Origin of the sequence: Chryseosolibacter histidinae, from assembly GCF_018598225.1 — a bacterium.
Taxonomy (GTDB): domain Bacteria; phylum Bacteroidota; class Bacteroidia; order Cytophagales; family Cyclobacteriaceae; genus Chryseosolibacter; species Chryseosolibacter histidini.
Window position 1 is genome coordinate 1 of the sequence record NZ_JAHESF010000044.1, and the last position, 57671, is coordinate 57671.

At 50.9% G+C, this 57671-nt stretch carries 46 protein-coding genes and 1 pseudogene (1 of these 47 running past the window's edge); 26 read left to right on the forward strand and 21 right to left on the reverse strand.

The genetic code is table 11. The features are described from left to right. A partial coding sequence (locus KK083_RS27135; RefSeq protein ID WP_254169283.1) for a sugar phosphate isomerase/epimerase family protein occupies positions 1–905 on the reverse strand: 905 nt, incomplete at its 3' end. Positions 906–1170: 265 nt separating this feature from the next. Here KK083_RS27135 and KK083_RS27140 point away from each other — a divergent pair. The 3 genes from KK083_RS27140 (at position 1171) to KK083_RS27150 (ending at position 3231) form a co-directional block, all read left to right on the forward strand. Further along, positions 1171–2202, forward strand: coding sequence for a sensor histidine kinase (locus KK083_RS27140; RefSeq protein WP_254169284.1), 1032 nt, complete (start codon positions 1171–1173; stop codon positions 2200–2202). A 159-nt stretch (positions 2203–2361) separates the two neighbouring features. Beyond that, the gene (locus KK083_RS27145; protein ID WP_254169285.1) at positions 2362–2823 is read left to right on the forward strand and encodes a YHS domain-containing (seleno)protein; all 462 of its coding nucleotides are present in this window, start codon (positions 2362–2364) and stop codon (positions 2821–2823) included. Between the two features lie 147 nt (positions 2824–2970). Beyond that, entirely contained in the window at positions 2971–3231 is a 261-nt protein-coding gene (locus KK083_RS27150) for a hypothetical protein (protein WP_254169286.1), read from the forward strand. Positions 3232–3349: 118 nt separating this feature from the next. Here KK083_RS27150 and KK083_RS27155 read toward each other — a convergent pair whose 3' ends face one another. Beyond that, positions 3350–3847 carry a YdeI/OmpD-associated family protein gene (locus KK083_RS27155; RefSeq protein WP_254169287.1) on the reverse strand — a complete coding sequence of 166 codons (498 nt, stop codon included), beginning with the start codon at positions 3845–3847 and terminating at the stop codon, positions 3350–3352. A 202-nt stretch (positions 3848–4049) separates the two neighbouring features. Further along, entirely contained in the window at positions 4050–5336 is a 1287-nt protein-coding gene (locus tag KK083_RS27160; RefSeq protein ID WP_254169288.1) for a Gfo/Idh/MocA family protein, read from the reverse strand. A gap of 372 nt (positions 5337–5708) precedes the next feature. Between KK083_RS27160 and KK083_RS27165 the strand changes: the two genes are divergently transcribed. Beyond that, positions 5709–7349 carry a beta-N-acetylhexosaminidase gene (locus KK083_RS27165; RefSeq protein WP_254169289.1) on the forward strand — a complete coding sequence of 547 codons (1641 nt, stop codon included), beginning with the start codon at positions 5709–5711 and terminating at the stop codon, positions 7347–7349. 410 nt (positions 7350–7759) lie between these two features. Beyond that, positions 7760–8215: a cold-shock protein gene (locus KK083_RS27170; protein WP_254169290.1), complete on the forward strand. Its 456-nt coding sequence runs from the start codon at positions 7760–7762 to the stop codon at positions 8213–8215. 94 nt (positions 8216–8309) lie between these two features. Here KK083_RS27170 and KK083_RS27175 read toward each other — a convergent pair whose 3' ends face one another. Further along, positions 8310–9125, reverse strand: coding sequence for a hypothetical protein (locus KK083_RS27175; RefSeq protein ID WP_254169291.1), 816 nt, complete (start codon positions 9123–9125; stop codon positions 8310–8312). A 300-nt stretch (positions 9126–9425) separates the two neighbouring features. Here KK083_RS27175 and arfB point away from each other — a divergent pair, with 300 nt between their 5' ends. The 3 genes from arfB (at position 9426) to KK083_RS27190 (ending at position 11881) form a co-directional block, all read left to right on the forward strand. Beyond that, positions 9426–9842, forward strand: a complete 417-nt coding sequence (gene arfB, locus KK083_RS27180) for an alternative ribosome rescue aminoacyl-tRNA hydrolase ArfB (RefSeq protein WP_254169292.1) — start codon at positions 9426–9428, stop codon at positions 9840–9842. Positions 9843–10141: 299 nt separating this feature from the next. Beyond that, positions 10142–11479 (forward strand): Gfo/Idh/MocA family protein, encoded by a 1338-nt coding sequence (locus KK083_RS27185; protein ID WP_254169293.1) that lies wholly within the window; start codon positions 10142–10144, stop codon positions 11477–11479. A gap of 207 nt (positions 11480–11686) precedes the next feature. Beyond that, complete coding sequence (locus tag KK083_RS27190; RefSeq protein ID WP_254169294.1) at positions 11687–11881, forward strand: YwbE family protein; 195 nt, start codon at positions 11687–11689, stop codon at positions 11879–11881. 86 nt (positions 11882–11967) lie between these two features. Here the strand turns inward: KK083_RS27190 and KK083_RS27195 are convergent, their stop codons facing one another. From KK083_RS27195 to KK083_RS27210, 3 genes are all read right to left on the reverse strand, one after another. Continuing rightward, entirely contained in the window at positions 11968–13692 is a 1725-nt protein-coding gene (locus tag KK083_RS27195; protein WP_254169295.1) for a PAS domain-containing protein, read from the reverse strand. 241 nt (positions 13693–13933) lie between these two features. Then, positions 13934–14515, reverse strand: coding sequence for a hypothetical protein (locus KK083_RS27200; protein ID WP_254169296.1), 582 nt, complete (start codon positions 14513–14515; stop codon positions 13934–13936). An 806-nt stretch (positions 14516–15321) separates the two neighbouring features. Continuing rightward, complete coding sequence (locus KK083_RS27210) at positions 15322–16191, reverse strand: sulfurtransferase (RefSeq protein WP_254169297.1); 870 nt, start codon at positions 16189–16191, stop codon at positions 15322–15324. Positions 16192–16282: 91 nt separating this feature from the next. Here KK083_RS27210 and KK083_RS27215 point away from each other — a divergent pair, with 91 nt between their 5' ends. After that, a complete protein-coding gene (locus KK083_RS27215; RefSeq protein WP_254169298.1) occupies positions 16283–17272 on the forward strand; it encodes an NAD(P)H-dependent flavin oxidoreductase in 990 nt (329 codons plus the stop codon). Positions 17273–17289: 17 nt separating this feature from the next. Here KK083_RS27215 and KK083_RS27220 read toward each other — a convergent pair whose 3' ends face one another. Together KK083_RS27220 and KK083_RS27225 are read right to left on the reverse strand one after the other, a co-directional pair. Beyond that, positions 17290–18159: a DMT family transporter gene (locus KK083_RS27220; RefSeq protein WP_254169299.1), complete on the reverse strand. Its 870-nt coding sequence runs from the start codon at positions 18157–18159 to the stop codon at positions 17290–17292. Positions 18160–18302: 143 nt separating this feature from the next. Continuing rightward, positions 18303–19439: a glycoside hydrolase family 5 protein gene (locus tag KK083_RS27225; RefSeq protein WP_254169300.1), complete on the reverse strand. Its 1137-nt coding sequence runs from the start codon at positions 19437–19439 to the stop codon at positions 18303–18305. A gap of 123 nt (positions 19440–19562) precedes the next feature. Between KK083_RS27225 and KK083_RS27230 the strand changes: the two genes are divergently transcribed. The 3 genes from KK083_RS27230 (at position 19563) to KK083_RS27240 (ending at position 21116) form a co-directional block, all read left to right on the forward strand. Beyond that, a complete protein-coding gene (locus KK083_RS27230; RefSeq protein WP_254169301.1) occupies positions 19563–20141 on the forward strand; it encodes a DUF4142 domain-containing protein in 579 nt (192 codons plus the stop codon). 142 nt (positions 20142–20283) lie between these two features. Then, positions 20284–20532, forward strand: a complete 249-nt coding sequence (locus KK083_RS27235) for a hypothetical protein (RefSeq protein WP_254169302.1) — start codon at positions 20284–20286, stop codon at positions 20530–20532. A 164-nt stretch (positions 20533–20696) separates the two neighbouring features. Next, positions 20697–21116 carry a hypothetical protein gene (locus KK083_RS27240; protein ID WP_254169303.1) on the forward strand — a complete coding sequence of 140 codons (420 nt, stop codon included), beginning with the start codon at positions 20697–20699 and terminating at the stop codon, positions 21114–21116. Between the two features lie 162 nt (positions 21117–21278). Here the strand turns inward: KK083_RS27240 and KK083_RS27245 are convergent, their stop codons facing one another. From KK083_RS27245 to surE, 3 genes are all read right to left on the reverse strand, one after another. After that, positions 21279–21743 (reverse strand): MaoC family dehydratase, encoded by a 465-nt coding sequence (locus KK083_RS27245; protein ID WP_254169304.1) that lies wholly within the window; start codon positions 21741–21743, stop codon positions 21279–21281. A gap of 168 nt (positions 21744–21911) precedes the next feature. Next, on the reverse strand, positions 21912–23003 hold the full coding sequence (locus KK083_RS27250) for a Gfo/Idh/MocA family protein (RefSeq protein ID WP_254169305.1): 1092 nt from the start codon (positions 23001–23003) through the stop codon (positions 21912–21914). Positions 23004–23157: 154 nt separating this feature from the next. After that, entirely contained in the window at positions 23158–23895 is a 738-nt protein-coding gene (surE, locus tag KK083_RS27255) for a 5'/3'-nucleotidase SurE (RefSeq protein WP_254169306.1), read from the reverse strand. An 86-nt stretch (positions 23896–23981) separates the two neighbouring features. Between surE and KK083_RS27260 the strand changes: the two genes are divergently transcribed. Continuing rightward, entirely contained in the window at positions 23982–24938 is a 957-nt protein-coding gene (locus KK083_RS27260; protein WP_254169307.1) for a diacylglycerol/lipid kinase family protein, read from the forward strand. Positions 24939–24974: 36 nt separating this feature from the next. After that, positions 24975–25496, forward strand: a complete 522-nt coding sequence (locus tag KK083_RS27265) for a YdeI/OmpD-associated family protein (protein WP_254169308.1) — start codon at positions 24975–24977, stop codon at positions 25494–25496. 165 nt (positions 25497–25661) lie between these two features. On the opposite strand, the gene KK083_RS27270 is transcribed toward KK083_RS27265, so the two are convergent. From KK083_RS27270 to KK083_RS27280, 3 genes are all read right to left on the reverse strand, one after another. Further along, complete coding sequence (locus tag KK083_RS27270; RefSeq protein ID WP_254169309.1) at positions 25662–26774, reverse strand: OmpA family protein; 1113 nt, start codon at positions 26772–26774, stop codon at positions 25662–25664. A gap of 103 nt (positions 26775–26877) precedes the next feature. After that, positions 26878–27822, reverse strand: a complete 945-nt coding sequence (locus tag KK083_RS27275) for a flavin monoamine oxidase family protein (RefSeq protein ID WP_254169310.1) — start codon at positions 27820–27822, stop codon at positions 26878–26880. Further along, the gene (locus KK083_RS27280; protein WP_254169311.1) at positions 27819–28193 is read right to left on the reverse strand and encodes an FAD-dependent oxidoreductase; all 375 of its coding nucleotides are present in this window, start codon (positions 28191–28193) and stop codon (positions 27819–27821) included. The genes KK083_RS27275 and KK083_RS27280 overlap by 4 nt, the downstream gene beginning before the upstream one ends. Before the next feature lie 176 nt (positions 28194–28369). Here KK083_RS27280 and KK083_RS27285 point away from each other — a divergent pair, with 176 nt between their 5' ends. The 4 genes from KK083_RS27285 (at position 28370) to hrpB (ending at position 34682) form a co-directional block, all read left to right on the forward strand. After that, on the forward strand, positions 28370–28582 hold the full coding sequence (locus KK083_RS27285; protein ID WP_254169312.1) for a con-10 family general stress protein: 213 nt from the start codon (positions 28370–28372) through the stop codon (positions 28580–28582). 302 nt (positions 28583–28884) lie between these two features. Further along, the gene (locus tag KK083_RS27290; RefSeq protein WP_254169313.1) at positions 28885–29316 is read left to right on the forward strand and encodes a KGG domain-containing protein; all 432 of its coding nucleotides are present in this window, start codon (positions 28885–28887) and stop codon (positions 29314–29316) included. A 288-nt stretch (positions 29317–29604) separates the two neighbouring features. Continuing rightward, positions 29605–32070 carry an ABC transporter permease gene (locus KK083_RS27295; RefSeq protein ID WP_254169314.1) on the forward strand — a complete coding sequence of 822 codons (2466 nt, stop codon included), beginning with the start codon at positions 29605–29607 and terminating at the stop codon, positions 32068–32070. A gap of 107 nt (positions 32071–32177) precedes the next feature. Continuing rightward, positions 32178–34682 carry an ATP-dependent helicase HrpB gene (gene hrpB / locus KK083_RS27300; protein ID WP_254169315.1) on the forward strand — a complete coding sequence of 835 codons (2505 nt, stop codon included), beginning with the start codon at positions 32178–32180 and terminating at the stop codon, positions 34680–34682. Positions 34683–34807: 125 nt separating this feature from the next. Here the strand turns inward: hrpB and KK083_RS27305 are convergent, their stop codons facing one another. Further along, complete coding sequence (locus tag KK083_RS27305; RefSeq protein WP_254169316.1) at positions 34808–35479, reverse strand: uracil-DNA glycosylase family protein; 672 nt, start codon at positions 35477–35479, stop codon at positions 34808–34810. A 156-nt stretch (positions 35480–35635) separates the two neighbouring features. Further along, positions 35636–37552, reverse strand: a complete 1917-nt coding sequence (locus KK083_RS27310; protein ID WP_254169317.1) for an AAA domain-containing protein — start codon at positions 37550–37552, stop codon at positions 35636–35638. Here KK083_RS27310 and KK083_RS27315 point away from each other — a divergent pair. After that, positions 37545–39278, forward strand: coding sequence for an N-acyl-D-amino-acid deacylase family protein (locus tag KK083_RS27315; protein ID WP_254169318.1), 1734 nt, complete (start codon positions 37545–37547; stop codon positions 39276–39278). The two genes, KK083_RS27310 and KK083_RS27315, sit on opposite strands and share 8 nt — an antisense overlap. Positions 39279–39501: 223 nt before the next feature. Here the strand turns inward: KK083_RS27315 and KK083_RS27320 are convergent, their stop codons facing one another. Together KK083_RS27320 and KK083_RS27325 are read right to left on the reverse strand one after the other, a co-directional pair. Next, positions 39502–41784 (reverse strand): patatin-like phospholipase family protein, encoded by a 2283-nt coding sequence (locus KK083_RS27320; RefSeq protein ID WP_254169319.1) that lies wholly within the window; start codon positions 41782–41784, stop codon positions 39502–39504. Between the two features lie 77 nt (positions 41785–41861). Further along, on the reverse strand, positions 41862–43358 hold the full coding sequence (locus KK083_RS27325; protein ID WP_254169320.1) for a GH3 auxin-responsive promoter family protein: 1497 nt from the start codon (positions 43356–43358) through the stop codon (positions 41862–41864). A 162-nt stretch (positions 43359–43520) separates the two neighbouring features. Between KK083_RS27325 and KK083_RS27330 the strand changes: the two genes are divergently transcribed. Further along, the gene (locus tag KK083_RS27330) at positions 43521–44960 is read left to right on the forward strand and encodes a S1C family serine protease (RefSeq protein ID WP_254169321.1); all 1440 of its coding nucleotides are present in this window, start codon (positions 43521–43523) and stop codon (positions 44958–44960) included. A 257-nt stretch (positions 44961–45217) separates the two neighbouring features. On the opposite strand, the gene dnaA is transcribed toward KK083_RS27330, so the two are convergent. Beyond that, positions 45218–46645 carry a chromosomal replication initiator protein DnaA gene (gene dnaA / locus KK083_RS27335; protein ID WP_254169322.1) on the reverse strand — a complete coding sequence of 476 codons (1428 nt, stop codon included), beginning with the start codon at positions 46643–46645 and terminating at the stop codon, positions 45218–45220. 187 nt (positions 46646–46832) lie between these two features. Between dnaA and KK083_RS27340 the strand changes: the two genes are divergently transcribed. The 4 genes from KK083_RS27340 to rseP all read left to right on the forward strand — a co-directional run bounded on the left by KK083_RS27340 (position 46833) and on the right by rseP (position 52673). Further along, positions 46833–47948, forward strand: coding sequence for a methylmalonyl-CoA mutase family protein (locus KK083_RS27340; protein WP_254169323.1), 1116 nt, complete (start codon positions 46833–46835; stop codon positions 47946–47948). Next, the gene (scpA, locus tag KK083_RS27345) at positions 47945–50074 is read left to right on the forward strand and encodes a methylmalonyl-CoA mutase (protein WP_254169324.1); all 2130 of its coding nucleotides are present in this window, start codon (positions 47945–47947) and stop codon (positions 50072–50074) included. The genes KK083_RS27340 and scpA overlap by 4 nt, the downstream gene beginning before the upstream one ends. A 75-nt stretch (positions 50075–50149) precedes the next feature. Next, the gene (locus KK083_RS27350) at positions 50150–51310 is read left to right on the forward strand and encodes a 1-deoxy-D-xylulose-5-phosphate reductoisomerase (RefSeq protein WP_254169325.1); all 1161 of its coding nucleotides are present in this window, start codon (positions 50150–50152) and stop codon (positions 51308–51310) included. 28 nt (positions 51311–51338) lie between these two features. Further along, the gene (rseP, locus tag KK083_RS27355) at positions 51339–52673 is read left to right on the forward strand and encodes an RIP metalloprotease RseP (RefSeq protein WP_254169326.1); all 1335 of its coding nucleotides are present in this window, start codon (positions 51339–51341) and stop codon (positions 52671–52673) included. Between the two features lie 112 nt (positions 52674–52785). Here the strand turns inward: rseP and KK083_RS27360 are convergent, their stop codons facing one another. Beyond that, entirely contained in the window at positions 52786–54759 is a 1974-nt protein-coding gene (locus KK083_RS27360) for an OmpA family protein (protein WP_254169327.1), read from the reverse strand. A 162-nt stretch (positions 54760–54921) separates the two neighbouring features. Between KK083_RS27360 and lon the strand changes: the two genes are divergently transcribed. Together lon and KK083_RS27370 are read left to right on the forward strand one after the other, a co-directional pair. Beyond that, positions 54922–57393 carry an endopeptidase La gene (lon, locus tag KK083_RS27365; RefSeq protein WP_254169328.1) on the forward strand — a complete coding sequence of 824 codons (2472 nt, stop codon included), beginning with the start codon at positions 54922–54924 and terminating at the stop codon, positions 57391–57393. Between the two features lie 39 nt (positions 57394–57432). Beyond that, positions 57433–57671: pseudogene (locus KK083_RS27370) on the forward strand (hypothetical protein) (its annotated part continues 26 nt past the right edge of the window); the annotation flags it as partial.

The window sequence follows — 57671 nt, forward strand, 5'->3', positions numbered from 1 at the left end:
TTCCTCATCTTCTCCAACCCCGTCTTCGCCACCTGCAACGGGTCCTGGTTCCAGTATTCGCGGTTGAAAAGCTCGAGAGAAAGGATCTTGGGTCCACGCATGTTTTTGAGATCGGCGATGATCTGCTTCATCGGGGCGGCGCCGTCACCGGGATAGATGCGGTCTTTGTCTTCCTGTTTTTCGCGGGGAATGGTGTTGGGATAATCGTTCATGTGGAAGATCTCGATCATGCCACCGTCGATCATTTTTAGTCCGTCAAATCCGGAGTTGCCACGGAAGAGGTGATAAACATCTGCCAGGATGCGTGCACCCGGGTCGTTGGCCACCGCAGCAGCCATTAGTGCCTGGCCGATATGGAAGAACCGCGATGCACCCCAGAACTCGAGCTGCGGTGTCACGCCGGTTTCGCGGCCCAGGGCAATGAGGTCCTTGAAACGTTCACCTACCTTGAACATATCGAGTTGTGTGGTGGCGCTTACGCCGGCAGAAGGTGCTGCAATGCGTGGGCAGTCCAACGCAGCCATCATCTCCATTTCTTCGCGCATTTGTTTGAAGCCTGCCTTGCGTTGTTCATCGTCGTCGATCATCCACGGTGCGAAGCCGATGGCGTTCACCATGGGAAGTTTGGAGTCGCGCAGCAGTTTTTTCAGGGCCGTGAGCGACCCTCCGTTATTAAGGTAGGCTTTCAGGTCGGGAACCCAGAGCTCGATGCAGTCGTAGCCGGCGCGCGCAGCGATGTCGATGTATTTTTCAACGCCCAGCTTTTGCCCCATGATGGTGGCGGTGTTCAGTGAAAATTTGAACTTGTTGTCAGTTTTCTTTTTTTCTTTCGCAGAACCTTGAGACCCGAAAAAGACCAGGCCTGCGGTTGCGGATGTGGTTTGTATTGCCTGTCGCCTGTTCATAAATTTCCTTATATGATGGAAATGGAATGGTTCAGAAAGCCGCCGGGAAGCAGCACCCGAAGCCTTAACTCACCAAGGTATGAAATCCTGCGGAGGTGTTCACCCTTTTTTCTTCTAAGTTTATGATTAGTGACGCGGGGGCCGTTGAGCGCATTAAATGCGACATTTCAGCCTTTTACAATATCATGAACCGATTGTTTCTTTTTAAAAAAATAGGAACTTTGCCGTGGCTTTATTTCACAGCATTCATTTGAGAACCGCTGACATGCTTACCATAACCTGTATCGGGGTCGGCGCCCTGATCATGTTGCTATCAGTTTTGAAAACATCAAAGCTGCGTAAGATGCTTGTCGCGGGCATCAACACCATGCGCTGGAAATGGCTGATGAGATTTATGATCGTGTTCCTCATCGGCTACGTGATGGTGATCATACTCATCCTGGCCGGATATCAGGAACCCATCCTGCTCGTGACCGGCCTTGTTTTCCTGCTCGGCGCATGTTTTGTTTATTCCATCGTACACAGCGCCAAAAGTCATATCACCAGGATCTCCGAATCGAACGAGCTGCTGGCCAGCAAAAACGCAGAGCTGCAAAAGATCAACCTTGAGCTCGATCAGTTTGCGTACCGTACATCACACGATCTGAAAGCTCCCGTGAATGCGCTGAAGGGCCTGGTGCGTGTGGCGGAGCTGTCTGAATCGCGCGAGGAGATCGCACATTGCCACGGGCTGATGAAGGAACGAATTTCCAATCTTGAAGACCTGATCCGCGATATTCTTGACCTCTCCAAAAATTCCAGAACGGAAGTCAGCCAGGCCATGGCCGATGTGCGTGACATTGTGGAGCAGCTGGTGAACAGTCTTGTGAGCAAGGAAGCACCGGTGAAAGTGCACATCGAAGGACCGCAGAAGCTGGAAGCCTATATCGACACCACACGTTTCAAGATGATCGTTGGCAACCTCCTGTCGAATGCGCTGCAGTATGCCGACCTGTCAAAGAAAGATCCGTTCATCAGGGTTAAGCTCTGGAGCGAAAGGCAGTTCTTCTATGTGTCTGTTAAGGACAACGGCGTTGGAATAGAATCCGAGTACCTGGAAAAGATCTTCGCCATGTTCTTTCGGGTTACGGATGATTCCATCGGCTCGGGACTTGGCCTGTACATCGCAAAAGAAGCCACGGAAAAAATGGGCGGCAACATTGAAGTTGTTTCCAGAAAAAATGAAGGCTCGGAGTTTATCGTTAAGCTTCCGCATACTGCGATGAATGCCACATCGGGCGCATCTCCCCAAGCTTAGCAGCCCGCGCAGCATTGATCCATTGCTTTGCTGTTACACATTCAAAGATCATCATGACTGATAACCGGCCATTTCGGAGGTTGACCGTTATTGCCCACTGTTTTTAACCGGGAAATTCAAATTTTGCAGCGTACAGATCAATCTGAAAATAATACACCCATGATGAAATACTGTTTTGTTCTCATAGCAAGTTTCCTGTGTCTTGTATCCATGGCGCAGCCCGAGAATGCAGCCAGGCGCAGAAATTTCAACAACGACAATTTTGTGGCCATGCGCGAGTTCGATCCCGTGAGCTATTTTCAGGGCAAACCTGCCAAGGGCACTTCCAAATTCTCTCACGATTACAAGGGTATCATTTATTATTTTGCCAACGAGGCCAATCTCGAGGAGTTTAAAAAAGCTCCCGGCAAATACGAGCCTGCTTATGGCGGATGGTGTGCCTATACCATTGCGCTCAATGGCGAAAGGGTAAAAGTGCTTCCCACTGCTTACAAGATCTCCGACGGCAGACTCTACCTCTTCTATAATTTCGGCGCCGACAACAGGCTGATCAAGTGGAACCAGGACGAGAAAAAATTCAAAGCCGCCGCGGATAAGAACTGGCAGCGGTACATGCATTGAGTTTAAAGTTTTAAAGTTTAAAGTTTGAAGTTTGAAGTTGGAGTCTGGTGTCGGGTATGGTTTTGGATAGCCATCGATCAGCACCCGGTCAGGTAATTTACACCGGACTAACTTTAAACTTTAAATTTTAAACTTGTAACTTCGGTCATGATCCACGTAACCATCACAGAAACAGATTCAACACCGCTGGGAGATATGGCGGAGCTGACCCTGGATAAGTCGTTTGAGCCAGCCATCGGTATGATCCTCATGGACGAAGATAGCCAGACCTGGGAAGTGACGGGAACCCTTCACGATGTGAAACGCACCACCGGCGACGATCTCACTTCCAAACGCTGGACCTTTCAATGCCGTCCCGTAAACACCGACAAACCGCTTCATACCGGCGATTACAAACTCATTCACTAATAGATACGAAGTACGAGAATTAGGTACGAAGTACGAGGTACGAGGTACGTAGCGCCCCGATCGTAGCAAGTGCGCCAGCACAAATCGTACCTCGTCCCTCGTACTTACTACTTACTCCTTACTCCTTACTTCTATACATCTCCATCACCTCCCTCCATCCCTTCTTCTCCGCCATAGCAATTATCACCGTGGTCAGTCGCTTCGATTTAGTCTGTGCCGTCTTTGCGCTTTCGATCCAGCCACTGAAATAATGTTGATGCGACTTGGGCAGTGTCTTGAAAAAATCATAAGCGCCGGGTTCATCTTTCAGGCAGCTGATGAGGTCGGCAGAAAGTTTCAGGGTGCGCTCATCGAGCTCGGCCTGCACCTGAACGGTATCGCCTGCAGCTTTTCCGGTGCCCTTTCGCATGGAGGCATTGAAGGGCAGCATGAACTTTCCTTCGCCGGTTGGTAGAAGAGCAGTTTTCTGGATCTTGTGCCGGTCGAGCATTCCTTTGATGCGGAATGATTTCCGGCAGCCGGGATTCAGCTGTTCCGCGTGACGTTTGCTGAACTCGATGTAGCTCCATCCTCCGGGTGCATTAAACCGGTGGATCTTCGCAGAAAACTTGATCATTTGGCGAAAGTAAGATGTGTTTCACAACAGCGCAAGGTGAAACTGATGCAATGTCAGCGCTGTGGTAGTCCATGGTCCATAGTCGATAGTCCATAGCAAGAGGGTGAACTGTCGCGTGTTGTGTATCAATTCAAATTTGTTCGAAGAATACTTTCAAAAGTCAACACTGCCCGGCCATGGTCCATGGACTATCGACATGGACTTAAAGTAAATCCCATTTTTTTCGATACTCCCTTCCTAAAAATTCATTCGCCTCCCTATCACCCCTGAATTTTTCCTTTTTGGTATTCCATTCCAGCTTGCGTCCACCGAGCCGCCATGAGATCAAGGCAAGGTGCATGGGCAAGGTCATGTCGCGCACGTAGGCCAGGTTCGATTCAGGCTGCCTGCGCGATTTCACAGCGTTCACAAAATTCTGCTGATGGCCCGGAGAGCGTTCCAGTGTCTGAGGCACGGAAGAAATATCCTGAACGGTTTCTCCGTTGATGGTGATGGCGCGTGTCTGGTAATCGCAGATGAGTGTTCCTTTGTCGCCTTCAAAGTATGCGCCGATGTTGCGCTCGGCTGCGCCAGGCACGTTGGGAGGAAGGGTGGTCCAGTATAATTTCAGGTTTTCAAATTCAAAGTCGGCATCCACCCATTTCGGCGCACTGGCAACACCATCGGTTTTTTCGCCACGGGCTACCACACTTCTTAAACCTTTCGGCTGAACCGCCCACCACACAACGTCTGCGATATGGCACCAGAAGTCGGCAAACACGCCGCCGGAGTAGTCGAGAAAGTACCGGTAATTCAGGTGACATTTTTCGGGGAAGTAGTCCGAGTAGGGGGCAGGACCGAGCCACATATCCCAGTTCAGCGTGGAAGGCGGAGTTTGCGCTTTGGGAAATCCGAGGCCTGGAGAGAAACCGTTCTTCCATAACCGCACGGTGTGTACTTTGCCGATGGCGCCCGACTGGATGATCTCCACAACGCGGTGATAGTTGTCTCCGGCGTGGATCTGTGTTCCCAGCTGGAAGATCCTGTTATGTTTGCCGAGCTGTTTCAGCATTTTCTGTCCTTCCTTCACGTCGTATGACAAAGGTTTCTCGCCATACACGTCTTTGCCCGCCTGGAATGCCAGCATGGCGATCTGTGCGTGCCAGTGGTCAGGCGTTGCAATGGTCACGGCGTCGATGTCCTGGCGGTCGAGCACATGCCTGAAGTCTTCATAACCTTTGGCCTGGCTGTCGGGCTTCAATGTTCTTAAGGTCTGCAGTGTTTTGTTCAGGTGGTCCTGGTCCACATCGCAGAGCGCCACGATCTCCACATCGGGCAATCCGGCAAACCATTTCATGTGCTGGTTGCCCATGCCGCCCAGTCCGATGTGCGCTACCCGCAACGTGTCACTGGGTGCAGCCTTCAGTATCATGGATGGCAGAACAGACAGGCCCACGGCGCCGATAGTGCCGAGCCTGATAAAATCGCGTCTGGAGATGTGTGAGCTCATATTGAAGTGTAAGGATTGATCGTACCCTAAACTAATAAAATGTTTTGATCCCACCGTCTGTAAAATGGTGGTCGGTGACCGGTATCCGGTAATCGGTAACCGGTATTTGGTAACCGGTTTAAGTCGTCTGCACTGTCCATGAATTACTGACTACCGATCACTGATCACTGATCACCGATTACTATTTAAGGTGTGTGTAATGTGTGTGTATTCTATGCTGATAGTCTCACTAATCCTGTTAATCCTGTTAATCCTTTAATCCTGTTAATCTTTTAATCCTGGTTTAATCCTGGTTTAATCCTGTCAATCCTGTAAATCTTTTAATCCTGGTTTAATCCTGTTAATATTGGGTATTCAACCTTTACTGTAATCATGCAACAGAACATCACCAGAACTTTTTATTCTCTTATGCTCGTGTCGGCATTGGCCGGCCTCACATCCTGTGGTTCAAAGTCTGCTTCACCTGAAGCCAAAGCGGCCTTTGAAAATGTTATACCCATGCCTGTTTCAGCAACAACATCGGGCAGCGCATTTTTTATCACAGATGAAACTGTGATCATTGCAGACTCTTCGCAGGAAGTAAGGGCCGCCGGTGAATATCTCGCGGCGCTTCTCAGACCCGCTACGGGCTTCGAGCTTCCTGTGGGCGGCGAAAACACAGCGGCAGCGATCCGCCTTTCGATCTCCGGCAGCGATGCACAACTGGGCGCGGAAGGATATGAGCTCACGGTGGGTGAGGACGAGGTTAAGATCGTAGCCAACCAGCCTGCAGGATTGTTCAATGGCATCCAGACCTTGCGGCAGCTGCTGCCTGAAAAGATCGAAAAGCGTGAAAAGCAACAGGGGCCGTGGGAGATCGCCGGCGGCACCATTCGTGATTATCCGGAATATGCGTGGCGTGGAACGATGCTGGACGTAGCAAGGCATTTTTTCAGCGTTGAGGATGTGAAACGATACATCGACCTGGCGAGCTATTATAAGATGAATGTGCTTCACCTGCACCTGAGCGACGATCAGGGATGGCGCATCGAGATCAAGTCATGGCCCAACCTCACGAAGGTGGGCGGAAGCACAGAAGTAGGTGGAGGTGAAGGAGGTTATTACACACAGGCACAGTATTCAGACATCGTTGCTTACGCACAAAGCCGTTATATGACGGTGATCCCTGAGATCGATATGCCGGGTCACATCAACGCCGCCCTGGCTTCTTATGCAGAGCTGAACCCGGGCTTGCCTATCAAACGCGAGGCCGGAGGACCCGTCAATCCCGCGCAGGCGGAGTCACAAGAGCTGAATGCCAAGCCGGTGCCTGGTCAGCTTTACACAGGCATTCAGGTAGGCTTTAGCACGCTGAGCGCCAAGAAAGAGATCACTTTCAAATTTGTGGATGACGTGCTGCGGGAGCTGGCGGCCATCACACCCGGCCCTTACCTGCACATTGGTGGCGATGAAGCTGCTGTCACCAAGAAAGAAGATTACATCGTGTTCATCAACCGGTTCAGGGAGATGGTGCGCGCCCATGGCAAGAAGATGATCGGGTGGGAAGAGATCGCGCAAGGAGATATCGATTCTGCTGTTGTGGTGCAATACTGGAACTCGCAGAAGTACGCCAGGATGGCTGCCGAAAAAGGTGCGAAGCTGCTCTTTTCTCCCGCCAAGAAAGTTTACCTCGATATGCAGTACGATTCCACCACCAAGCTCGGTTTGCATTGGGCCGCTTATATCGAAGCCGACTCTTCTTACATCTGGGATCCTGCCACGTATGTTGAAGGCATTTCGAAAGAACAGATCGTAGGGGTAGAGGCACCGTTGTGGACGGAGACCATTGCCAATATGAACGATCTCGAGTACATGGTATTCCCCAGGCTTCCGGGTGTTGCCGAGATCGGATGGTCTGCCTCGCGCAGCCGCAGCTGGACTGAATACAAGGCCCGTGTCGGCAGGCAGGCCAGGCGTTGGAAGGAAATGGAGATCGATTACTATCCTTCACCGCTGATCCAATGGGTTGAGTAGATCGGCACGCGCTGTTACTGTACGATCTTTTAGAATAGGCACACGAGACGTCACTACGGGCTGCGCTGGAGCAGGTCGGAAGTGACGTTTCCCATTCATGCCTTAAGCCCCTTGTAATACCTGAGAACCCCCGGATCTCGCCTGAACCCCAGGCTTTGGAGCATCGAATGATGGACCGAAAGGGTCTAAAAAGCCCCTTTGGAGCCTGAAAACCCGTCTTTTACAGCCGCTCAGGGGGGTATAGAATGATTTCCGTCGAAAATGCCTGCTATGAAAATAAAAGAATGTTAACTTTATAGGTACAAACTAATTACGTTGAGTGATTGGCCTTTCCTGTAACTTTTAGCCGGGAGGCTTTTAAATATATACATACACATAACCCAAAAAGAAGCATTTAAGGAAAGTATTTTATGGCGAAATCAAGAGATACCTTCAATAAGCAGGAGGTTGAAAAGAACAAAGAGAAGAAGCGGAAGGAAAAAGAGCAGAGAAGGGAAGAAAGACGGGCCAACGCAAAATCAGGTGCCAGCCTCGAGGACATGATGGCCTACGTTGATGAGAACGGTAACATTACCTCCACACCTCCGGATCCTACCAAAAAGAAGGTTATCCGTGAAGAAGACATTGTCATCGGTGTTCCCCGCCAGGAGCATGGCGCAAAGGCGGATCATGTCAGAAAAGGAAGGGTCACCTTCTTCAACGACTCAAAAGGCTATGGGTTTATCAAGGACCAGGATACACAGGAAAGTATTTTCGTTCACGTGAATGCCGTAGGCGGACCGATCAAGGAGGGAGACAAAGTATCTTTTGAAGTTGAGATGGGGCCAAAAGGTCCTAACGCCGTAAGGGTTAAAGTAGGAGGATAACTTCCTGCACGTACATCGCTACGGAATCAAAAAAATAAAAGGCTATCTGATGAAGATAGCCTTTCGCTTTTATGGGTGTTATGAAAGCCGGGTCTTATTTCAACTCGATCGCTGTACAGCCATTGCTAGTGATAGTAACGGTACCACCCCAGGTAGTAGGTGTGGGCGTGCCGCTGGCGTGCCACTTGTATCCGGTAGCCCTCCAGCTGTACGACTTCGGTTCCAGTCCGCCGAATTGCGCAGCACCTGTGCTTGAAGAAGCACATCCTGGCGACGATGCATGCTGCTGTGTTATGAATGCCGATTGTTCGAAGCTGCCTACCTTCACATACACGTTGATTGCATAACCGGTCTTTTTCAGGTTGGTGTAAAATACAGCATTGCCTTTTGCTGCCGGCGTTGTTGTGCCGCCTCCACCGGTTGATGAATTACAGGTATAAGTGCTGCCTTTTTTATACCAGGTGGCGGTATTTGTATTGATCGCCTGCTGGGGCACACCTACGAGCAGGTTGGCGCCGTCTTTTTCGAACTGCAGGGGAAAGGTGATGCTGTTACCGCTCACCACAAAGGTCATCGACTGCGGATAAGACGACTTGAATGTACCAATGGTCTCCTTGCCATCGGCACATGCCTTTGCCGTGCTGCCGGAGAGATAAAGATAGGCGGTTCTCACACCGTCGTTCCGGCTCCAGTAATTTCCGGTTACAGTCTGGCTGGGTGAACCTGATGTGCTTCCTGAGCCTGTTCCTGTGCCGGTACCCGTACCCGTTCCGGAGCCAGTGCCTGTACCGGTGCCAGTTCCTGTACCTGTTCCTGTGTTGTTGGGCGTGGGTTCTTCAGGCTCTTCTGTGATACACGAAGAGAAAGAAAGCATCACGGCAAACGTGAATAATGCGAATAGATATTTCATGTGATTGGGGATTAAAGCTTTGACCAAACGTTATATAGACATTCCGTTATCGGATCATTTTACGGTGGCGCAGGTTGAACGGATGATCAAAACTATCGCCATTGGATGCGGGATGAAATACCCATATAATGGTATTTTGATCTGCAACTGGCTATTTAGCCAGGCAAATGTTGCTGATCGATTGTATGAGTTGTTCATTAGTTAGACGCAGTCATCCCTCTCTTCAAAAAGAGAGGGACCGAGGGTGAGTTTTGGATTCATCATGCTGAATGTTGATCTTGGTGCATTCAAGCATCACAGATGGCCACGCAGCGATCCATAACAGCATCCCTTCTCGGCAACGAGCTCGTCTTTACAACTTCGCGCAGCAGCGGCCCGGGCGGACAGAATGTTAACAAAGTGGAGACGAAAGTGACCGTCAAGTTCGATGTGATGAAGTCGCTGGTCTTAACGCCGGAAGAGCGTGAAGTGATCCTGAAAAAGCTGCATTCCAAGATCACCACCGAAGGCGTGCTCGTGATCTCGAGCCAGGACAGCCGCTCGCAGCTTCAGAACAAGGAAGCCGTGATCGCAAAGCTGGAAGCAGCGCTCGCCAAAGCCTTCGAAAAAAAGAAAGCCCGCAAGGCTACCAAGCCCTCCAAATCCGCCACCCAGGACCGCATCAGAAAAAAGAAACAGCAGGGCGAGAAGAAGAAGTGGAGGCAGAGACCGGAGTAAAAAGTTTAAAGTTTAAGGTTTAAAGTTTGAAGTTTAAAGTTGCCGGTTGCCAGTTACCGGTTGCCGGTTTCGGCCTGTGTAAAATGAGGAGGTCAAGCTTCGATTCATGGGCGCGTCTCAAATCTCATGTCTCACATCTCCCCTTGAAACACAGAACGTAAAGGCGTGCCGCTCACGAAACCGGCAACTGGCAACCGGTAACTGGCAACCACCTTGCGCTTCTTCTAAATTTTTACGTTCTTCATAGACTTGCTTCGGGATCTTAAACCAATCCTGTAAATCAAAAGAATCCTGGTTTTATGAGGAGAAGAAATTTTATCAAAGGTACTGGCGCCGCGCTGGCAGGAAGTATCTTACTTGGTGAACGTGCTTTTTCAGCGGCCAAAGTATCGCAGGCCGACAAGATCAATATCGGCGTGATCGGCTGCAACGGCATGGGATGGTCTAACACCAACTCGCTGCTGAAAATGCAGGATGTAGACCTGATCGGCATCTGTGATGTTGATAACAACGTGATCCGGAAACGCCTTGCGGATTACGCCAAGCTTCGGACCAACGTGCCCAAGACCTATACAGATTACCGTGAGCTGCTGAACGATAAGGACATCGATGCGGTAGTGATCGGCACACCGGACCACTGGCATTGTAAGATCATGGTAGATGCCGTGAAGGCGGGCAAACATGTTTACGTGGAGAAGCCGATAGCCAACAGCATCGAGGAGTGCAACATCATGGTGGCGGCCCAGGAAAAAACGGGCAAGGTTGTGCAGGCGGGCCAGTGGCAGCGCAGCGGACCGCATTACAGGAAGGCGATCGAGATCGTGCGGTCAGGAGTGCTTGGCAAGATCAGGCTGGTGAAGGTGTGGGCGTATCAGGGATGGATGAACCCTGTGCCGGTGCTTCAGGATTCTCCCGTGCCCGAAGGTGTAAATTATGATATGTGGCTGGGACCTGCTCCCAAGCGAAACTTTAACGCCAACCGGTTTCATTTTAATTTCCGGTGGTTTTGGGATTATGCCGGCGGACTGATGACAGATTGGGGCGTGCATGAGATCGATATTGCCTTGTATGCGATGCAGGCCTCGGCACCCGTCTCCGTGATGGCTGCCGGAGGAAAGCTGGCCTACCCTGACGATGCCTCCGAAACGCCTGACACGCTGCAGGCAATATTTCAATACGAGAACTTCAGCATGCTGTGGGAGCACGCCACGGGCATCGACAACGGTCCCTATAACCGCCGCGAGGGCATTGCCTTCATCGGCAACAACGGAACCCTGGTGGTTGACAGGGGCGGATATGAAGTGATCGTAGAGCGTGTGGCCAAAGGATATTCAGGCTGGGGAGATCCCAAAATGCAGCCCATAGAAGCCTACCGCAAACCCGATGACCTGAACTACCTAGACCTGCACACGCAGAACTTCATCGAGGCTGTGAAAAAGAATGATCAGTCGCTGCTGAACACACCTATCCGCTCGGGTAGTGTTGCCGCCATCAATGCGCAGATGGGCAACATCGCATACAAAACGGGCAGCAAGGTTTTCTGGAACGCGAAGGCTGGAAATTTCGGCAGCAATAAAGAAGCAAATAAGCTGATCAAATCCCAGTATCACAACGGATGGGAGCTACCGTCGGTTTGAGGTTTAAAGTTTGAAGTTGCAAGTTTGAAGTTGAAAGTCTGGAGTTTCAAAGTTGAGCGGTTTGGTTGCCAGTTGCCAGTTGGAGTCGTGTGGATAGAGCAGTACCTGGCTTCGATTCAAGAAAAGTTTTTAAGTTCAAGCCTCAGATTAGCGCAGATTTTTTGAAGACTCTGCAAAAATCAGCGTAATCTGCGGGAAATTGCATTTATGAACGGAACAGTCAGAGCAAATATTAAGAAGGGCATCAGGGTGAAGATCGTGTTGAAAAAAGATCAGCGTACGGGCGCACTTACGGAAGGTGTTGTGAAAGATATTCTCACCAGTGCACCGAATCATCACCGTGGTATCAAAGTACGCCTGGAAGACGGTCAGATCGGAAGGGTCCAGGAGATCCTGGGGTGAGTAAAAAAAGGTGTGCCCCCGGAGTTTGCCTCCGGGTCCCGCCTTGCACCGATGCTTCAATCAAGGCACACCATGAATATCATTTCTTAGCGTTTCGTTACGTCTCTTGCAGAAACGCCAACGGCGATCACTTTCCCGTCAGGTCCGTAGAGCGGCGAGTATTTGAGGCTGTAATCGAGCTCCATGCCACTGTTGGAATAGTGCTGTGCGACCTCGAAGGTTTCTCCTGCCAAAGCACGATCGTATAAAGCTTTGTTATGCTTCTTTTCCTCGTCTGTGGTGTAGAACACCAGCGCGTCCATACCCTTTTTCACTTCCACGCCTGTGGCCTTCACTGACTCTTCGTAGGTTCTGTTATAGTTGAGCACTCTGTAGTTGCGGTCAACCGTGAAGATCGAATCGGCCGAAAGGTTGATCAGCTCGTCCTGCATGCGTTCCTTGACCTGCATCTCGTTGAGGATGCGCTGCATTTCTTCCTGCGTCGTGGAGAGCTCCTCCATATTCTGGCGCAGCTCTTCTTCCTGTGCTTTCAGCTGTTCGGCTTGCTGCTGCGCATCTTTCAGGATCTTTTCCTTTTTTTCCTGCGCTGTTACGGTCTCGGTAATATCTCTGCTGAACACCACCGCCTCGAACACATCACCTTTGTCGTTCCTGAGCGGTGTGTAGTTGTACTGGTAGTGGAGCACCATGCCGTTGTTAACGGTGCTGGTAACATCCTCGAAAGATTCGCCGCGAAGCACCCGGTCGTACACATCGATCTGTTTCTGTCGCTCTTCACCCTGGTACCAGTCGATGGTGCTTAATCCTTTCTCCGCCTTCATGCCGAAATACTCGAGTGTTTTGCCAAAGGGCGCGTTCCAGCTCACCAGCTTGTAGCTCCTGTCGATGGTATACACTATGTCTTTCGAAGCGTTGAGGATCTGGTTCAGGTAAGTTTCCTTTCCCTGCACCTGTTTCAGTACACGCTGCATTTCTTCCTGCGTAGCCTGAAGCTCTTCCATGTTCTGCCGCATCTCCTCTTCCTGCGACTTCATTTCTTCTGCGTGCTGCTGGGTCTCTTCCAGCAACTGCTTGGTGCGTTGATTGATCTTCACACTCGAGATGGTGGAGGCGATGCTTTCACCCAGCCGTTCAACAAACTCGATCTGGTATTGTTTGATAGGCTGAAACGAAGCCAGCTCCACCACGCCAAACACTTTGTCTTCGATCTTGAGTGGAACGATCAGCAGGTGCCTCGGCAGCGCGTCGCCAAGACCCGAAGTGATGCGGATGTAGTTTTCCGGGATAGTGGTCATGTAAACCGTTTCCTTTTCAAACAACACCTGCCCGATGATGCCTTCTCCTTCGTTGACCCTGTGCTCGTGATGTTTCTTCCGGCTGTAGGCGTAACACGCAGCCATTTCCAGGTGCACGTCTTCAGCGTTGTCATCGTTGAGGATGTAGAGCGCGCCCTGGTTGGCGTTCATGTATTTGATGAGGTTGCTGATGATCTGCTCCGCCAGCTCCTTCGATTTATCATTGTTGGAGCGCAGGATATCGACAAATTTGGCGAGCCCTTCGGTTACCCAGTTGCGTTCCTTTTCCTCCTGCGCGATCTTTTTCATCTGCTCGCGCATGCTCATGAGCGAGGTGGTGAGCACGTTGGACCCGTTCTGTTCTTCAATTGCCTGAAGCTGGAAATCCAGGTTGCCCTTTTCTATTTCCCGTATAAATTCTGTGGCCGTTGAAATGTGATCTTTTTGTTGCCGGGCCTCTGCCTCCAGTGATTCGAGCTTTCTTTTTTTAATGAATGTATACGGAAATTTTCTCATGCGGTGGATTAAAGCTTTTAGTGTTTTTCTGCCCCCTCAATCGGCAAACGTTACAAATTCAAGGTCAAATGTAGAAGTGGCACGTCTGATGTAATGTCAATTTCCGGCCAAAACCTTACTTTGGTAGTTCACGGTGTCTTTTTTCTCAAAAGAAAATTGCCTGACCTTTTTGTGCATTGCTGCAGAGGCCAGGCAATAAAAAAAGCCACCCCAGACGGCGGGGTAGCTTTTCTCTCCGGTACTAAAACATTGCTGTTTCAGTTTTTCCACTTCCTGTCGTCACTTCAAAGATCACAACCGGTGCCAGTGATGCCTTCACCTGGCTCAGATTAAAAACCACTCCGTAATTACCTGAAATCTTTACACGCTCTTCGTGCAGCAATTCGTGCTTGTTGCTATAGATCTTCACATTTACCGTTTCCTGACCGTTGGTAGCAACATTCACCAAATATTTGTCTGACGTTCCGGGGATTTGCGATACGCGCACAAAGGAGGTCACTTTGTTCATGAAATATTTTACTTTTTCAACCTGTTTGCCATGCTTGTCTTCAAGTGTGATGGTATACTCTCCCTGCGCCAGCTCCATGAAGTTGTAAGGGCGTTTGAAAGACGCTACGTTGTTCAGTATTTCAGTAAATACGATCTGGTTGGCGTTGTTGCTGATCGTGATCCTTACACGGCCAGCTTCGGTTGATTTATAGAATACATTATACACAGCACTGTTGTTGGCCGGTATGATTGTGAAAGTAGCAGGAGAGTCTGCCAGTGCCGAAACAGCGAACAACAAACATGCACAAATAGAGGAAGCAATTTTTGAATTCATTTTTTTTATTTTTTTGATCTGTGTTTGATAACGCAAAGATGGTGGGTGTGTTTCGATGCCCCGGCGCAAAGCGGGCGTCCGTTCGATCTGTGTAAGGAAACGGCCCCGAGTGAACTTTCAGGATTTTCTATTCTGCCGGCTGGGTTTCACCAAACAGATATCACAGGGTTACAGAAAAAATGAGGTCGCCGCAGATTTTTTGAAACAAAAATGAAATGTTATTCTGTGATTGACCCGGAAAACATTTTTTGCAAGCGCGATTTCAGGCTGGAAAACGTGTTTGAGATCTTCAGGTATCCGGTCTTATGGTGTTTTTGGTGGCGGTGAAGTATGAAAAGGTGAAGAAAAGCACCATCTTTTTATCAAATCATTACCAGGGATTGATGTGGATTGACCAGGATTATGGGATTTTACTGGATTTGCAGGATTGATAGTTATATTGATAGTATAAATTTCTGACAGACCGAAGGTCTTTTTTATATTACAATCCTGTTAATCCTATAATCCCGTTAATCTTGGTCAATAAGAAGGAATGTCCCTCCTGTGCCATGGAGGTAGATGCTGAGAGCAAGACTTGTCCGATTTGTGGCTACGAGTTCACAGATAAGCCCCAGGCATTGAAGTGGGCTGCGATCCTGCTGGCGTTGCTTTTTCTGCTGTACTTAATCCTCTGAAGACAGGATTTACTGGATTTGCAGAATTGACAGGATGGTCGTGATAACATATTCAGGAAATCAGAAGTATCGTTTGTCTTTTATCCTGCTAATCTTATAATCCTGTTAATCCTGTAATCCTGTTAATCCTGGTCATCCTGTTAATCCTGATCCTGATCCTGTAGCGATAGGGCGACCGGTGCGCGACCACTCGCTCCATGATCCTACATACAGTTGTGCCCCTTTAATTCCCGCGTGTTCCAGGGCCAGCAGCGTATGGCATGCTGTAACACCTGAGCCGCAGTGTACGATCACCTGCTGTGGCTTGCGTTCTTCCATCGCAGCTTTGTACTTTGAAGCAAGCTCCGCAGATGATCGGAAATTACCATCCTTATCAAGGTTGTCTATGTAAGGAATGTTCACGGCGCCGGGAATGTGGCCGGCGGTGAGATCGATAGGCTCACGTTCGCCCAGGTAACGGTATGCTTCGCGTACGTCGATCACCAGGTAGTTCGGGTCGGCGGCAGCATCGGCTACTTTATTAATGTCGGCAACGGGACGTTTCCACGCATCAAAAGGATATGGCGATGAAGCTGTGGGCACCGGAACAGCATTATCAAGCCGAATGCCCTGGCGTATGATGCCATCGAGACCGCCATCCACCACCTGTACGCGTTCATGACCTGCCGCCTTCAGCATCCACCAGAATCGCGCGGCAGCGTTGGCGCCGTTCTTGTCGTCATAAACGATCACATGCGACGACGGTGTGATACCGAGCCTGCCAAGCAATGCCGCGAATTTTTTTACGTCGGGTAGCGGATGCCTGCCTCCCACAGCGGCGTTCTCCGGTTTTTCAGAGAGGTCGCGATCGAGATCCACGTGAATGGCACCTGCTGCATGGCCTGCCTGGTAGCGCGCGTAGGCGTCAGGCCCGCTGCGTGCATCGATAATAACGGCGTTCTTCTTGTTCAGCACGTCCTGCAATTCGTTTGCCGGGATCAGGGGAGTGTTTGTTTCGGTCATAGTGTAAAGATAAAAGATTGCGACACATAATTTTTACCTGAATACTGGGTCGCGGATTATTTTGATTGGGTGATAACGCTTATTTTTGATCATGTCGCGCATCACCCTTGATAAGCTTCTAGGCATCGATTACCCCATGATCGTTGCACCGATGTTCCTGATCTCCAATACCAAAATGGTGAAGGCAGCGTTGGCCAGTGGCGTGAGCGCAGCTTTCCCGGCACTGAATTACAGAACCGACCAGGAGCTGCGTGCGGCCATCCGCGAGATCAAACAGTTCTCTTCAAAACCTTTCGGTGTAAACCTCATCGTGAATCGCTCGAACCCGAAGTACAAAGGTCAGCTTGAGACGTTGGTGGAGCTCGGTGTCGATTACATTATCACTTCACTGGGCAATCCGAAAGAAACGATCGAAAAATGCCGGCCCAAGGGTATCAAGGTGTTTTGTGATGTGGTGGACCTCCAGTATGCGCGCAAAGTTGAGGAGCTGGGAGCAGATGCTGTGATCGCTGTCAACAACAGGGCCGGAGGACATGCCGGTAACCTTGCGCCGCACGAGCTGGTGAAACTGTTAACGGAGAATTGCAGCATCCCCGTTATTTCCGCCGGTGGTATTGCCAAAGGTGAGGACCTGAAACAGGTGATAGACTGGGGTGCGGCAGGAGCATCCGTAGGCACGATCTTCATTGCGTGCGAAGAATCAGATGTTTCGCCTGAATACAAACAGGCCATGATCGATTACGGTGAAAAAGACATTGTTCGCACCACCAAATTATCCGGCTCACCGCTCACGGTCATCAACACGCCATACGTGCAGCAGCTGGGTACCAAAGCGAATCTGCTGGAGTGGATCCTCAACAATAACAAGACGTTGAAAAAATATGCCAAGATGCTCATCGCCCTGCGCGGTATGAAGGCTGTTGAAAAAGCCGCCTTCGGTGCCACCTATAAAACAGTCTGGTGTGCCGGCCCCGCCATCGAGCACGTCACGCGCATTCGAAAAATGGAAGACATCATCGGAACCCTGATCGCGGAATATAAAGCTGCGCAGCTCACCCAAGTCGCCAACTTTAAACTTTAAACTTCAAACTTCAAACTTCAAACTTTCTTCCGCTGCCCGATATACAGCGCGGTCATCACCAGCGCTGTGCCGAACAGTGTGTAGAGTGTGATCGGTTCGCCGAGCAGTATAGCCGCGTATAAAAAACCGAATACCGGGCAAAGGTACAGCCAGAGCGACGCCTTCACTGCGTCTGACTTCAGCAATCGCAGCCAGAGCTGAACAGCGAGAATGGACACAGGGAAGATGAGCCAGGCGAGTGAGAGCCAGAAACGGAGGTCGAAATGGTTTTCCTTCTCATGCATCACCACGGTAAAAGGAATGAGCAGCAGTCCGCCGATGAGCACCTGCCATGCGTTGATGCTGGTGCGGGAGAGCTTCCAGTTCACTGACGCATAATAAACGGCCCCGAGCGAATAAGCGATCATGCTGAACCCCAGCAGGATCATGCCGGTAGGGGAGGCGTGGCTGGTTTTCAGGAGCGGATAACTTGCCACGATCACCCCGCCGATGCCCAGCGCGATGCTGAGCCACTCTCTCGCCAGTACTTTGCGTTTCATCCACAGCGCTGAGAAGATGCTGATGAAAAGTGGATTCAAGGCGATGGCCAGCGTAGTGATGCCGGGTGAGATGAAGTGCAGCGCAAAAACAAAGATGCCCAAATAAAGGGTGGTGTTAAAAGCGCCGAAGAGCGTAAGTTGTTTCCACTCTGCGCCAGACGGAAGGCGACTTCGTTCCACGAGGTAGACGTACGCCAGCAAAATACCTCCTGCACCGAGGAAGCGGATATTGAAGAGCACCAGGGGCTCAACAGAGAACAAGCCGAACTTCCCGGCAACGGAAGCCGAAGCCCAGGAAATGGCAAAGAGCAGACCCGTCAGGATCGGAGAAACCGGTTTATGCGTCATGGAAGGAAAACCCGCGCGAAGATGGGGGTAAAAATGTAAACCACGAAAATGTTTCTTCGGGATTTACGGGCAGCCACGGCCGTGACTTCCTTCCGGATGGGCGCAATCGTTTTAAGGACCATGGCGCTCATCCCTTGACTGCATCAGAAATTTGAGATCAGCAGGTTGAGATACTTCCGGTCGAGCTTATGTCCGTACCAGTCTTCGTAGGCAACATCGGTCCGTCGTGAGTCGAGGATTCCGAAGTCGCCTGAGAACTCCCACAAAGCAAAGCCGATGCGATGTTCTTTCAGGATGCCGAGCACATCGGTGAACCAAGCCATGAACACGTTGTGTGGCGTTTTGTTCCAGCAGCCGCATTCGCCGCAGTGCACACCCACGCCCTGCCTCGCGAGCTCACCCCATGGTTTGTAATATTCTTCGAGCATGGTTCTGCTGAGATATTTTTCGCCCACCTGGCCGGGCCATTTGGGCTCTGGGAGGTTGTCAGGGTCTTTGTTGGCCCACGGCGCTTTATAATGCGAGATGATGCCAGGGAAATATCCGCGACAGCTTTGCGCGATGTTGAGGTCTGTTATTTCAGGGATCACGTTGTTGCCTACATTGTTGCCATCAGCGATCACCAGGTGCGAAGGGTTTTCTTTGCGGATGGCCGCAGCCGCACCCTGGGCTACTTTCCGGTACACGTCGCCGGGAACAGCGCTTGATCTGGAATGCTGATCGTTCATGTCTTCACGCATGCTGGGCTCATTCACCAGGTCGAAGCTGATCTTGCTGGCGGGAAGATGTTTGTAACGTTTGGCCCACATGTTCCAGTGAAAATAAAAAGCCTCTTGCGCTGCCTGATCTTTCCACAGGTTGTAGGGCTCATGAAACCCGGCGTTGATGCAGTAGCCAGGCGCGCGGTGGAGGTTGAGACTCACGTGCATGCCGTAGCGGTGCGCCATGGTCACCAGCTTGTCGATGCGGTCAACCGCCGCGTTGTCGATCTTGTATACATCATCGGGCGTAATATTCTTTGTGCGATCGATGTTCAGATAATACGGATAGGCTATGGGTATCCTCACGAAGTCGAAACCCCAGTCACGCATCCAACGGAAATAATCTTCCGTGGTGGGTTTCCGTGACTGCGCGGGGTCGGGCGAAAAGAAATCAAGCAGGTTAAAACCTTTCCATTTTGGGAGCGGGTTGGTTTTCTGCGCTGTGGCAAACATGGAAGCGGGCAGGCTGAGGGCGGCCGTACCCAACGCTGTTGTTGTGATGAAGTTTCGCCTGTTCATAAGAATGTATAATATCTCCTGAAGTTAAGCAGGTATAGCATAGCAGGCAAGTACCTGTGACACCAGCTGGAACCCTGACCGGCATAATATTTTTGAAGTCGATAGGTAACAACAACTTAGATTATGAAAAACAACATTCCTTACATTTTTGCACTGCTTTTCCTGTTCGCCTTCACCGCATGCGAAACGAAAAAAAGCGACGATAGTGTAGCCGTGGCAGAAGATCAGAATGAAAAGAAGGACTCAAGCGCCAAAGACGCTTCTGAATTTTCCGTGGATGCTTCCAAGTTTGCCGTAGAGGCAGCGGATGGCGGCCTGCTTGAAGTACAGCTCGGCACCCTTGCGCTGACAAAGGCTGCTTCTCCGCAGGTGAAAAAGTTTGCACAGATGATGGTTGACGATCACACCAAAGCAAACAATGAGTTGAAAGCGCTTGCCGGCAAGAAGAATATAACGTTGCCCACGGTCATGAGTGAAGATTGCCAGAAAAAATATTATGACTTAGATCAGAAACGGGGCGCGGATTTCGATAAAGATTATATGGACCTGATGGTGAAAGATCACAAAGACGACATCGATGAATTCGAAAAAGCCGCTGAAAAAAGTGAAGACCCTGATGTCAAGTCATGGGCTGCCGGCAAAGTAACAACATTGCGCCATCACCTCGAAGAAGCGCAGCGGGTTCGCGATGCGTTGAAGTGATGCATGACTCTGAAGTCATTCAGTCGTTTAGTTAGATAAAAAGAAAAAGCCTGAATTGAAACGCAGGCTTTTTTAGTAATAATTGATCAATCAGAAAAAACACGATACTATGAAATGCATCAGACAGATTTTAGCGGGGATAATGGCAATGATAGGTGTGTATATGCTGTCGGCATGTTCAGGTACCGAGAAATTTTCTCCGCGTTCGCAGCAGAAAGTAACCGCGAGAACGCCAGTGACCGGATGGGTGTGGGAACCGCAATACTATGTTTACAACGGCCGATACCGGTTTGTAAGGGGACATTATCGCAAGCTTATTTCCAGGAAGGCATACCTGAAAAGATCGCTCCGTGGAAACGGACCGGCGCAGTCATATGCAGCAGCGCGGTAGTGCCTGGGGAATGTTTTCGCCCAATGGGGTATGCTCCTTTATCGGGTCGCCGCTATTCATCTTTATTATGGACCGTATATCGTAAAAAACGGAAAGTCTGTTCGATGGCATAATTTATTTTTAAGCGCACGCGGATAGATGTTAAACCGTTAAAATTTATAACAATGAAAAAAATGTTGATGACCATGGCCGGATCGCTTCTGATAGGTTTATCCGTGCTTCACGCGCAGACTGATACAACGCGTAACAAACAGCAACAGCGAACGCAGACACCGACACAGTCTCCTGTGCCTCAGCCGCAGACACCTACTCCGGCGCAGCAGGGAAACCAGTATCGCACGCAGGACATGATGGTGGTGCCGCAGGACCAGGTACCCTCTACGTTACGTCAAACCCTGCAGGGAACCCAGTATAAAGGATGGGAAAATTCCACCCTCTACCAGGACAGGGGCACAGGTGAGTATTCACTGGATATTAACAACGGTTCCGCTACACCAAAAACGTACCGGTTCGATAAGAATGGAAAAGTGATAGACAATGCCAACAGGCCGCAGCAGAGCGGGGGAGGCCTCAAAGATCAATAAGTGAGTTAGTGAATAAGTGAGATTAGTAAAAGAAGAGGCTGTACTTTGTGACAGCCTCTTTTTATGAATGCACGTTCCCGCTGATTCGCTGGTGAAGCAGATATTATCAGTGTCTATCTGCGTTCCCGATAGCGATCGGAGCTTCGGGAACAAAATTGAGACTTATTTGAAATGATAGAGCAGCACAACGGTTGCCGTAAATGCAGGTTTGGGATTGTCTTTGATCTCGAGCACGGCTTCCAGGCCGGTCTTGGCAATGCCCCGCAGGTTGACCAGTGATGCCAGTTTTACACGGAGTCTCACTTCGCTGTCAACCACCACGGGCTGATTGAATTTCAGGTCTTCGATGCCATAATTGATCAGCATCTTGATGTTGTTGATCTCCGCGATCTGGTTCCACAGGTACGGTACAAGAGACAGCGCCAGGTATCCGTGAGCGATCGTTTTTTTGAACGGGCTCTCTGTTTCGGCTCTCCGGGCATCGGTGTGGATCCACTGATGGTCGAGGGTGGCCTCTGCAAATTGATTGATGCGTGCCTGGTCTATCTTCACGTACTCCGATACGCCCAGGTCTTGTCCGAGATACTGTTCAAACTCCTGAAAACTTCCAACGATTACTTTGGCCATAGGGTTGATTAAGGTTCTAAAAATAGTTGCTTGGTTGCAATGCGCAAGCGATGAGGAGAAATAAAATTAGAAAATACTGTCTTTCGGACAAGGTACCAGTAAAATCTGCAGTTCGTGTTACGCAAATGGGGATGTTTCGCTGTCGCTCAACATGACGGAGGGCGCTCGTCATTTTTTGTCTTTTTTAAGACGGATCGTTTTCCCTTCTTTGGCCGACTGCCTAGCAGCATCCAGGATCTCCATCGCAATAACGTTGATGGGCAGTGAAGAGAGGTCGGTATCTTTTACCACCTCCGTGCCACGCACAACAGCAGCGAGATAAACAAAAGGATTGTCGAAGGCAGGCGCCGGAAATTGCTTTTGCTGTATGGGGTCATCGCCGATCTGCATTGAAAGCGTGCTGCGGTCAGCCTTGAGGTAGCCGGTCTGGCCGTACACCTCCATATCTTTTCGATTGTAGGGCCAGTTCCACGACGCTTGGATCACTCCCTGCATTTTGGGATAGGTGACAATAATGGTGGCTTCATCATCCACTTTCGGGTAGATGTCGGGTTTGATCTGCTGGGTGATGGCCGTTACGCTTTCAGGGCGCTCGCCGTTCAGCAGCCACGTGATCAGGTTGGCACCATAACACCCGAAGTCCATGAGGGCTCCGCCACCGTTCAGCACCGGATCTGTGAGCCATTGAAGGAACTCCTGGTTCACGCCGATCTCTTTGGGGCCGCGGTGACCGTCATGCACCACGATCTTGCGAAGGTCACCGATGCTTTTATCTCCATAGACCATCCGGTATGCCTGGTGGTTGCTGCCGTACCAGGTGGTCTCATAGTTCGTGAGCAGGTGGATATTGTGTTTCTTCGCGAGCGCCTCCATCTGCCGGGCATGATCAAGGCTCACGGCGAGGGGTTTCTCCACCATCACATGCACCTTCAGGGGCGCACATTTCTTGACAACCTCCAGGTGATCATAAATGCTGTTGAAGGCAGTAACAGCCTCCGGTTTCGCTTTCGCCAGCATCTCATCAAGTGTGGGATAAAGAAGGTCGAGACTGAGGTTGTATCGCTTCAGGTAGCGCTCTGCCAGTGCGCGGTCAGACTCAGCTATGCCTACGATCTGGATCTCGCCACGGTTAGCGCTTCCCAGCAGCCCGTGAACGTGCGAGTGAGAGAGCCCCGCGATACCGATGCGGAGTGGCTTGGATGGCTGCTGACCATAGGAAAGCACAACGGGAAGAAGGAGAAGTAAGAGAATGTTTTTCATAAGGCCAGGTTAGGTAACATCGGATGATCGTGAAATCTCCCTAAATGTACACCAATAAATGGTAATCGGTAAACGGTATTCAGTAACCGGTTTGATCACATAACATGACTCATCACCGATTACCGATTACCGATTACTGATTACTGATTATCGATTAAGCCGGCAGCTCCTGATGCTGTACCCGTACCAGCTCTTCTTCATTGGTGAGGTCAAGCCGCAGGGGTGTAATAGATACATAACCCTGTTCCACCGCCCACCGGTCTGTTCCTTCTTCGGCGGGCTCGAGCGGCGCCACGGTAAACCAGTAGTGTTTTCTTCCCATCGGATCCGTGCCGGGCACAACCCTGCCATCGTACTGACGAACAGATTGCCGGGTCCATTTCATACCTTGCGGGTCTTTCGGAAAGTTCACATTCACGAGTGAGAGGTGAGGATTCTCGAGCAATGTAGCCAGCGTTTTCTCCACATATGGCTCGAGCAGATCGAAGTCGGGTTCTGTTTTTCCTGCCGGTGTGCTCAGGGCTATCCCCTTCATGCCAAGCAGCACCGCCTGTTTCGCACCTGCCAGCGTGCCTGAATGCCACATCGCGTTGCCGAGGTTTGCACCCATGTTGATGCCCGAAAGCACAACGTCTGTTTTTTGCCAGAGATGTGAACCGAGCGCGACACAATCCGCCGGTGTACCGTTCACCCGGTAAGCTTCTATACCCTCGAAGGTGATGGGTGATTTTTTATAAAAGAGCGGCCTCGAAGCCGTGATGGCATGGCCCATGGAAGATTGTTCTACATCGGGTGCTACTACGCGCACTTCGCCAAAACGTGTAGCGATCCTGGCCAGGGCGGCAATGCCCGGGCTGTAAATTCCGTCATCGTTCGTTACCAGTATTCTCATGCTAATGCCCTTAATATTTTCATTCCATCGGTCCGACAGGTGTATGGTATGGGATTCTTATAAGCGCATAGCTAGAATGTTCGCGAATGAGATCTGCCAATATATTGCACAATCCCAAGGCCGGGGAAGGCGAGTATACCAAGAAGAAGCTGCTTACCCTCATCAGGAATGCGGGATTTGAATGTAGTTATTCGTCCACAAAAAAGAAGGGCTGGGACGATGTTGAAGCGGCTGCTGATTTTGTGGTGCTCGCCGGCGGCGATGGCACCGTGAGGAAGGTTGCCGCCGTAATGCTGGATAGAAAAATGCCGATCGGTATTATTCCGCTGGGCACTGCCAATAACATTGCAACCACGCTGGGCATTACAGGTGAGCCGAAAGATATTATCGAGACCTGGAACAACAAGAACATCAAGAAGTATGATGTAGGAAGGATCTATGGCCTGAAGAAAGCTGAATTCTTCCTGGAAGGATTCGGCTACGGTGTGTTTCCGCGCCTGATGAAAGTGATGCAGAAAAAAAAGGAACGCCTGAGCGATTCGCCGGAGAAGAACCTGAAGATGGCACTGGAAGAGCTGCACGACATCATCCTCAACAGCAAGGCGCGGTATTGCAAGATCTCTCTCGACGGTGCGGACCATTCGGGCAAGTTCCTGCTGGCGGAAGTGATGAACACCCAGTCGATCGGCCCCAACCTCAACCTTGCGCCGTTCGCTGATCCCGGCGACGGATCGTTTGATGTGATCCTCATCGCGGAACGACAGCGCGAGGAATTTGCTTCTTATGTACACAACAAGCTGCATGGCATAGAACAAGCTCCCGTGTTCAATATTCTCAATGCAAAAAATCTTGACATCTATTGGGAAGGCAGGCTCCTGCATGTTGACGATGAGATCCTCGAGCTGAAGGAACCCGTGGAAGTGAAGATAAAACTCCAGGAAGGTGTGCTCGAGTTCTTGGTGCCTGAGCATCCGTCTGAATCCATCAACGCCATCGAGAAGGCAAAGGCTGCAGAGAAGCCGTCGTCAGCTAATTCAGCCTGAAATTTTTTTATCTTTGGCATAGGCCAGGATATAGCCATGCCCAGATCGAAATCGACCTTCAGCTTCAAAGGCACATTGTCTTCTGTAAAAGGAAGTATGATGCCCTCTGTTATATTTCTGCCCGAAGAAATAGTAGAAGCACTGCCTGCCGGAAAGATCCGCACCAAGGGAACGTTGAACGGTGTGCCTTTTGCACTCGCGCCGCAGTATAAGAAGGGAGGCATCCGTTTCTTTTCGGTGAATGCAGCCCTGCGAAAAGCAGCCCGTATCAGGTCAGGCGATGAGGTAGACGTTACCTTTCGGCTCGTGGATCCCTCCGTGATAGAAATGCCCGAAGAGCTTGAAGCCGTGCTGGCGGAAGACGACAAAGCGATGGCGGTCTGGAATACATTCCCGCTAGGCCTTCAGCGCAGCCTCGTTCACTATATCGCCTCCGTCAGGAATGTAGACAGTCGTATCAAACGCTCGCTGCAAATGATGGAAAAAGCCAAGGCCGGTCTGCTGCATGCTCAGAAAGCAAGCAAAGACAAACCTTCTAAAAAATCGAAAGACGAGTAAAACGAAACAAGGAACACCGAATGTAGAAGCTCACTCCCTTCATCATTCAGCATTCCTTGTCGGATACTCAAAACTAACCAGCTCAGATCAGCCTTCTCCTTACTCCTTAATTCTTAATCCTTACTCCTCCTCCTGGCTCCTGACTCCTGGCTCCTGACTTCTTATTCAATCCTTCAAAACCTCGATCTCAATTCTATCATTCAGCCTCGTAGCATTCGGATGACTTTCATCCACCAGCATTTCAGTTCCTCCCCATCCGTAGATCTTGACGCGGTCGGCGCTGATGTTATGTTGTGCGAGATAAGAACGAACGGCTTGTGCCCGCATGTTGGTTAGTGTTTTTGCGCTCGCATCGGTATTAACTACATTCTGGATATTAAAATAGTCGTTGCTTTCTCCCACGGTAGCGATCTTCCGGCTCTTCTTGCCATTGCAGTGTGCGTGCACTTTGATCACATAGTTGGGGTTCTCCAGCATAAGGTTCACCAGCTCGTCAAGATCATTTTTTGAGGGCGGTTGCATGATTACCGCATCCGGATAAAAAGCTACGTTGTACATCACTGAAACATCGCCTTTGCCGAGTCTTTCCAGTGTATAGGGAATAACCCACGCGCCCTCGTTGTCCATGTAAACTCCGCTGGTATTGGAGGGATTGCTGTAGTCAACCAGCTTTTCAACTTCCTTGTAGCCAAATACACCGCATACCAATGCCAAAGGCTCGCTCGACGGAGGATTCAGCAGATCGACATTGACCCCGGCGGTATAACTTCCCATATCACGACCTTTCGTGAGGTCGATCTGGTGAACCTGCGCAGGGAAAGCTTCACCGTTGTATTTGGTGATGGCGAATTTAAAGAACTTGCCTTTAGGTTTCACCGGCGCGCTTCCGGTAGCAGACGAAGCGGCGCTGGAAAGACCTGAGCTCGCCGTTACCACGCCGGGCGCTGGCGGACCTGCAACACCGGCCACGCCATCGAGCGTTTGCTGTTGCAGCTGTGCTCCGGTTTCAATTTCCTGCTGTACTTTCAGTGAGCGTGCAAGAAGCATATCCTTGCTGGAAGTTTTCATCACATAAAAGTGCATCATGTTACCACCGTTATACATGGTATACGCGGTATCCAAAGACTTGCCGGGAAGGTAGCTTGTAAATTCACGGGCGTCGTCTTTGTCAGTGGCGAAGGCTCCAATAACCAGATAATAGTTTTGGCAAAACGCTGGCGTTAGTAATACGCTAATTACAACTGTAGCGAAAGCAGTTTTCAGTACACTCCATTTCATACCCCTTGGATTAAAAAAGACTAGACAGATTTTTAGGAAAAATTTGAAAACACCAGCAATAATTCTTATGCCAACCGGACGGTTTTAGAATATTTATCCGGGTTTAATTTTCCACGTCCTCACTGTACGCATGCAGCATCTTTATTGCTGCTTCTCTGCCGCTGACCAGCGCGGCTTCCACTGTTCCGGTGTGTGGACCATCGTACACTGCTTCTCCACTAAAGTAGATTGTGTCAGCCACAGGAGTGTTGAGTATTTCCCGCGCCCGGGGAGTCTCTATGGTGGCGTAGGAGTAAGCACCGCAGGCGAACGGATCATTTTTCCAGTCGCTGATGTACCAGTGTCTGAGCTGCTGTCGTAACAGGTCGACACTGCAATCGAAAATATAAGACAATGAGCGAAGCGCTTCGTTCAACATCTGTTCGGCTCCCGTATGAAGCTGCGCTGCCGAAGGGCCACCGAGCCATCCGGTGAGCAGTGGTGTGGTATCGGGAAGTTGGGTCCACCACGTAGGGATGGTGGCATCTGAAAGCATGAACCCCATGTTATGAACGGGGCGTGCGACAAGGTTTTCCCAGAAAGGTGTTTTGAACTCCAGCAGAAATTTGATGACAGATCCGAAGCCGATGTTCTTCGCGGCTTCCAGGTAAGCGGGTATTGCCGGTGTGAAAGTGATGCGCTCATGTTGTAGCACGCCGATAGGAACGGTGATCAGCACTTTCTGAGCACTATATGAATTACCGTCGGTGGTCTCGATGACTACTTTTCCCGGCTGCCATTGAATGTGCGAGACAATGCTGGAAAGGTGAACGGTCACTCCTTGCTGCAATACCTGCGCGAGCAGGTGCTCCATGAGTTGGCCGTAACCCCCGGCGGGCCGGCGTTGCTCGGGTTCATCGTCTTGCGACCATTCTTCTCTGATAGCAAGGGCGCTTACCTTAGAAAGATCTGCGGCATTGTATCCTTCCACGAACCTTGTGATGCTGTCGCGAAACGCGCTGTGCTCAGGACCTGAAAAATGGCGGCTGAGAAATTCTCCGAGGGTCATATCGGTCTTAAGTTCCTTAAGCGCTTGCAGGAGCTGTTCGAGCTCGTCGCCGAAGAGGTCGTCTTCCTCAGCCTTCCTTTGTCGAGCTTGAAGATCTTTCCCTGCATGGCGTTGCTCCTGATGCCTGCGGACTCGAGCATGGCCGATGTGATGGGGAGATCGCCATGAATGAACTCAGCACCGGCTTCTGCGGGGTGAGAGAATTCATGGTTGGGAAGTGTACAAATTCTTCCCCCGATCCTGTTGCGTGCTTCGAGCAGTATGACATGCGAGCCGTTTTTGCTGAGCGTGCAGGCAGCCATGAGGCCGGCGGCACCTGCGCCGATGACGATGATCGGCGCTTCCGTTTGTCGTTCAATAATGCTATTCATATCCGATACCGGTAAAATTCTTGTGCGTTTATTTTTTCTTCCCTAAATCACAATGCCCTGGCAGCAGGCAGGTGTCGTGAAGCGGGATCCAATCATTGCTGTCATCTTCGTTGATAGGCATATGTTTTGTGCCGGGCGGTGGAAATGTGATGTTTTATTTTATTTAAACGCAGTTTATGGAACGAGAGAGGAAAAGCCAGGGAGGTGGAATTGCTAATCGCGGTTTTGCTTCGATGGATCCGGAACGTCAGCGCGAGATCGCCAGAAAAGGCGGCGCCACCGTAAGCCGGAATCGTGAGCACATGGCGGAGATCGGAAGAAAGGGTGGGGAAGCAAGCGGCACCAGCCGTAGCAACCGTGCAAACCAAAATGGAAATGCATTACCATGACTTTGAACCGTTACCTGTAAACAACATCAAAATGTCCCGGTGAAAGCTGGGACATTTTTTTTTGGCGGCCCTGCAGATCGTCGTCAGACCACTGCGCAGGGCCCGCGCGTGAGTCAGTGGTCCGACGACTGTACACCCATACCGTGGACCGTCGTCCGTGGACTGTCGAATCTCTGTAGATGAATGTCCGCAGGAACTGTTTTTTGTTTCCGGTGCAGGCGGTGGCATAATAATTATTCTTAACAATACGGGATCGGATATCCCGTTTTAGTCAAATTATTACTCACTAAACCAAGAATGTTATGGCACAAGGAAAGGGTAGTAAGGGCAATAGTGGAAAGGGATTTGGATCCATGGATGAGGCCCGGCAGCGGGAAATTGCCAGCCGGGGCGGACGTGCCTCAGCACAGTCCAACACATCAAATCGTGGTTTTGCGTCCATGGACAAAGACAAACAACGTGAGATATCCAGCCAGGGTGGCAAAGCCTCGCAGAGCTCCGGAAGGAGTCGCTCGGGCTCTTCCGCCAACAACAGGAAAGATCAGGAGCATCGCGATTCACAGCGCGATATTGATATGTCTCAAAGGGATTTGAATTCGCTGGAAGAAGAAGATGAAGTTGCAAAGAGAGAGCAAGCTTCTTACAGTGAAACTGACGAGGATGAAGACGAAGGATTAGGAGATGGAAACATCGGCCGCAGTACACGCAGTCGCGGCAGTGACGAAGAAGGTTAGACAAAGTAGTCCTCTCGGTAAAACATAGGCAGTCCGGTTTTTTAGCGGGCTGCCTATGTTTTTTTTGGCCTCATCCCCCGGCCCTTCTCCACAAGTGGAGAAGGGAGCCGGATCTACTTTGATTGCCTGACAGAAATCTGATTTGTCCACCTAATCTTATCCGGCTTCGAAAGCAGTCTCCCCTCTCCCAAGGAGAGGGGCCGGGGGTGAGGTTTTTCCGTCTACGGGGTGTAACCTTTGCAAAATCCATCAGTCTTTACTACATAGCAAGCACCAACCCCCCTGCCTATGATCCGTAACCTCTTCCTTACCGCATTCAGAAGCCTGAAAAAGAACAAGTTCTTCTCATTCCTCAATATCACTGGACTGGCCATTGGCATGACGGTGTTTCTGCTCATTGCGCAATACGTCAGGTTCGAACAGAGCTACGAGGATTTTATCCCAGATCTTGAGAACCTTTACCGTGTTTCACTCACCTCTTATGTGAATAATGAACTGGTGATGTCCAGCGCGGAAAATTACCCCGGCGCCGGCCCTGCGCTCAGCCATGAGCTGCCCGAGGTGGTGGGCAATGCGAGGTTGTACAACATTGGGTATAAAAATAATGTCATCATCACCAATGAAGAGGGCAAGCCCGATCCCATCGCGCTGAAGCAACGCAGGTTCCTGTATGCGGATTCGTCGTTCCTTCCGCTTGTAGGATACCCCATGGTAGCAGGTGACGCGAAAACAGCGCTCGCACAACCTTTCACGGCAGTGGTGTCTGAGCAATATGCCAAACTGTATTTCGGTAATGAAGACCCCATCGGCAAAATGCTGCGTCTTCAGGACGACGATTTTAATAATGAGCTTGTGAAGGTTACAGGTGTGTTCAAAAATCTTCCCGCCAATACCCACCTGAAGTTTGACGTGCTGTTCTCCTACAGGACCCTGTTCTCGCGGTTCGAACGTGCACCCGTGCGATACGATCAGAGCTGGCAGCGGAAAGATATGTATACTTTTATAAAAGTCCGGCCGGGCACCGATCCCGCCAGGCTCGAGGAGAAATTCGCCGGCATCGTGGAGAAGTACAGCCCCGGTCTCAAGGAACGCAACCAGCGCGATATCCTCTCGCTTCAGCCTGTCAAAGATATTCACCTGACCTCCAACCTGGCCGAAGAGTTCGAAGCCAATGGTGACGGAAGGATCGTTCGCTTCCTGGCCATGATCGGTATTTTTGTGATGGTCATCGCCTGGATCAACTACATCAACCTGTCAACCGCCAAAGCGATGGAGCGCGCCAAGGAAGTGGGGGTGCGCAAGGTGATGGGCGCTTTCAAGGCACAGCTGATCCGTCAGTTCCTGGTGGAAGCTGCATTCATCAACCTGCTGGCCGTGCTCGCTGCCGTGGTGCTGGTAGCGATAGCCCTGCCTTACTTCAACACGTTGTCAGGGTCGCATTTTACATTGATCGATCTCACCAGTCCCTGGTTCCTCGGCACTGTGCTTGGCCTGTGGATCATCGGTACGCTGCTCTCCGGTTTTTATCCCGCGCTGGTGCTGTCATCGTTCAGGCCTGTCACCGTGCTGAAGGGAAAACTGAGGAACAGCTTCAGCGGCATTATGCTGAGAAAGACGCTGGTGGTGTTGCAGTTCATGGCCTCGGTGGCCCTTATTGCCGGAACCCTGATCGTGTATCGCCAGCTCAATTATATGATGCAGCAGGACCTGGGTATGAACATAGACCAGGTCATTGTAGTGGAGCGTCCCGGTATTGCGCCCCGCGATCGCAAAGCCTTTAATTCTGCCGTGGACGTTTTCAGGAATGAGGTAAAGAAACATCCCGCGGTTGAAGGGTTTTCTACGTCCGTCACCGTTCCGGGAAAACAGCGCGAGTACAAGGCGTCGATCAAACGTTACGGTGCTTCCGACGATGAGCAGATGGCCATCCGCTTCAATAGCATGGACTATGATTTTATCGATGTGTTCCAAATGAAGCTGATCGCCGGACGCCGTTTTTCCGAAGAGTTTCCCAAAGATCAGGATACGTCTGCGATCATCACGGAGTCGGCGGCGCGATTGTTGGGATTCAAAAAACCGGAAGATGCCATCGGGCAAACGCTGGCCATCGACGACTTCCAGTATTATCCCATCGTAGTGGGTGTTGTGAACGACTATCACCAGGTGTCGCTGAAAAAATCGCTTGACCCTACACTGTTCTATTGCACCAATTATGGCGGAGAGTACTATTCGGCGCGCATCAATACCAGCGACCTCCAGGGAACCGTAGCACACATGCGGGAAGCCTGGGAAAAAGCATTCCCCGGAAACCCATTCGAATATTTCTTCCTCGACGACTTCTTCAACCGGCAGTATGAGAATGAGAAGAAGTTCGGGGCACTGTTCACCACCTTTGCCGCACTGGCCATGGTTGTGGGATGCCTGGGACTGTTCGGCCTTTCCGCATACACAGCCACACAACGCACCAAAGAGATCGGCATCCGCAAGGCGCTTGGCTCCACAGACCAGGGCATCTTTGTATTGTTGTCGAAAGAATATGTGAAGCTGGTGCTGCTTTCTATCGTGCTGGCAGTTCCGCTGGTGTGGTTCTTCATGAACAACTGGATCGAAAGCTTCCCTTACCGCACAACCATTTCACCGTTCATTTTTGCCACGGCGGGTATTACCGTGCTGCTGGTTTCACTGCTCACCGTGAGTTATCAAACCGTAAGAGCCGCCCGTACCAACCCGGTGGAATCGCTGCGATACGAATAGTGCGGAGGTACGAAGTACGAAATACGAGGTACGATAGCTCGATCTGCATTTGCCGTATTTCGTACCTCGTATCTTGTATCTCGTACTTTGTATTTATTTTGCGGTCCATGAAGGAATTGTATCCCGTACTGGAAGCGCTTCCAGAGCTCCGGCAGAAGCTTGGGGAACATCGTATCGTTATTTTGCAGGCGCCGCCCGGTGCGGGAAAATCTACCGTGCTTCCGCTGGAGCTGATGAACGAGGCATGGCTGGCGGGTAAGAAGACCATTATGCTGGAGCCACGCAGGCTGGCAGCGCGATCGGTGGCCATGCGCATGGCAGCACTAAGGCAGCAAGAAGTGGGAAACGCCATCGGCTACCGGGTGCGCTTCGAGAACCGCGTGTCGGAGAACACCAGGATCGAGGTAGTAACAGAAGGCATCCTCACGCGAATGATCCAGGGTGATAATTCACTCGAAGGAGTAGGACTGCTGATCTTTGATGAATTTCACGAACGAAGCCTCCAGGCAGACCTTGCCCTGGCCCTGAGCCTGCAGGTGCAACAGGTGCTGCGCGACGACCTGCGCATCCTCATCATGTCGGCAACCCTCGACAGTGCCAAACTTTCAGCGTTACTGAACGCTCCCGTAGTGACGAGTCTCGGAAGGCAGTTTCCTGTTACCCATCAATATCTTCCCGCGGAGCAACATGTGCCGCTGGCTGTTACTGTGACGAAGGCCATCCGCAAAGCATGGTTCGAGCAGAAGGGTGATATCCTGGCGTTCCTTCCCGGCGCCGGTGAGATCCAACGCGCCGCCGAGCTCCTGGAAAATGAAGGCCTGCCCGCGAGCATCCATCCCTTGTTCGGGGATCTTTCTTTCGGCAAACAGCAGGAGGCCATTATGCCACATCCGCAGGGCATCAGAAAGATCGTGCTTGCTACGTCCATTGCTGAAACCTCGCTCACGATCGAAGGTATCGGTGTGGTGGTCGACTGCGGATATTCACGCGTGCCACGGTTCGATCCCAGGAGCGGGCTCACGCGGCTTGAAACAGTACGTGTTACGAAAGATGCTGCCGACCAGCGCGCGGGCCGTGCGGGCAGGTTAGGTCCCGGCGTGTGCTATCGCCTGTGGAGCGAAGGCGTTCAGATGAACCTGGTGGCAAACCGTACACCGGAGATCCTCGATGCCGACCTGGCGCCACTGGTGCTGGAATTGAGTCAGTGGGGTGTAAAAGATGTGCAATCGCTTACGTGGGTCACCGCACCACCCCCGGGTGCTGTAAACCAGGCCAAAGAATTATTGCATCAGCTCGAAGCGCTTGAAAATGATCAGATCACGGCACGTGGAAAAAAGATGCTCCGGTTCCCCACCCATCCGCGCATAGCCCACATGTTACTTGAAGCATTGCCCGATCAGGACAATGGTGTAAAAGATCCGGCCATTGCCGCGGTGGCCGCAGACATCGCCGCCTTGCTGGAAGAACGCGACCCGCTGCCGAAAGAAGCCGGCGCCGACCTTTCACTAAGGGTTGAAGTGCTGCGGCGGTGGCGGAGTGGTGAAAAAGTTGCCGCCGAACGCAACGTGCTGGAGCGCATCGAGAAGCTGGCCTCCGCATGGAGAAAGTTGTTGAAGGTGAACACAGCCGGCACTCCCGTTGCCGATACAGAGACCGGCAGACTGGTGATGGCCGCCTATCCTGAACGTGTGGCACGCCAGATGGAAAAGCACAGCGAGCGCTATAAGCTTATGAACGGGCGTGTGGCAAAACTTCCACCGCACGATCCGCTGACACGGGAGCCCTGGCTGGCCGTGGCCCAGCTCGATGCCGGATCGGGAGAAGGAAAGATCTTTCAGGCCGCTCCGCTGGATGAACAGGAGCTGATGACCCATGCCGCCGAAAAGCAGACCGTGAGCTGGGATGACGAACGGGGCATGGTAGTAGCCGTGCAAGAGAAAAGGATCGGCATTCTGCTGCTTTCAGCCAGGCCGTTGAATGTTATCTCCGAAGCGCAGCGCATCGAAGTGTTGTGTGCGATGCTCCGTACGCAGGGACTGAAGGTATTGGGATGGGAAGAAAAACTGGCCTCATGGCAGGCACGGGTCATGAGCTTGCGCCAGTGGCGAACCAATGATGGTTGGCCTGATGTGAGCGAACAACATCTGCTGGAGACCCTTGAAACCTGGCTAGCACCGTTTTTAACGAACATCGGCAAACGCACCGAGTTACAGAAGCTCGAGGCGGAAACCATCCTTTCCACCATCTTTCCCTGGGAGCTCGGCAGCAGACTCGATGCCCTGGCACCGGAGCGCCTGCCCGTGCCCAGCGGCTCATTGATCAGATTGAATTATTTTGACGACGGCAGACCACCCGTAATGGAAGTCAGGCTCCAGGAGCTCTTCGGAATGCTCGAAACCCCGGCCGTGAACGAAGGACGTAACAAGATCATCCTTCACCTGCTCTCGCCCGGTTATAAACCCGTTCAGGTAACGCAAGACCTGCGAAGCTTCTGGAGCAACACCTACGCCGAAGTAAGAAAAGAGCTGCGCACCCGTTACCCGAAACACTCCTGGCCCGAAGATCCATGGACAGCGCAGGCAGTGAGGGGAGCGAAGCGGAGAACTGGTTGAGGAGTTGCCAGTTACCAGTTTCAGGGGTGTTGCGTCACAGATTGTGTCACGTTAGAAAGTAAATCAATAATGATGATTTACGCGTCACTAACCGGCCATCCGGCAACCGGCAACTGGCGACCTATTCACACTCCATTAAGCTTCCTCAAATAATCTTCAATATACTCCTGAACTTTCTTACGCCGATACTGCATAATAAACCGCGGGTGGGCGAGGGGAATAATTTTTCCGAAGATCTTTTCGCGTTCGTTGAGCTTGCTCAGGTATTTGAAGTTGTCGCCCTCGCCAAGACAAAAGGCTACGTGCCGGTGAATGCCCAGGTCAAGCAGTTGCCGGATTGAAGTGAGTATGAAGCCTTCCAGACTTTTGATCAGCTCGGGTGTGTCGTAATAGTTCAGGTTTTTTCCGTCCTGGGTGAAACCTAACGGTGACACCGAATTGAAAAAGTAAGACCCGTAGAATTTTTCCAACCCTCCGAAGGCGGCGATCATCGCATGGATAAAATCGGCCGACAGCTCTGCTTTTTTCGGCATATCGTTTTTGATGCCACTAATGGCCTCGAGTTTCAGTGGATCAGTGAACGGAATTCCGGTAATGCCCCCGCCAAACCTGCCCGGGTTAATGCCCAGGATCGCAAAACGTTTATTCGTATCGTTGTAATACTTTTTATAGAACTGTTTACAAAGCTCAAAAGACTCCTTCTGCTGATACGGATTCAATACCTCTACACCTTTTGGCAATTTACCTGTGATCGCAAGATTTTTGTAAAAGACGAGAACCTTGTCTGCAAAAGTCATCTCCTTAGTTTAAAGTTTGAAGTTTAAAATTGGTTGCCGGTTACCGGTTGCCAGTTGCCAGTTAAGGCGCGGTTACTGTATTTTCCTGATGGAGTCCGTCTCTTTTTAATATTGATGTACCCTCCTTACTCCTGGCTCCTTACTTCTGACTCCTAGTCAGATCTCAAAAGCGCTTTTATAAAAGCCATTCTCCTGGACAAAATCCAACAACTTTAAATAAAACGGATGTGACCCCAAAGTAGCGCTATCCCCAACCATGATCAGTTTCTTCCTCGCCCTTGTCATGGCTACGTTTGTACGGCGGATGTCGCCCAGGAATCCTACCTCGCCCTTGTCGTTGCTACGAACAAAGGAGATGGCGATCACGTCGCGTTCCTGGCCCTGGAAAGCATCCACGGTATTGATGGTGATCAGCGCTTGAAGAGGTTCGAGAACAGGAGAGGCCTCCGCCAGCTTTTGGAGATGATCGACCTGTGCCCGGTAAGGGGTAATGATGCCCATAGTGAGCTGTTCGTCAACCCATGCGCTTGCGCCGATCTCCTCCACCAGCATTTCCACCAGGTGAATGAGCAGTCGCGCTTCCTCTTCGTTCAGGCGGCTCAATGTTTCTGGGTCTTGTGTTTCGTTGTAACCGCAGCCTGCCGTGTCTATAAATTCCACGGGTATCTGTCCTGGCCTGAGCAAAGCGGCTTTCACTGATTCATGGGCAATAAGCCTGCCGTTGTAAAAATAGTCGGAAGAAAAGCGCATGATCTGCTCGTGCATGCGGTATTGCACTTCGAGCATGGAGGCACAATGCGGTTGCTTTTCAATACCTTTCTCAAAGAGAGTGCGTGCAAGCCCTTCACGCGAAGCTTCCACGGATTTTATAGTAGGTGGAAGCTGCTGATGGTCTCCGGCAAATACAGCACGCTCTGCACGCAGCAGCGGGATCCAGCAGGCGGGCTCGAGTGCCTGCGCGGCTTCGTCGATAAATACGGTCTTGAACTTTCTGCCGCGAAGCACCGGGTGCGATGAACCCACCAGCGTACAGCAGATAGCCTGTGCGTTTTGCAGCAGGTCGTTCACGATGTAGAATTCCAATGTATCGGCATCCGACTTCAATGCTTTGGCTTCCTGCAGCAATAGCCTTCGTTGTTCCTTTTCCTGCCAGCCGAAGTTACGTTTGTACTTCACCGCCGAAGAGCGCACCTGCTCCATCTTCTTGCGCAGCGCACGAAGCTCCTGGTAGTTAGGATGTGAGGCGATGCGTGCATCCAGGGTTTTGCTCAGCGATTGTTCTGTAACACGGGCAGGGTGGCCGATGCGCAGCACGTTAAGTCCCTGCTCGCTCAGCTTATCCACCAGCAGGTCGATGGCGGCGTTGCTGGGTGCGCTTACCAGCACCTGCTTTTCTTCCTTTATGGTGTGTTTGATCACCTGCACCAGTGTAGTGGTTTTGCCAGTGCCAGGGGGTCCGTGAACGAAGGCGACGTCCTGTGCCTGCAATGTTTTTTTCAACGCCTCGACCTGGCTGTCGTTCAATACATTGAGTCCCTCGAAGTGGAAAGACCTTGGTTGTACGCCGGCCTTGTCGCTTCCCAGCAGTACGTTCTTGAGGTGGTCCACGCGATTGCCTTCAGCCTTGATCACTTCTTTCAGCGCGAATTCCATTTCACGGTAGCTCATTTCATCGAACATCACATCAACGCCCAGCAAGCCATCTTCCAGCCAGTCGGGGTGATCATCGGCATTCAATGTCACCACCATGGTATTGTCGCGCACATAGTTGATCACACCGTTCATGTGCTCGCTCTCCGGTTTGCCGGTGGCGTTACTGAACAGGCTCACGAGCTTGCCGCTCTGAAATGCGTGAGGCTGGTCGAGGTGGTTGGTGCGCTCGATCTCGATGATGGGTCTCTCACCTGTTCCAATGTAATGCCGTTTAAGGCCCACGGGATACCAGGTAGTGCCCTCTTTGGTTCGCTGGCTGAGCGAACGCAGCAGCACTTTCTGACGATATTGTTCAAGGTCTGCCTGGCGTTCAAGCCTGAGCAGCTCAAGGGTGCGATGAAGCTGGTCTCTGATGTTCATGATCCGGAAAGCAAAAGTAATGCTTCGGATCTTTTATGAACGGATTTTTTTTATTGCCGATAATTTTGATATTGACGCCGACCTTGCCGAAGCTGTAATGTATTGCGAAATGGCAGGTCTGTTGAACTCACTGGTCTTTAATAACTACAATATGAGAAGTGTACTGCTCTGCCTTTTTTTTATGGCTGCCTCACAGCTGTTTGCCCAGGACTACGACCTGCTGATCCTGAACGGAAAGCTGGTGGACGGAACCGGTAACTCATGGCGCTATGCAGACGTCGCTGTAAAAGATGGCAAGATCGTCAGGATCGGTAACCTGAAGCAGGCCCGCGCAGCACGCATCATCGACGCAAAAGATCACGTGGTGGCGCCGGGATTTGTTGACGTTCATACCCACATCGAGGGCAACGACCTCAGGGCTCCCATGGCCCCCAACTTTATCATGGACGGTGTTACCACAGTAGTCACCGGCAACTGCGGCGGCTCGAACACCGACATCGGCAACTATGCTTTCAAGCTCGACAGTGTAAAAACCTCCATCAACATTGCCACCCTGATCGGCCACAACAGTGTGCGCAGAGCGGTGATGGGCGACAGTCAGCGCGATCCCTCACCGGAAGAGCAGAAGAAAATGGAAGACCTCGTGGAAGAGGCGATGAAGAACGGTGCGGTAGGACTCTCTACCGGACTGATCTACGTTCCCGGAACCTACTCCAAAACACCTGAAGTGGTGGGCCTTGCCCGTGCAGCGTCGCGTCATGGTGGTGTTTACGCTTCACACATCCGTAGCGAAGGAGATAACGTGACCGAGGCCATCGAAGAAGCGATCAACATCGGTCGTCAAGCCAGCATCCCCGTAGAGATCTCTCACTTCAAGGTGACTTACAAACCCAACTGGGGCCGCTCGGTGAGCACGCTCAGCCAGGTGGAGAATGCGCGAAAAGAAGGCATTGAAGTTACCATAGACCAGTATCCTTACGTGGCCAGCAGCACAACGCTGAACACCGTTGTACCGAGCTGGGTGTTTTCAGGTGGACGCGACTCCGTGCTCTACAGGCTGAAGGACCAGCAGATCCGGAAGAAGATCAAGGACCAGATGGTGACCTCGCTGAAAAGAAAACAGCTGAAAGATTTCGGGTACGCGGTTGTGGCACGATATGGAGCCGATACAACGCTGAATGGCAAAAATATTTCTGAGATCAACAAGCTGAAAGGAAGAAAAGCAAAACCCGACCAGGAATCAGAGACCATCCTGGAGATGGTGGAGAACGGAAGCGCTCAGATGGTGTTCTTCAGCATGAACGAAGACGACCTGCGCAGGATCATGCAATACCCTTTTAATATGTTCGCCTCCGATGCCGGCATTGCCCGGTTTGGCTCAGGTGTTCCGCACCCGCGTGCGTACGGTACCAATTCAAAAGTGCTCGGCACGTACGTAAGGGATCTGAAGATCCTGTCACTGGAAGAGGCCATCAGGAGAATGACCTCGCTGCCCGCACAAAAATTCAACCTGAACGACCGCGGACTCGTCAGACCCGGCATGGCTGCCGATATCGTGGTGTTCAATCCGCTTACAGTGGGTGACAAAGCCACCTTCAGCCAACCCCACGCCTACGCCACCGGCTTCGAATATGTGATCGTCAATGGCAAAGTAACCTCGGATAGAGGTACCCACACGGGAGAACGGGGTGGGGTTTTTCTTACCGGGCCAGGAACGAAGCAGTAGACTTGTTGCCAGTTACCAGTTGCCAGGTGGCCGGTTAGAGCGGGTACACTTTCACCGTCAGGGCTTCAAATCGGGGAACCTGATTCATTGATACTTGGTTCATCGTTCCTTGAATCGGAGCAAAGTACTTATATCTAACACAGAATTGAACCGGCAACAGGCAACCGGCAACCAAGACTCCCCCAACTTTTAACTTCTAACTTCTAACTTTAAACTCAGCAAGTTACTGATTCAATAACTCTTTGAGTCGCTCAATCGCCTTCCTGTTCTTCTCCACACTGATGTTGCCGATAATGCTTTCCTTCTCACGGGTGGTGAGACGCCAGCTCAGTGAAGCACGTGCGTTGTTCTTGCGCAGGCTGTCCATTTTCTGAAGAATGGGCACGTAGTCCTGGGCTTCGTATTCGATGTCAACCCGTTCGATGTTGTTGTTGAACCACGACCGTGAGTAGCCGATGAGCAGGTCGCTGGTGATGTCCTGGAAATTTTCAAAGTTGTTATAGACGCTGCTGATGGGTTGGGTGAACGCATCGATGATGGTCTGCCCTTCACGTTTGGCGATATTGCCCAGCTTGGGGGAGTCACGAATGGATACGAACACAACGCCGGAGGTATTGGCGGCAATCCAATCCTTATACGCATACAGGAAGCGGACAGCGTCGCTCAGTCCGAAGTTATCGGAGATGCCCGCATCCATGATGTGGATCGGGGGATCTGTGGGCAGGGTGGTGTTGGGTGTGATGTAAGGGAACGTGGCACACATGCGCAGTGCTGAAAGGAAACGCATCTTCTCAGCTCCATGCTCGGCGAACAACCGTTGAAAGTCCACGCCGCTGAATTTCTGTTGCGTGTACTCTGGGAAATTGACGATCTCGTAGTTCAGGAAAGATACCGGGCGTGACGCGATGTAGAGCTTCCGGCCGTCATTGACGATGGTAGGCGTGAGGATCATCATCGGTATCGTGGCACTCAGCTCTGCCGTGTCGTATGCAGCGATGGGTTTGTCCATCAGCGATCCCGTGATCTGGTTGAGCTGCTGCTCGAACGTATACCCGCGGTCTTGCAGGTATAAGTTGCCGGCATATTCAAATCTGGTGAAGCCCACGAAGAGATCGTTTGCCAGCAGGCTGAAGATCATCGGGTTCAGGTTGTCGGTGGAGATCTGCCTGCGATAAAAATCGGAATGCGGCTTGATGGGCTCGCCGGCTTTCTCCCGCAGCTTGAGCTCACGGAAGAAGCTTGCGCCGATCAATCCTCCAGAAGCACCGGTGATAAGCACGGAATTTTCCATCAGCTTTCCCTGCGTAAGGCTGTCCGCCGTTTGCAGCGCCGTGAACGTCCAGAGTGCCGCGCGTTTTCCACCGCCACTCACGCAAAGGAACACCAGCTTGGGTTTTTCATTGGCCGGGAATTTATTGCGCCAGTTCTCCAGCATGCTGAAGGTGCGCTTCCTGTCGGCCATGATGTTGGCGCTGTCGTTCAATGTACGCAGCGAGTGCACAGAATATTCCGCGGGATAGCGCTGATAGTTGAGGCCGAAAGCTTCATATCGTTTGGTGAAGAAGTCTTCGCCCACGAGGTAGTTCAGGAACAGGAACAACACCAATGCAGCTGTAGCCGACCAGTTGCCGAACCAGTATGAGAACGCGCCGGCCAGCATCACGAAAATGGAAAGAAAGATCATAAAGCTCGATGCCGCGGGCAGCTGAAAAGCGGGATAATCCTTGAAGAGACCGAGCACCATGACAATGGCCAGGATCAGGAGCTCGATCACCACCAGGTTGAAATGGTTCTGATCGAACACCTGCAGAATGGTTGCCTTGTCGTAAAAGTGGTCGTTCTCCACCTTTCTGATCTTCATGTTGTAATCGATGTAGTTCAGCACGTGCACCTGCTTCTTTCTGGCGATGTCCAGTTTTTTCATGGCGCTCGCGCGGGTAACCTTCACGTTCGATTTGATCTTTTCATCGATGCGGCACACCACATAACGGAAGATGTCCTTGTTGGTGAACCAGAAGTAGATGAAAAAGATAAAGGTCATTGTAAGATACCCGGTGATGAGTCCCGCAAGGTTCATGGCCAGGTCCATTCCGGTAGTGTACTCGTTGTTCTTCTGGAAGCCGATGATCTGGTAAATGTAGGCGCCGAGAAACAGGATGGGGATCACGCTGTTATTGATGGCGAATTTTGTGAATGGCCTCGACAGGGTTCCCACAAAAGAGAACCGGTGGCCGTCATTGATATAGCAGGTAATGTGAAACGCCGTTGTAAATCCCGCAACACAGAGACCGATGATAAAGAAGCTGGTGAAGTTCACCTTGTTGAGGTACTCGGGGTCGAGAAACAGGTAGGGGATGCCCAGGTACTTGCCGAAGCTCCCGGTGATCATGGCAAACAATACGATCCAGCACAATACCAGTACGTGGTTGCGCCTGAAGTTGTTCAGCAGCAATTGAACCGGAAACGAATATGCAATAGCGGGGAAAAGAAAGTAAAGCCTGCGCATGGACAATTTAATCCTATAAGTTAGTGCTTTTTTCCGAGAGCGATTGGGTTTTGATCATTAATGTTGATAGCCTGCAGTCAGGTAAACAGCTTGTGCAGGTCTTTTGCGATCTTTCGGTCGTTCGACAGGCGCGGTACCTTGTTCTGCCCGCCCAGCTTGCCCAGCGACTTCATGTAGTCGATAAAAGCGCTTTTGGGCAAGGCTGTGATCTTGAGTTTTTGTAAAATATTACCGGTGATCAGATCGTCATAATAAACATTCAGCTTCCGGAGGTTATCATCCAGCGCATGTGAAAAAGCCTGCGCATCGGCAGGGAGCCGCGAGAACTCGATGAGCCATTCGTGATGCGGAAGCCCCTCGGCAGGTGTTACCTCGGGGGCTACGGTAAATTCAACGATCTCCGCTTCCGGAAATTTCTGCAGGGTGAGCTTCATGGCCTTCTCAACCTCTTCTCCGATCACGTGCTCGCCAAAGGCCGAAATGAAATGTTTGATCCTTCCCGTCACCACGATCCTGTACGGATTTCTGGAAACGAACTTGATAGTGTCGCCGATGGAATAACCCCACAGGCCGGCGTTGCTGTTAATGACAAGCGCGTAGTTTTTACCCAGCTCAACCTCTTCGATGCTGAGGCGCGTGGGATTTTCATTGAAATATTCTTCTGTAGGAATAAACTCGAAGAAGATGCCGGCGTTCAGCAACAACAACAATCCCTGCTCGCGCTGCGAATCCTGGTAGGCGATGAAACCCTCTGACGCCGGGTAGGTTTCGATGGAGTCGACCTGCTTGCCAATGGTATCGAAAAGTTTTGCACGATAAGGTTCGAAGTTCACGCCGCCGTATACGAACATGGAAAAATTCGGGAACACGTCCTTGATCTTTTTGCCTGTGCGCGCCTGGATCCTGTCAAAGTACATCTGGGCCCATGGCGGTATGCCAGAGATGAGGGTCATGTCTGTTTGCAGGGTCTCATCGATGATCTTCTCAAGCTTCTCTTCCCAGTCTTCAATGCAGTTGGTCTCATAGCTGGGTTTCTGATTCGATCGCAGGTACGCCGGCACGTGGTGGTTTACAATACCCGAAAGCCTGCCCGTTTTGATGCCTGCCTTTTCGCCAAGCTCAGGGCTGCCCGAAAGGAAGATCAGGCCGCCGTCCAGGAACGATGCGTTGCCTGTCTCGTGCACGTAACTCAATAAAGCGTTTCTGGCGCCGTTAATGTGGTTGGGTACCGACTCTTTTGTAATGGGAATGTATTTTGTGCCCGAAGTTGTGCCCGAGGTCTTGGCAAAGTATTCGGGCTTGCCGGTCCAGAGTACATCAGGCTTGCCGGAGAGCACCTGCTCTACATAGGGTTTAAGATCTTCGTAATCCCTGACGGGAACGTGTTTTTTAAAGTCTTCGTAGTGGCGGATGTCATTGAAATGATGGTCGCGGCCAAATACGGTCGACCTTCCCCTGCCGATGAGGTGCTGGAAGATCTTGTGCTGCGCAGCACCCGGGTTAAGAGACCATTTCCGGGTCTGTGAAGCAATGTATGCGGCAAAAGGTTTGGCCAGAACTGAGCGGATTCCCATAAGATTGCAAGATAATTTGAAATCAGGAATTTGAAACACAATTATAAAAGCGATGCCACGAGCCTAACCCCGGATAAACAAACGCCGTTTTATTAGCTAAATTTCGACCGATTTAAACTTTTAACCAGCCTTATTCATCTTTGAACCGCAAGTAGATAAACCATGAGAAACACCGTAAAGATCATTGTTATTGGATTTATTGCCGGTTTAACCGGAACCTTCGCAGGTTATCAGTACTTTATAAAACCATCGCTTCAGCAGCTTCAGACCGCCCCTCAGTTTGAAGGGGTTAAATTCGATTCGCCCACGCTCAACCGCTCCAGCGAAGCAATCAACAGCAGCACGCCCGGCCTTGCGCCCGTGGATTTCAGCGAAGCAGCGGCAAAAGCCACGCCCAGTGTTGTGTTTATCAACAGTATTTCAGAGGGCGTTTCAGTTTCTTACTGGGATTGGTTTTTTGGCGACGGCGGAAGCCGTCAGACCCAGGTGAGCAGCGGCTCCGGTGTGATCTTTACGGCAGACGGCTATATCGTCACCAACAACCACGTGGTGGCTTCGGCACAGCGTATAGAAGTAAATTACAATAAAAGAGTTTATCCGGCAGAGCTGATCGGTACCGATCCCAGCACCGACCTTGCCGTGATCAGGATCAATGAAACGAACCTGCCACCCGTAACCCTGGGCAACGCAAAGAATGTTCAGGTGGGTGAATGGGTGATCGCTGTCGGTAACCCGTTTACCCTCGCCTCCACAGTAACAGCAGGCATCGTGAGCGCAAAAGGAAGAAGGATCGGTATCCTCGAAGATAAATTCCCGATCGAATCGTTCATACAAACCGATGCGGCCATCAACCCCGGAAACTCGGGAGGAGCCCTCGTTAATAAAAGCGGAGAGCTGGTGGGCATCAACACCGCCATTCTTTCACGCACCGGTTCCTATACAGGATATGCTTTCGCTGTTCCTGTCGACATTGCCAAAAAAGTGTTCGAAGACCTCGTCAAGTACGGCATGGTGCAGAAGGCTGTGTTTGGCGCCAATGTGGTGGAGTATGATTATGCGAGCGCGCGCAAGTATGACCTCGACACCAACGTGAAAAATTACAACGGCGTGCTGCTGGAAAGCCTGGATAAGGACGGTCCAGCGATCGCTGCCGGTCTGAAGCTTGGCGATGTGATCACCAAAGTAAACGGTGTGACTGTCAACTCGCAGAGCGCTTTCGAAGAAGAGCTGAGCTATCATTATCCGGGCGATAAGATTTCCGTGAACTATGTACGTGACGGTAAGCCGGGCGGCACCACGGTTACCCTGGTGAACCGCAACGGTGGCACTGATGTCATTAAACGCAAGATCATCTCAGCACCCTCGCTCGGCGCGCAGCTCGAAGCAACGGAATTCGGTGTGAAGGTGTTCAAGATGGACGAAAAGAGTGTGCTGAAGCGCATCGGTGTTTCCGAGAATTTCACCATCACCCAGATCAACCGTGCGCGCATCACCGAGCCGCAAGATGTCATAGAATTCTTCGACAAATACAGGGGAGAAGGCTACCTGTTCGGCATCAACAGCTCACGCCAGCGGGTGCAGCTTCCGTTCATCATTAGGTAAATAGTAGACAATGGCACTGGGCTTGAAACCGGTATCCTGAGCGGTGAAAAGAGGGAAGGTATTGAGTGAGCGAAGGATCCCGTGATCGTTACTGCTTATCTAATACGGAGGTGCTGCTTTAAAAGTGCACTTCGTTAAGCGGGGATTCTTCGCGTCCCGCATGCCAACGCACATGCCTTGCTCAGAATATCGGTCGCTGGGGGGATTACTATTGCCTACTGCCCGATGACCATCGGGTTTGCCTACTGCCTACTGAATTAAGCTACTCTGAGTTTAAGTTTCTTCCCTAATTCATCAACCGACACTTTGAAGTTAGGATCGGTCTTCATCATGTCTTCTACTGATTCGAGGGCGTGGATCACCGTGCTGTGGTCGCGGCCGCCGAAATTTTCGCCGATGAGTGCGAGGGTGAGCTGGGTGAAGCGTTTGCAGAAATACATGGCCACCTGGCGGGGGATCACGATCTCACGTTTCTTCACTTTTCCTTTCATGGCCTCGAGATCGCATTTGAAATATTCGGCCACGGTCTTCTGAATGAAGTCAACGCTGACGTCTGACTGTATTTCTTTGATGATGTTTTTGAGCACTTCTTTGGCAAGCTCCAGGTCGATCTCCTTTTTCAGCAGTGTTGCGTGGAAGATCAGGGAGTTCAAAACTCCTTCCATGTCACGCAGGTTGGTGTCGACACTGTAAGCAAGATATTCAGAAACTTCTGTAGGGATCTGAATGCCATCAGCTTGCATCTTTCTGTTGATGATGGCAAGTTTTGTTTCGAAGTCAGGCTCCTGCAGGTCAGCGGTTAATCCCCACTTGAAACGCGAGAGCAGCCTTTCCTGGAATCCTTTCAGATCGCGCGGAGGACAGTCGCTGGTCATGATGATCTGCTTGCCCGACTGATGCAGCTGATTGAAGATGTGGAAGAACATCTCCTGTGTTTTTTCGCGGCCTGCCAGGAACTGCACATCATCAAGGATGAGCAGATCTACCTGCAGATAAAAATTCTGGAAGTCCTGAAGCTTGTGGTTCTGCAGCGCGTTCAGGAATTGGTTGGTGAAATCGTTCTGGTCAACATACAACACTACTTTGGAAGGCATGTTGTTTTTGATCTCGTTGCCAATGGCTTGCACAAGGTGTGTTTTTCCAACACCTACACCACCATAAAGCATTAAAGGGTTGAACGAAGTGACGCCCGGCTTTTTTGCTACTGCCAATCCGGCCGACCGCGCAAGACGGTTACAATCGCCTTCAACAAAATTGTCGAACGTGTATGTCGGATTCAGCCTCGAATTAACGGTTTGCGGATTGAGCGCCTTAAAAGTGAAAGGTGAATAATCGTCAGCACCAAAACCACTGTTGTTCATGTTGCTGCGCCTGTTTCCTGCACCATTGGCAGGATAGTTCACCGCAACTGGCGGAGCTTGCTTGCTTCCGCTATCAACCACAACAGAATATTCTAACCGGCCGGTAGGGCCCAGCACCGTGTGAATAGCCTTTTTTAGTACAGGAACGTAGTTGTCTTCCAGCCACTCATAAAAAAATTGCGAAGGAACCTGAATGGTAAGCACATCACCGTCAACACGTAAAGGAGCAATGGGTTTGAACCAGGTGTTGAAATTTTCTTCTTCAACGTTTTCCCGAATTACTTCAAGACAATCATTCCATACTGTGCCGCAGCTTATTTCCATTAGCTCTGAATACGTTGGGTTTTTATTACCTTCAAGTGGAAAGGGAGACAAAGATGTGAAAAAAGAGCGCATCAAAACAAGAAGTCAGGCGCTTGATTTTTAGAAAAAAAATTTGCTATGAAAATTTCATAAGTAAACGCAAACGGATGAAGAAATTGTAGCTAAAATTGAGCTGAAATAAATGAACATGCCCGAAAAATCAATTCATTCATCGTTGCGTGAAACATTTCCACGGGTAAATAAAAAAATGTGGCAAAGGGCCGCTGCTTCTGAAATAAAAGGTGAAGACCCTTTTGTGCAGCTTGCGTGGAACAGTGAGGATGATATTGCTTTTTCGCCTTATTACGATCATCACGACGTTGAGCATCTCGGATACCTGAAAAAATTTCAGCATGCCGCCAGCGTAAATTCTTATACAGGCCCGCAAAAATGGTTGTGTGTTCCACGCGTGTCTGTCAACGATGAACATCAGGCGAATAAAATTTCACTTCAACACCTGAGCAGTGGCGCCGATGGTGTTTTATTTCATATATTATCGAACACCGAAGTCACTCCGCTGCTTCATCAGATCGAATGGCCTTTCTGCTCTCTGTTCTTTCAGGCAGACAATTCCTTTTTTACAACACAGCTGCAGTCCTATATCAAACAACACACAGCGGAAGCGCACGCATTCACTGGGGCATTATTTTGGGAAACCAGTCCCAAAAAGGGTGAAGTGGATTTTTATTTTCATACAACAAAAAAAATATGTTCACTCGGAGTAGTTATTAAGCCGTCTTCTGCTGTCCTGGAAGTTGCCGATGCCCTTACACAAGGTGTCACCTTGATCGAAAAATTAAAAGGTGTAACAGATGATGAGACATTGTTCCATTCCATTGCATTTTCCCTATCGGCTGGAACAATTTTTTTCGAAACGATCGCCAAATTAAAAGCGCTTAGGTTGTTGTGGTACCAGGTGTCGCAGGTGTACCAGATCACGCGCTACCAACCTTCAGACCTTCACATCCACGTACGTGCTGGAGCATGGATCAAAAATGATTTCGAGCCGCATGGCAACATGATCGGGAGCACCACGGCAGCCATGGCCTCCGTGATGGGCGGATGCGACTCGCTCACCGTTGAGCCACAAGATGAGAACAACAGCACCATGAACCGCATTGCGCGAAATGTTTCTGCTGTGCTGAGAGAAGAATCACACCTCGACAAGGTTGCAGACCCCGTAGCCGGATCGTATGCGTCAGACATCATGGTGCATGAGATCGCTGCACGTGCCTGGGCCCAGTTTCAATCGAACATGAAATGATGCCACGCCCTGATTTTTCAAATATCGCTTTCAATCAATTTCTTCCCATACCCAGTGAAGAAAGTGGTAAGCCATGGATAAGCCCTGAGAACATCGCCGTGAAATCGTCGTATCGTCCTGAAGACGCAGCAGAGATCACGCAGTCGGAATTTTCTTCAGGCATCGCGCCATTCTTACGCGGTCCCTACGCTACCATGTACACCACCAAGCCATGGACCGTGCGCCAATATGCAGGCTTCTCTACAGCCAAAGAGTCGAATGCATTTTACAGGAGAAACCTGGCGGCGGGTCAGCGTGGCCTGTCCGTGGCGTTCGATCTGGCAACACACCGCGGTTATGACTCAGACCATCCGCGGGTGGCGGGCGACGTAGGCAAGGCTGGTGTTGCCATCGACTCGGTGCTCGATATGAAGATCCTCTTCGACCAGATCCCGCTCGATCAGATGTCGGTGTCCATGACCATGAACGGCGCGGTGATCCCGGTGATGGCGTTCTACATCGTGGCTGCCGAAGAGCAGGGCGTGAAACCCCATCAGCTCAGTGGCACCATTCAGAACGATATCCTCAAAGAGTTCATGGTGCGCAACACGTACATCTATCCTCCGGCACCGTCGATGCGCATTGTTGCCGACATCTTCAGGTACACGTCGCAGCACATGCCCAGGTTCAATTCCATCAGCATCAGCGGATACCACATGCACGAGGCAGGTGCTCCGGCACACCTGGAGCTGGCTTATACTTTGGCTGATGGATTGGAATATATCCGCACCGGTATTCAGGCTGGAATTCCCATCGATGATTTTGCGCCGCGGTTGTCTTTTTTCTGGGGCATCGGTATGAACTTCTTCATGGAGGTTGCCAAAATGCGTGCAGCCCGGTTGTTGTGGTCGAAGATCGTGCACGGGTTCAATCCACAGAAAGAAAAGTCGATGGCGTTGCGCACGCATTGTCAGACTTCTGGCTGGAGTCTCACCGAGCAGGATCCATACAACAACGTGACGCGTACCTGCATCGAAGCGCTGGCTGCCGTAATGGGCGGCACACAATCACTGCACACCAACTCGCTGGATGAAGCCATTGCGTTGCCAACAGATTTTTCTGCCAGCATTGCGCGCAACACACAACTCTTCATCGAAAAAGAGACCGGTGTTACAAAACTTGTTGATCCACTGGCAGGATCGTATTATGTTGAAAGTCTCACACAGCAGCTTGCTGAAAAAGCATGGGCGCTGATAGAAGAAGTGGAGAAGCTGGGCGGCATGACCAAAGCCATTGAAAGTGGTGTGCCGAAGATGCGCATCGAACAGGCCGCGGCCGCGAAACAGGCGCGCATCGACTCTGCCCGCGATGTGATCGTAGGTGTGAATAAATACAGAACTGAAGAGAAACCTGATTTCGAGATCCTCGAAGTAGATAACACCGCTGTTCGCAACGAGCAGATAGAACGACTCAACAGGCTCAGGGCAGAACGTAATGCTACCGATGTGGAGCAGGCGCTGCAGGCCCTGGAGCATGCCGCGGCGTCGGGCACGGGAAACTTGCTGGCCCTGGCCGTAGACGCGGCACGTAAACGGGCTACATTGGGCGAGATCTCATCGGCCATGGAAAAAGCTTTCGGCCGTTACAAGGCATCCGTCAGATCCATTTCAGGCGTATATTCGGGAGAGATGAAAAACGAAAAGGCTTTTGATGACGTGAGAGCGCTTGCCGACAGGTTCGCGACTCTTGACGGACGCAGACCTCGTATACTGGTAGCTAAAATGGGCCAGGATGGTCATGACCGCGGCGCAAAAGTGATCGCCACAAGCTTTGCAGATCTGGGCTTCGATGTAGACATCGGCCCGCTGTTTCAGACCCCTGAAGAAGTGGCCATGCAGGCCGCAGAGAACGATGTTCACATTGTAGGCGCATCGAGCCTGGCAGGCGGCCATAAAACGCTGGTACCGCAGTTAATTGAAGCCCTTAAGAAGATCGGCAGGGGAGATATTATGGTAGTGGCAGGCGGGGTAATTCCGGCGCAGGATTATGATTTTCTTTATAAGTCCGGAACATCTTTTATTTTTGGCCCTGGAACAGTGATTACTGAGGCTGCCCGTGAAATTTTAAATAAATTAATGAAGGCGTAGGCCGCCAAAAATCCGCACGACATAAGAATTTACCTTTCACAGGTTAAATGTTTCATTCAAAAAGGTAACTGTACTTTGGTTTCTACAAAAAAAAGGATCGCCATACTGGGATCCACGGGCTCTATTGGCACACAGGCGTTGGAAGTTATTGCAGCGCATGCCCATGCTTTTGAGGTGGAGGTGCTCACGGCCCAGCACAATGCAAAGCTCCTGATAGAGCAGGCGATCAGGTATCAGCCCAACGCCGTCGTTATTGGCAACGAGCAATTGTATGGCGAAGTGAAGGAGGCACTCTCGGGTCAGGATATCAAAGTGTACGCAGGAGAAAATGCGCTGGCCTCCGTGGTGCAGATGGATACCATAGACCTTGTGCTGACCGCGCTGGTGGGATATGCCGGACTGAAACCCACGATCAAAGCGATAGAAGCGGGAAAAAATATCGCCCTGGCCAACAAGGAGACCCTGGTGGTGGCCGGTGAGCTCGTCACGCAACTGGCGCGCGAAAAAGGGGTGAACATCTATCCCATCGACTCCGAGCATTCGGCTATTTTCCAGTGCATGGTGGGCGAATTCCACAACAAGATCGAAAAGATCATCCTGACGGCTTCCGGCGGCCCTTTTTTGGGCAGAAAGAAGAACGAGATCCAATCTGTAAGAAAAGAACAGGCGCTGAAACATCCCAACTGGTCAATGGGCGCGAAAATCACCATCGATTCAGCTTCTCTCATGAATAAAGGGCTGGAAGTGATCGAAGCCAAGTGGCTGTTCGGGCTCAAACCGGGCCAGGTAGAGGTAGTGGTTCACCCGCAGTCGATCATTCACTCCCTGGTGCAGTTCGAGGATGGCTCCATTAAGGCGCAACTCGGCCTTCCGGATATGCGTTTACCCATTCAGTTCGCATTAACATATCCCGACCGATATCCATCGGCCTTTCCGAGGTTCGATTTTGCGCAATATCCCACGCTAACCTTCGGAAAGCCTGATACCGAAACTTTTCGTAATCTTGCGCTGGCGTACGAGGCATTGCACCGGGGTGGAAATATGCCCTGCATCCTGAATGCCGCCAACGAAGTTGCGGTGGCCGAATTTTTGAAGGATAGGGTGGGTTTTTTGGAAATGTCTGATATTGTGGAACAATGCCTGGCCAAAATCCATTATATCAAAAGTCCTTCGTATGAAGATTATGTTAATACTGACAAGGAAACCCGGCTAAAAGCGATAGAATTAGTAAAGTAGAGAAACTCAATTTTTATTAAGATTTACAATGGATTACATGATTATGCTCGCTCAGCTCCTGCTGAGTCTTTCCTTTCTGGTAGCCGTGCATGAGCTGGGGCACCTCATTGCAGCCAAATATTTCGGCATGCGGGTAGAACAGTTTTCCATCGGTTTTCCCCCAAAAATATGGTCATTTAAAAAAGGCGAGACAGAGTACGCCATCAGTGCGATACCGCTGGGAGGGTATGTGAAGATCTCCGGTATGATCGACGAATCGCTCGATACCGAGACCATGAAACTGCCGCCGCAGCCATGGGAGTTCCGCTCGAAACCAGCCTGGCAGCGGTTGATCGTGATGCTGGGAGGTATCACTGTTAACGTAGTGGTAGGTGTGCTCATCTTCATCGGTCTCACATTCGCTTTTGGCGATACCTACTGGCTGAAGGATGAGATCAACAAGCATGGCGGATTGATGGTAGGTCCTGTGGGTGAAAGCATCGGCCTGAAAACAGGTGACAAGATCGTGAAGATCAACGGTAAGGATTTTCAATACTTCCAGGATATCATCAAACCTGAAACACTGCTGGGCTCCAACGCCTATTATACCGTTGAACGCGATGGCAAGCTCATCGACATCAACATTCCCCCCGACTTCATTCAAAAATTCAATAGGAAAGAGAACGCGATCAACTTTGTGTTCTACCGTTTCCCTTCACTGGTAGGAAGAGTTCAGAAAGAGTCAGTGGCCGATAAAGTAGGACTGCAACCTAACGACCTGGTGGTGGAGATCAACGGACAGGAGATCAAATATCACGACCAGGTTTCACCTACACTGAAGGCCTTCACCGGAGACACACTTACATTTGCCGTGATCCGTGACGGAAAGAGGATCGATTTCAAAGAATACTTCAAGGGACAGACGGCCCTTGGATTTTATGCCGGGGAATCAAAAGATTATTTGAAGGATGCGGAAGTGAGTATCAAGTACGGATTTATAGAGTCAATTCCGCTCGGTACTAAAAAGGCTTTTACAACACTCAGAACCCAGATCATCGCCTTTGGAAAAGTGATCTCGGGCGTGCTCTCACCTCAGGAGTCTTTATCGGGGCCGCTCGGCATAGCGCAGGCGTTCGGCGCGGAGTGGGACTGGGAAAGGTTCTGGCAGCTCACCGGCGTGCTTTCACTCGTGCTCGCATTTATGAACCTGCTGCCCATCCCCGCACTCGATGGTGGCCACGTGATGTTCCTCTCTTACGAGATCATCTCACGCAGAAAACCTTCTGACAAATTTCTGGAAACAGCACAGAAAGTTGGAATGGTGTTCCTGTTGGCACTGATGGTGTTCATCTTCGCCAACGATATTATCAAAGCATTCTCGTAAATAGTCCACAGTTCCACGCAAACCCTTTGAGGGCTTTTCAGAAGCAGGTGTGCTATTTATTTAGCAGGCTTTTGAATAATCCTCAAAGGGTTTTTAGTTGTAGACTGTGGACTTATTGTCTGGTGATCTCAAATTCAACCCTGCGGTTCAGCTTCCGGTCGTCGTCTGTTTGTTCCGGAACGATCGGTTTTGAGCTGCCGTAGCCGTGCGCGTTGATCCGTGCTGCATCGATCTTGAATTGATAGATCAGGTATGCTTTGATGGCGTCGGCCCGTGCTTGCGAAAGCCGCAGGTTGGAGTCTTCTTTTCCCTGTGAGTCGGTGTGGCCTGAAATGTTGATGCCGAATTTCGGGTGATCGATGAGAAAATTGGCAAGCTTGTCAAGGTCTCCGTGCATGGCGGGAAGAATGTCGGCCTTGCCATTCTCGAACTCCAGCGATTCGAAGGCGATCTTGCTTTCGATGGGTTCAGTCTCCCGGTTGATCTCCATGTCGCCATCCATAAAGAACACTTCTTCGATCCGGAAGAAATCGTCGCCCTGGATGATGAGCAGGTAATTGCGTTTGTTGATGAGCTTGAAATCGAAGGAACCGTCGGGGCGGAGGAACTTCGGCGCTACTTCAACACCATGATCCAGATCGATAACGGAGACAATGCCCTTGAAAGGTTTTTTTGTTTGCGAGTCCACCAGCGATCCCTTCAGCTGCGCGATGGCTTCAGGCTGTGCTTCCATGGGCACGGGGAACGAATGGAGATCGAGGTTCTGCACCTCTTCTTCCTCCGACCGGGCATAATACAGGTGGCTCGACTTGGAGTCGATGGTGAAATAGTATTCGCTGCCGGGGCCGTTCACCAGCGGGCCGATGTTCTTGGGCTCGCCCCACGCGCCGGCTTGCCGGTACGATTTGTAAATATCAAAGTCGCCGAAGTTCAGCGGCTGACCGTTGGAGCTGAAGTACAACACGTTGAACTTGTGATGAAAGAATGGACTCACTTCGCTGCTCCGCGTGTTAATGATGGGGCCGATGTTTTTAGCGCGCTGCCACTTGCCCGTCTTTTTTTCTTTCACGGTGTAGTAGATGTCGGACATTCCGAAGCCGCCGATCCGGTCGGAAGCGAAGAACAAGGTGTCGCCGGAGTGTGAGAGCGAGGGGTGTGAATCCCACGACGGTGAGTTGACGAGGTTGCCAAGGTTCTTCACGTTGCTCCAGGTGCTGTCAACATTCAGCTCGGCTTCAAAGATGTCGCAGTTGCCATGTGAGTCGGGAGAATTGCAGCGTGCAAAATAAAGCTTCTTTCCATCCTTGCTCAGGCACGCGGAGCCTTCGTTGTAACGGGTGTTGATGGTCTTGAAAGCACGCGCTTCATCCCACTGTTCGCCTATGCGCGTAGTGAAAAAAATATCTTCGTTGTATTGACGACCCATGCCGAAATTCTCGGAGTTGCGTTTGGAGGTGAACAGCAGGATCGAGTCGAGGTTACCGATGGTGGGACCGTAGTCTGCTTGTGGTGAATTCACCCAGGGTTCCATTTTTAGTAACACACCATGAGGCGGTTGCAGGGTGTCTATCTCCCTCCTGTAAGCCACCAGCTCATAGTATTGTTCCAGCGGCACATAATAATCCTTTTCATGGCGGGTGAGTGTATCATATTCTGCCTGCACCTTCCGGCCGTTGATGTTTTGCCGGTGATGTTTCAGCACGAGCTTGTACAACAGTACTGCTTCTCCGGGTGGACCATGTTGCTGCGATAGTGTGGCCAGTTGCCAGAGCATGGGGGTGTTGGCGGCAAAATTATCCACACCGAAGTTCTTGACGTATGCACGGATCGCCTGGTAAAGTTGCTGACTTGCCGGAGAAGAAGTTTCCAGTTGTTTGATCTTTTTCAGCCCGTCTGCGTTATGGTATAGCTTGAGTTTATTAAGATTGGGGAAGCTGAAAATGTCAGATTGGCTGTATGATGTCAGGGTATCGTTGAGCTCGAATACATCTGCTTTTTTGAAGTTCTTTTTGGTCTTTTGGGCCGGCGATAATATGCTGCTCAACAGGCAAAAAGCTATTGTAACGATGAAAAAATAGGTTTTCACTAACCTTCAGGCGATTAAAAAATAAGCCAGTTCCACTAAAGTTGCCACAATTTTCCTTCTTTTACAACTCTGCTGGCACTACTATTGTCCATTAGAAAGCATCACTTTAAGTTCCACAAGTATTACGATAACGGGTGCCAAAGTGGCATCTTTACAATAACGATGTATAAAGCACTACCTATACAACTGGTTCAGGAAGATTCGGATGACCTCATTCAGATGATCAACCCGGAGCAAGAGAGCGACCTCAAACCTGAAGACCTGCCAGAAGAACTTTCGATCCTTCCCATCAAAAATACTGTACTTTTCCCCGGTGTGGTGATACCGATCACGGTCGGTCGCCAAAAATCCATAAAGCTCGTTAAAAAGGCCTACCAGGGAAACCGTATCATCGGTGTGGTGGCCCAGAAAAATTCACAGGCCGAAGAGCCGATCGTTGATGATCTCTATCGCACGGGCACAGTGGCGCGCATCATCAAGATGCTCGTGCTGCCCGATGGAAACACCACCATCATCATCCAGGGGAAGAACCGTTTCAGCATCCGCGAATTTGTGCAGGAAGATCCTTTCCTTTCGGCAAAGATCAACCTGCTGACGGAGCCAACGCTCAATGTGAACAGCCGCGAAGCAAAAGCGCTTGTTCAATCGTTGAAAGACTCGGCCCTGAAGATCCTGAAGCTCAATCCTGAGATCCCGCAGGAAGCACAGGTGGCCCTGGACAATATTTCCAGCATGTCGTTCCTCATCCACTTCCTGTCTTCGAACCTGAATGTGGATGTCAACGATAAGCAGAAGATCCTGGAGACGCAAAACCTCATCGACCGTGGCACCCTGTTACTGCAGTTCATGCTGCGCGACATCCAGATGCTCGAGATCAAACACGAGATCCAGAAAAAAGTACACACCGACATCGATCAGCAACAACGCGATTATTTTCTGCGGCAGCAGATCAAAGTGCTGCAGGATGAATTGGGCTACGATGGTCCGGATAAAGAAGTTGAAAAGCTCCGCAAGCGCGCCGAAGGTAAAAAGTGGCCCAAGACAGTGGCCGAGCATTTTAACAAGGAGCTCGATAAGCTGTTCCGCATCAACCCGATGGCGGCAGAGTATCCGGTGGCCATGAACTACGTGGAGTTTATGCTCGACCTTCCCTGGGGAGAGCATACCGTAGATGATTTTGACCTGAAGAAGGCCAAAAAGATCCTCGACCATGATCACTTCGGACTCGAAAAAGTGAAGACCCGCATCCTGGAATATCTCGCCGTGCTCAAGCTGAAGAAGGACATGAAAGGCCCTATTCTCTGCCTGTACGGACCTCCGGGTGTTGGTAAAACTTCATTGGGTCGTTCCATCGCCAAAGCATTGCAGCGGAAATACATCCGCATGTCGCTGGGTGGTGTGCACGATGAAGCAGAGATCCGCGGTCACCGTAAAACCTATGTAGGAGCGATGCCTGGGAAAATTCTGCAGAACATCAAGAAGTCGCAGTCGTCCAACCCTGTATTTATTCTTGACGAGATCGATAAAGTGAAATCCGATTTTCGGGGCGATCCGTCTTCAGCCCTGCTGGAGGTGCTTGACCCCGAGCAGAACAATACATTCGGCGACAACTACCTCGAGGTTGACTATGACCTGTCGAAGGTGCTGTTCATCGCTACGGCAAACTCGCTCGATACCATTCACCCCGCGCTTCGCGACAGGATGGAGATCATCGAGATCACGGGTTATACCCAGGAAGAGAAGATAGAGATCGCCATGAAGCACCTCATTCCCAAGCAGCTCAAGGAGCATGGTTTGAAGTCGTCGCAGGTGAAGATCACGCGGCAGGCTGTGGCGAAGGTGATCAATAGCTACACACGTGAATCAGGGGTGCGTAACCTTGAACGCAAGCTTGGAACGCTGGTGCGGCATGTAGCCAAGGCAGTGGCCATGGAAGAAGAGTTCGACAAGACCATCACGGAAGAGAGCGTACGCAAGATCCTGGGCATCGAGATCCACGATGAGGAGCTTTACCAGGACAACGAGATCGCGGGAGTTGTCACGGGCCTTGCATGGACACAGGTGGGAGGCGAGATCCTGTTTGTTGAATCGAGCCTGAGCAAGGGAAAGGGATCGTTAACAATTTCCGGTCAGTTGGGTGACGTCATGAAAGAATCTGCTATGGCGGCCTTGTCTTACCTGAAGTTCAACGCCGAAGCACTGGGCATAGACCATCGCATCTTTCAGCAGTACGATCTGCACATCCACGTGCCGGCAGGCGCCGTTCCCAAAGATGGCCCCTCGGCAGGTATCACCATGTTCACGTCGCTGGCCTCCATCTTCACACAACGCAAGGTAAAGTCGAAGCTCGCCATGACCGGTGAGATCACCCTGCGTGGTAAAGTATTGCCGGTGGGAGGTATCAAGGAGAAGATCCTTGCGGCCAAACGCAGCGGCATCAAAGAGATCGTGCTCAGTTCAAAGAATAGAAGAGACATAGAGGAGATTGAAAAACATTACCTGAAAGGGCTCACATTTTATTATGTAGACACCGTTGACGATGTTTTAAAAGTCGCGCTGCTGAAAGAGAAAGTAAAGCAGCCTATGACGTTTTCGTTGACGGAGTCCAGGTTGCAGCCTCAATACAATAACTAAGCGCAGTGTTATCGGGTCTCATCAAAAGAATGATCGGTCATGCGGTTCCTTGCTAGGCGAGCACATGGCATACTCATCCTGCTCGGGTGTGTTTCTTTTTCTGCAGAGGCCCAGGTAGGAGGAAAGCATTCATTTGAGTTTCTGGAGGTGCCTCCGGCGGCGAGGCTTTCGGCGCTGGGCGGTGTGAACGTTTCACTGGCCGATCGTGATGTGGGCTTTTTTGCCGGTAATCCTGCGCTCGCGGGCGACACCTTAAGCGGCACGGCTGTTGTCAATTA

Coding starts and splice junctions, on each gene's coding strand:
- KK083_RS27140 (WP_254169284.1), top strand. CDS start 1,171: ATGCTTACCATAACCTGTATCGGGGTCGGCGCCCTGATCATGTTGCTA.
- KK083_RS27145 (WP_254169285.1), top strand. CDS start 2,362: ATGATGAAATACTGTTTTGTTCTCATAGCAAGTTTCCTGTGTCTTGTA.
- KK083_RS27150 (WP_254169286.1), top strand. CDS start 2,971: ATGATCCACGTAACCATCACAGAAACAGATTCAACACCGCTGGGAGAT.
- KK083_RS27155 (WP_254169287.1), bottom strand. CDS start 3,847: ATGATCAAGTTTTCTGCGAAGATCCACCGGTTTAATGCACCCGGAGGA.
- KK083_RS27160 (WP_254169288.1), bottom strand. CDS start 5,336: ATGAGCTCACACATCTCCAGACGCGATTTTATCAGGCTCGGCACTATC.
- KK083_RS27165 (WP_254169289.1), top strand. CDS start 5,709: ATGCAACAGAACATCACCAGAACTTTTTATTCTCTTATGCTCGTGTCG.
- KK083_RS27170 (WP_254169290.1), top strand. CDS start 7,760: ATGGCGAAATCAAGAGATACCTTCAATAAGCAGGAGGTTGAAAAGAAC.
- KK083_RS27175 (WP_254169291.1), bottom strand. CDS start 9,125: ATGAAATATCTATTCGCATTATTCACGTTTGCCGTGATGCTTTCTTTC.
- arfB (WP_254169292.1), top strand. CDS start 9,426: ATGGCCACGCAGCGATCCATAACAGCATCCCTTCTCGGCAACGAGCTC.
- KK083_RS27185 (WP_254169293.1), top strand. CDS start 10,142: ATGAGGAGAAGAAATTTTATCAAAGGTACTGGCGCCGCGCTGGCAGGA.
- KK083_RS27190 (WP_254169294.1), top strand. CDS start 11,687: ATGAACGGAACAGTCAGAGCAAATATTAAGAAGGGCATCAGGGTGAAG.
- KK083_RS27195 (WP_254169295.1), bottom strand. CDS start 13,692: ATGAGAAAATTTCCGTATACATTCATTAAAAAAAGAAAGCTCGAATCA.
- KK083_RS27200 (WP_254169296.1), bottom strand. CDS start 14,515: ATGAATTCAAAAATTGCTTCCTCTATTTGTGCATGTTTGTTGTTCGCT.
- KK083_RS27210 (WP_254169297.1), bottom strand. CDS start 16,191: ATGACCGAAACAAACACTCCCCTGATCCCGGCAAACGAATTGCAGGAC.
- KK083_RS27215 (WP_254169298.1), top strand. CDS start 16,283: ATGTCGCGCATCACCCTTGATAAGCTTCTAGGCATCGATTACCCCATG.
- KK083_RS27220 (WP_254169299.1), bottom strand. CDS start 18,159: ATGACGCATAAACCGGTTTCTCCGATCCTGACGGGTCTGCTCTTTGCC.
- KK083_RS27225 (WP_254169300.1), bottom strand. CDS start 19,439: ATGAACAGGCGAAACTTCATCACAACAACAGCGTTGGGTACGGCCGCC.
- KK083_RS27230 (WP_254169301.1), top strand. CDS start 19,563: ATGAAAAACAACATTCCTTACATTTTTGCACTGCTTTTCCTGTTCGCC.
- KK083_RS27235 (WP_254169302.1), top strand. CDS start 20,284: ATGGCAATGATAGGTGTGTATATGCTGTCGGCATGTTCAGGTACCGAG.
- KK083_RS27240 (WP_254169303.1), top strand. CDS start 20,697: ATGAAAAAAATGTTGATGACCATGGCCGGATCGCTTCTGATAGGTTTA.
- KK083_RS27245 (WP_254169304.1), bottom strand. CDS start 21,743: ATGGCCAAAGTAATCGTTGGAAGTTTTCAGGAGTTTGAACAGTATCTC.
- KK083_RS27250 (WP_254169305.1), bottom strand. CDS start 23,003: ATGAAAAACATTCTCTTACTTCTCCTTCTTCCCGTTGTGCTTTCCTAT.
- surE (WP_254169306.1), bottom strand. CDS start 23,895: ATGAGAATACTGGTAACGAACGATGACGGAATTTACAGCCCGGGCATT.
- KK083_RS27260 (WP_254169307.1), top strand. CDS start 23,982: ATGAGATCTGCCAATATATTGCACAATCCCAAGGCCGGGGAAGGCGAG.
- KK083_RS27265 (WP_254169308.1), top strand. CDS start 24,975: ATGCCCAGATCGAAATCGACCTTCAGCTTCAAAGGCACATTGTCTTCT.
- KK083_RS27270 (WP_254169309.1), bottom strand. CDS start 26,774: ATGAAATGGAGTGTACTGAAAACTGCTTTCGCTACAGTTGTAATTAGC.
- KK083_RS27275 (WP_254169310.1), bottom strand. CDS start 27,822: ATGACCCTCGGAGAATTTCTCAGCCGCCATTTTTCAGGTCCTGAGCAC.
- KK083_RS27280 (WP_254169311.1), bottom strand. CDS start 28,193: ATGAATAGCATTATTGAACGACAAACGGAAGCGCCGATCATCGTCATC.
- KK083_RS27285 (WP_254169312.1), top strand. CDS start 28,370: ATGGAACGAGAGAGGAAAAGCCAGGGAGGTGGAATTGCTAATCGCGGT.
- KK083_RS27290 (WP_254169313.1), top strand. CDS start 28,885: ATGGCACAAGGAAAGGGTAGTAAGGGCAATAGTGGAAAGGGATTTGGA.
- KK083_RS27295 (WP_254169314.1), top strand. CDS start 29,605: ATGATCCGTAACCTCTTCCTTACCGCATTCAGAAGCCTGAAAAAGAAC.
- hrpB (WP_254169315.1), top strand. CDS start 32,178: ATGAAGGAATTGTATCCCGTACTGGAAGCGCTTCCAGAGCTCCGGCAG.
- KK083_RS27305 (WP_254169316.1), bottom strand. CDS start 35,479: ATGACTTTTGCAGACAAGGTTCTCGTCTTTTACAAAAATCTTGCGATC.
- KK083_RS27315 (WP_254169318.1), top strand. CDS start 37,545: ATGTTCATGATCCGGAAAGCAAAAGTAATGCTTCGGATCTTTTATGAA.
- KK083_RS27310 (WP_254169317.1), bottom strand. CDS start 37,552: ATGAACATCAGAGACCAGCTTCATCGCACCCTTGAGCTGCTCAGGCTT.
- KK083_RS27320 (WP_254169319.1), bottom strand. CDS start 41,784: ATGCGCAGGCTTTACTTTCTTTTCCCCGCTATTGCATATTCGTTTCCG.
- KK083_RS27325 (WP_254169320.1), bottom strand. CDS start 43,358: ATGGGAATCCGCTCAGTTCTGGCCAAACCTTTTGCCGCATACATTGCT.
- KK083_RS27330 (WP_254169321.1), top strand. CDS start 43,521: ATGAGAAACACCGTAAAGATCATTGTTATTGGATTTATTGCCGGTTTA.
- dnaA (WP_254169322.1), bottom strand. CDS start 46,645: ATGGAAATAAGCTGCGGCACAGTATGGAATGATTGTCTTGAAGTAATT.
- KK083_RS27340 (WP_254169323.1), top strand. CDS start 46,833: ATGCCCGAAAAATCAATTCATTCATCGTTGCGTGAAACATTTCCACGG.
- scpA (WP_254169324.1), top strand. CDS start 47,945: ATGATGCCACGCCCTGATTTTTCAAATATCGCTTTCAATCAATTTCTT.
- rseP (WP_254169326.1), top strand. CDS start 51,339: ATGGATTACATGATTATGCTCGCTCAGCTCCTGCTGAGTCTTTCCTTT.
- lon (WP_254169328.1), top strand. CDS start 54,922: ATGTATAAAGCACTACCTATACAACTGGTTCAGGAAGATTCGGATGAC.